The organism is Peribacillus deserti (assembly GCF_002863585.1).
Classification (GTDB): Bacteria; Bacillota; Bacilli; order Bacillales; family DSM-1321; genus Paraperibacillus; species Paraperibacillus deserti_A.
Map to the genome: position 1 here is coordinate 1 of NZ_PGUY01000033.1, position 57671 is coordinate 57671.

At 37.7% G+C, this 57671-nt stretch carries 56 protein-coding genes and 1 pseudogene (1 of these 57 running past the window's edge); 45 read left to right on the top strand and 12 right to left on the bottom strand.

Annotation, left to right across the window (positions count from 1 at the left end):
- Positions 1–326: 326 nt before the first annotated feature.
- On the top strand, positions 327–590 hold the full coding sequence (locus CUU66_RS10795; protein WP_101641981.1) for a hypothetical protein: 264 nt from the start codon (positions 327–329) through the stop codon (positions 588–590).
- A 343-nt stretch (positions 591–933) separates the two neighbouring features.
- Here the strand turns inward: CUU66_RS10795 and CUU66_RS10800 are convergent, their stop codons facing one another.
- On the bottom strand, positions 934–1350 hold the full coding sequence (locus tag CUU66_RS10800; protein WP_101641983.1) for a DUF1284 domain-containing protein: 417 nt from the start codon (positions 1348–1350) through the stop codon (positions 934–936).
- Positions 1351–1490: 140 nt separating this feature from the next.
- Positions 1491–1694 (bottom strand): zinc ribbon domain-containing protein, encoded by a 204-nt coding sequence (locus CUU66_RS10805; protein ID WP_101641985.1) that lies wholly within the window; start codon positions 1692–1694, stop codon positions 1491–1493.
- 609 nt (positions 1695–2303) lie between these two features.
- Here CUU66_RS10805 and CUU66_RS10810 point away from each other — a divergent pair.
- The 3 genes from CUU66_RS10810 (at position 2304) to CUU66_RS10820 (ending at position 4028) form a co-directional block, all read left to right on the top strand.
- Positions 2304–2792 (top strand): hypothetical protein, encoded by a 489-nt coding sequence (locus CUU66_RS10810; RefSeq protein ID WP_101641988.1) that lies wholly within the window; start codon positions 2304–2306, stop codon positions 2790–2792.
- A 166-nt stretch (positions 2793–2958) separates the two neighbouring features.
- Positions 2959–3237, top strand: coding sequence for a YciI family protein (locus CUU66_RS10815; RefSeq protein ID WP_101641990.1), 279 nt, complete (start codon positions 2959–2961; stop codon positions 3235–3237).
- 575 nt (positions 3238–3812) lie between these two features.
- On the top strand, positions 3813–4028 hold the full coding sequence (locus tag CUU66_RS10820) for an SE1832 family protein (RefSeq protein WP_101641991.1): 216 nt from the start codon (positions 3813–3815) through the stop codon (positions 4026–4028).
- A 126-nt stretch (positions 4029–4154) separates the two neighbouring features.
- On the opposite strand, the gene CUU66_RS10825 is transcribed toward CUU66_RS10820, so the two are convergent.
- On the bottom strand, positions 4155–5615 hold the full coding sequence (locus tag CUU66_RS10825; protein WP_101641992.1) for an aldehyde dehydrogenase family protein: 1461 nt from the start codon (positions 5613–5615) through the stop codon (positions 4155–4157).
- 374 nt (positions 5616–5989) lie between these two features.
- Here CUU66_RS10825 and CUU66_RS10830 point away from each other — a divergent pair, with 374 nt between their 5' ends.
- Entirely contained in the window at positions 5990–6403 is a 414-nt protein-coding gene (locus tag CUU66_RS10830; RefSeq protein WP_101641993.1) for a RidA family protein, read from the top strand.
- Positions 6404–6591: 188 nt separating this feature from the next.
- Complete coding sequence (locus CUU66_RS10835; RefSeq protein WP_180955253.1) at positions 6592–6861, top strand: excalibur calcium-binding domain-containing protein; 270 nt, start codon at positions 6592–6594, stop codon at positions 6859–6861.
- A gap of 249 nt (positions 6862–7110) precedes the next feature.
- Here CUU66_RS10835 and CUU66_RS24150 read toward each other — a convergent pair whose 3' ends face one another.
- Positions 7111–7254 carry a hypothetical protein gene (locus CUU66_RS24150; RefSeq protein ID WP_180955254.1) on the bottom strand — a complete coding sequence of 48 codons (144 nt, stop codon included), beginning with the start codon at positions 7252–7254 and terminating at the stop codon, positions 7111–7113.
- Positions 7255–7468: 214 nt separating this feature from the next.
- Positions 7469–8023 carry a competence protein ComK gene (locus CUU66_RS10840; protein ID WP_101641994.1) on the bottom strand — a complete coding sequence of 185 codons (555 nt, stop codon included), beginning with the start codon at positions 8021–8023 and terminating at the stop codon, positions 7469–7471.
- A 592-nt stretch (positions 8024–8615) separates the two neighbouring features.
- On the opposite strand from CUU66_RS10840, the gene CUU66_RS10845 reads away from it, so the two are divergent.
- From CUU66_RS10845 to CUU66_RS10885, 10 genes are all read left to right on the top strand, one after another.
- Entirely contained in the window at positions 8616–8999 is a 384-nt protein-coding gene (locus CUU66_RS10845; RefSeq protein ID WP_101641995.1) for a YwqH-like family protein, read from the top strand.
- Positions 9000–9012: 13 nt separating this feature from the next.
- Positions 9013–9294, top strand: coding sequence for a DUF5344 family protein (locus tag CUU66_RS10850; protein WP_101641996.1), 282 nt, complete (start codon positions 9013–9015; stop codon positions 9292–9294).
- Positions 9291–10895, top strand: coding sequence for a T7SS effector LXG polymorphic toxin (locus CUU66_RS10855; protein WP_101641998.1), 1605 nt, complete (start codon positions 9291–9293; stop codon positions 10893–10895). Before CUU66_RS10850 ends, CUU66_RS10855 begins: the two co-directional genes overlap by 4 nt.
- A 15-nt stretch (positions 10896–10910) precedes the next feature.
- Positions 10911–11699, top strand: a complete 789-nt coding sequence (locus CUU66_RS10860; protein ID WP_101642000.1) for a hypothetical protein — start codon at positions 10911–10913, stop codon at positions 11697–11699.
- Positions 11700–11719: 20 nt separating this feature from the next.
- Positions 11720–12088: a hypothetical protein gene (locus CUU66_RS10865; RefSeq protein ID WP_101642003.1), complete on the top strand. Its 369-nt coding sequence runs from the start codon at positions 11720–11722 to the stop codon at positions 12086–12088.
- A 92-nt stretch (positions 12089–12180) separates the two neighbouring features.
- Positions 12181–12501, top strand: a complete 321-nt coding sequence (locus CUU66_RS23765; protein ID WP_142383719.1) for a hypothetical protein — start codon at positions 12181–12183, stop codon at positions 12499–12501.
- The gene (locus CUU66_RS10870; protein WP_101642005.1) at positions 12429–12857 is read left to right on the top strand and encodes a hypothetical protein; all 429 of its coding nucleotides are present in this window, start codon (positions 12429–12431) and stop codon (positions 12855–12857) included. Before CUU66_RS23765 ends, CUU66_RS10870 begins: the two co-directional genes overlap by 73 nt.
- A 34-nt stretch (positions 12858–12891) precedes the next feature.
- A complete protein-coding gene (locus CUU66_RS10875) occupies positions 12892–13320 on the top strand; it encodes a hypothetical protein (RefSeq protein WP_101642007.1) in 429 nt (142 codons plus the stop codon).
- Positions 13321–13507: 187 nt separating this feature from the next.
- The gene (locus CUU66_RS10880) at positions 13508–13936 is read left to right on the top strand and encodes a hypothetical protein (protein ID WP_101642009.1); all 429 of its coding nucleotides are present in this window, start codon (positions 13508–13510) and stop codon (positions 13934–13936) included.
- An 80-nt stretch (positions 13937–14016) separates the two neighbouring features.
- Positions 14017–14445 carry a hypothetical protein gene (locus CUU66_RS10885; protein WP_101642011.1) on the top strand — a complete coding sequence of 143 codons (429 nt, stop codon included), beginning with the start codon at positions 14017–14019 and terminating at the stop codon, positions 14443–14445.
- Between the two features lie 883 nt (positions 14446–15328).
- On the opposite strand, the gene CUU66_RS10890 is transcribed toward CUU66_RS10885, so the two are convergent.
- The gene (locus CUU66_RS10890) at positions 15329–15751 is read right to left on the bottom strand and encodes a hypothetical protein (protein WP_101642013.1); all 423 of its coding nucleotides are present in this window, start codon (positions 15749–15751) and stop codon (positions 15329–15331) included.
- A gap of 1010 nt (positions 15752–16761) precedes the next feature.
- On the opposite strand from CUU66_RS10890, the gene CUU66_RS10895 reads away from it, so the two are divergent.
- Both CUU66_RS10895 and CUU66_RS24570 read left to right on the top strand, forming a co-directional pair.
- The gene (locus tag CUU66_RS10895) at positions 16762–17259 is read left to right on the top strand and encodes a hypothetical protein (protein ID WP_101642015.1); all 498 of its coding nucleotides are present in this window, start codon (positions 16762–16764) and stop codon (positions 17257–17259) included.
- Positions 17260–17323: 64 nt separating this feature from the next.
- Positions 17324–17452 (top strand): annotated as a pseudogene (locus CUU66_RS24570) (sigma factor); the annotation flags it as partial.
- Positions 17453–17502: 50 nt separating this feature from the next.
- On the opposite strand, the gene CUU66_RS10900 reads toward CUU66_RS24570, so the two are convergent.
- A complete protein-coding gene (locus tag CUU66_RS10900; RefSeq protein ID WP_101642017.1) occupies positions 17503–17877 on the bottom strand; it encodes a hypothetical protein in 375 nt (124 codons plus the stop codon).
- A gap of 366 nt (positions 17878–18243) precedes the next feature.
- Between CUU66_RS10900 and CUU66_RS10905 the strand changes: the two genes are divergently transcribed.
- From CUU66_RS10905 to CUU66_RS24805, 5 genes are all read left to right on the top strand, one after another.
- Complete coding sequence (locus CUU66_RS10905; RefSeq protein ID WP_180955255.1) at positions 18244–18564, top strand: glycosyl hydrolase-related protein; 321 nt, start codon at positions 18244–18246, stop codon at positions 18562–18564.
- Between the two features lie 860 nt (positions 18565–19424).
- The gene (locus CUU66_RS10910) at positions 19425–20090 is read left to right on the top strand and encodes a Type 1 glutamine amidotransferase-like domain-containing protein (protein ID WP_101642021.1); all 666 of its coding nucleotides are present in this window, start codon (positions 19425–19427) and stop codon (positions 20088–20090) included.
- A 658-nt stretch (positions 20091–20748) separates the two neighbouring features.
- Positions 20749–21627: an aldo/keto reductase gene (locus tag CUU66_RS10915; protein WP_101642024.1), complete on the top strand. Its 879-nt coding sequence runs from the start codon at positions 20749–20751 to the stop codon at positions 21625–21627.
- Positions 21628–21638: 11 nt separating this feature from the next.
- Positions 21639–21851 (top strand): glycoside hydrolase family 76 protein, encoded by a 213-nt coding sequence (locus tag CUU66_RS10920; RefSeq protein WP_257967960.1) that lies wholly within the window; start codon positions 21639–21641, stop codon positions 21849–21851.
- Positions 21852–21983: 132 nt separating this feature from the next.
- Positions 21984–22106 carry a hypothetical protein gene (locus CUU66_RS24805; protein ID WP_257967956.1) on the top strand — a complete coding sequence of 41 codons (123 nt, stop codon included), beginning with the start codon at positions 21984–21986 and terminating at the stop codon, positions 22104–22106.
- A gap of 369 nt (positions 22107–22475) precedes the next feature.
- Here CUU66_RS24805 and CUU66_RS10930 read toward each other — a convergent pair whose 3' ends face one another.
- Complete coding sequence (locus tag CUU66_RS10930) at positions 22476–22670, bottom strand: hypothetical protein (RefSeq protein ID WP_101642030.1); 195 nt, start codon at positions 22668–22670, stop codon at positions 22476–22478.
- 317 nt (positions 22671–22987) lie between these two features.
- Here CUU66_RS10930 and CUU66_RS10935 point away from each other — a divergent pair, with 317 nt between their 5' ends.
- Positions 22988–24490 carry an amidase gene (locus tag CUU66_RS10935; protein WP_101642032.1) on the top strand — a complete coding sequence of 501 codons (1503 nt, stop codon included), beginning with the start codon at positions 22988–22990 and terminating at the stop codon, positions 24488–24490.
- A gap of 120 nt (positions 24491–24610) precedes the next feature.
- On the opposite strand, the gene CUU66_RS10940 is transcribed toward CUU66_RS10935, so the two are convergent.
- On the bottom strand, positions 24611–25978 hold the full coding sequence (locus CUU66_RS10940) for a dipeptidase (protein WP_101642034.1): 1368 nt from the start codon (positions 25976–25978) through the stop codon (positions 24611–24613).
- A gap of 297 nt (positions 25979–26275) precedes the next feature.
- Here CUU66_RS10940 and CUU66_RS10945 point away from each other — a divergent pair, with 297 nt between their 5' ends.
- Positions 26276–26605, top strand: coding sequence for a nucleoside triphosphate pyrophosphohydrolase (locus CUU66_RS10945; protein ID WP_101642035.1), 330 nt, complete (start codon positions 26276–26278; stop codon positions 26603–26605).
- Between the two features lie 1057 nt (positions 26606–27662).
- Here CUU66_RS10945 and CUU66_RS24810 read toward each other — a convergent pair.
- On the bottom strand, positions 27663–28022 hold the full coding sequence (locus CUU66_RS24810; RefSeq protein ID WP_257967957.1) for a tyrosine-type recombinase/integrase: 360 nt from the start codon (positions 28020–28022) through the stop codon (positions 27663–27665).
- Positions 28023–28407: 385 nt separating this feature from the next.
- On the opposite strand from CUU66_RS24810, the gene CUU66_RS10955 reads away from it, so the two are divergent.
- The 5 genes from CUU66_RS10955 to CUU66_RS10985 all read left to right on the top strand — a co-directional run bounded on the left by CUU66_RS10955 (position 28408) and on the right by CUU66_RS10985 (position 36524).
- Entirely contained in the window at positions 28408–28599 is a 192-nt protein-coding gene (locus tag CUU66_RS10955) for a hypothetical protein (RefSeq protein ID WP_101642037.1), read from the top strand.
- Between the two features lie 655 nt (positions 28600–29254).
- On the top strand, positions 29255–30436 hold the full coding sequence (locus CUU66_RS10960) for a hypothetical protein (protein WP_101642039.1): 1182 nt from the start codon (positions 29255–29257) through the stop codon (positions 30434–30436).
- 338 nt (positions 30437–30774) lie between these two features.
- Entirely contained in the window at positions 30775–31098 is a 324-nt protein-coding gene (locus tag CUU66_RS10965) for a hypothetical protein (protein ID WP_101642041.1), read from the top strand.
- Between the two features lie 1570 nt (positions 31099–32668).
- Positions 32669–34399 (top strand): DUF262 domain-containing protein, encoded by a 1731-nt coding sequence (locus tag CUU66_RS10980; RefSeq protein WP_101642046.1) that lies wholly within the window; start codon positions 32669–32671, stop codon positions 34397–34399.
- A 1-nt stretch (position 34400) separates the two neighbouring features.
- Positions 34401–36524: a DUF262 domain-containing protein gene (locus CUU66_RS10985; protein ID WP_101642048.1), complete on the top strand. Its 2124-nt coding sequence runs from the start codon at positions 34401–34403 to the stop codon at positions 36522–36524.
- Between the two features lie 646 nt (positions 36525–37170).
- Here CUU66_RS10985 and CUU66_RS10990 read toward each other — a convergent pair.
- A complete protein-coding gene (locus CUU66_RS10990) occupies positions 37171–38790 on the bottom strand; it encodes a MutH/Sau3AI family endonuclease (protein ID WP_101642050.1) in 1620 nt (539 codons plus the stop codon).
- A gap of 130 nt (positions 38791–38920) precedes the next feature.
- On the opposite strand from CUU66_RS10990, the gene CUU66_RS10995 reads away from it, so the two are divergent.
- Positions 38921–39139, top strand: a complete 219-nt coding sequence (locus tag CUU66_RS10995) for a helix-turn-helix domain-containing protein (RefSeq protein ID WP_101642052.1) — start codon at positions 38921–38923, stop codon at positions 39137–39139.
- Positions 39132–40541, top strand: coding sequence for a DNA (cytosine-5-)-methyltransferase (gene dcm, locus CUU66_RS11000; RefSeq protein ID WP_101642054.1), 1410 nt, complete (start codon positions 39132–39134; stop codon positions 40539–40541). Before CUU66_RS10995 ends, dcm begins: the two co-directional genes overlap by 8 nt.
- A gap of 461 nt (positions 40542–41002) precedes the next feature.
- Here dcm and CUU66_RS11005 read toward each other — a convergent pair whose 3' ends face one another.
- On the bottom strand, positions 41003–41434 hold the full coding sequence (locus CUU66_RS11005) for a very short patch repair endonuclease (protein ID WP_101642056.1): 432 nt from the start codon (positions 41432–41434) through the stop codon (positions 41003–41005).
- Positions 41435–41712: 278 nt separating this feature from the next.
- On the opposite strand from CUU66_RS11005, the gene CUU66_RS11010 reads away from it, so the two are divergent.
- From CUU66_RS11010 to CUU66_RS11070, 13 genes are all read left to right on the top strand, one after another.
- Entirely contained in the window at positions 41713–42006 is a 294-nt protein-coding gene (locus CUU66_RS11010) for a YjcQ family protein (protein ID WP_101642058.1), read from the top strand.
- Between the two features lie 146 nt (positions 42007–42152).
- Positions 42153–42449, top strand: coding sequence for a hypothetical protein (locus tag CUU66_RS11015; RefSeq protein ID WP_101642060.1), 297 nt, complete (start codon positions 42153–42155; stop codon positions 42447–42449).
- Positions 42421–42873 carry an abortive infection family protein gene (locus CUU66_RS11020; protein WP_101642062.1) on the top strand — a complete coding sequence of 151 codons (453 nt, stop codon included), beginning with the start codon at positions 42421–42423 and terminating at the stop codon, positions 42871–42873. Before CUU66_RS11015 ends, CUU66_RS11020 begins: the two co-directional genes overlap by 29 nt.
- Before the next feature lie 139 nt (positions 42874–43012).
- Complete coding sequence (locus CUU66_RS11025; RefSeq protein ID WP_101642064.1) at positions 43013–44098, top strand: hypothetical protein; 1086 nt, start codon at positions 43013–43015, stop codon at positions 44096–44098.
- A gap of 273 nt (positions 44099–44371) precedes the next feature.
- Complete coding sequence (locus tag CUU66_RS11030) at positions 44372–44575, top strand: hypothetical protein (protein ID WP_101642066.1); 204 nt, start codon at positions 44372–44374, stop codon at positions 44573–44575.
- 911 nt (positions 44576–45486) lie between these two features.
- A complete protein-coding gene (locus tag CUU66_RS11035; RefSeq protein WP_101642067.1) occupies positions 45487–46350 on the top strand; it encodes a hypothetical protein in 864 nt (287 codons plus the stop codon).
- Between the two features lie 190 nt (positions 46351–46540).
- Positions 46541–46864, top strand: a complete 324-nt coding sequence (locus CUU66_RS11040; RefSeq protein ID WP_257967958.1) for an HNH endonuclease — start codon at positions 46541–46543, stop codon at positions 46862–46864.
- A gap of 446 nt (positions 46865–47310) precedes the next feature.
- Positions 47311–49389 (top strand): DUF4179 domain-containing protein, encoded by a 2079-nt coding sequence (locus tag CUU66_RS11045; RefSeq protein WP_101642072.1) that lies wholly within the window; start codon positions 47311–47313, stop codon positions 49387–49389.
- Between the two features lie 761 nt (positions 49390–50150).
- Positions 50151–51209, top strand: coding sequence for a PrsW family intramembrane metalloprotease (locus tag CUU66_RS11050; RefSeq protein ID WP_101642074.1), 1059 nt, complete (start codon positions 50151–50153; stop codon positions 51207–51209).
- A 373-nt stretch (positions 51210–51582) separates the two neighbouring features.
- The gene (cysC, locus tag CUU66_RS11055) at positions 51583–52152 is read left to right on the top strand and encodes an adenylyl-sulfate kinase (protein ID WP_101642077.1); all 570 of its coding nucleotides are present in this window, start codon (positions 51583–51585) and stop codon (positions 52150–52152) included.
- Positions 52153–52678: 526 nt separating this feature from the next.
- On the top strand, positions 52679–53404 hold the full coding sequence (locus tag CUU66_RS11060; protein ID WP_180955256.1) for a Crp/Fnr family transcriptional regulator: 726 nt from the start codon (positions 52679–52681) through the stop codon (positions 53402–53404).
- A 245-nt stretch (positions 53405–53649) separates the two neighbouring features.
- Positions 53650–55728, top strand: a complete 2079-nt coding sequence (locus CUU66_RS11065; protein ID WP_101642082.1) for a hydantoinase/oxoprolinase family protein — start codon at positions 53650–53652, stop codon at positions 55726–55728.
- Positions 55725–57671 carry the 5' portion of a hydantoinase B/oxoprolinase family protein gene (locus CUU66_RS11070; RefSeq protein ID WP_101642084.1) on the top strand. The gene runs 51 nt beyond the window's last position, so only the first 1947 of its 1998 coding nucleotides appear in the window; its start codon is at positions 55725–55727; its stop codon lies off the right edge, out of view. Before CUU66_RS11065 ends, CUU66_RS11070 begins: the two co-directional genes overlap by 4 nt.

A 57671-nucleotide genomic window follows, 5' to 3' on the forward strand; every position in this document is an offset into this window, starting at 1 on the left:
AACAGTGTAGCCAAGAGTGAATAAAATGACTCTTTCTTTTTACACAATTATACGGACTTAATCCCAAAAGCTTATGAGTTTCAGGAGCAATGAGCAATCGAGTATTGTTAGCTTCATGAATGCAATTCCGCATGTATTCAGTATAAATTTCGAATTTTGAACAAACCGGTACAAAAAAGGAATATCCTCACAAGCAAAGCGCCTGATGCTGTCAGGCGCTTTGCTCTGATATAATAAGTTAACAGAAATATCTGACGAAGGAAAAGTTATACTTTTGAAATGCCTACATATCTTGAAATAAACTAAACAATGTAAGGGGAGAGGCTATGCAGCGGATATTAATTATGATCAAACTATTCCAGCGAGAGCCATTGTGGTTTAAATCGCTGATCCTTTTTACTTTGCTGATCTCCATCATATTAAGCAGTTCTATTTTTTCGGGTAATTACTATCAAGGCGGCTCTAAAGCAGCGGCTGCTATATTCTTTTTTGCATATGGTGTTAAAATGCGAAGGAATGTAAAGATTTCTATCCTCATGTTTGCTTTAGCTGTGGTATGTTTGGTTCTTGCTGTTCTAGCCATTTGGTAGAGTTTCAGATTTTATGATTTCAAACTATTGTATATAGCTTTTATTCTCGTCATGCTTTTTTAAAAAGTAGTCCCCAATATAGGATTAATTACACTCCTCAAAAAAGCACGTACTCTAATAGTTTGTACACAATTTGAGTAATTTCCGACTTTAAATTAAGTAGTGGATGCCATGTTTTCCAATTTCTTAAAAAGCAAATGACTCAACATTTCTTTAGATAATGCTGTATACAGCAGGGTTTGTTCTGACTCTTCTTGAACTTTTGTGTCACATTCAAAGTAAACTGCCTAATGTATGTATTTTTCCCAGACTTGCATGCAATCAAATTTTCGAGAGGGAGGGTTCACTGCACTTCCCTTAAGCCTTTCCCCTCATGAATTTCGCGAATACCTTCCTCACATACTCCATATGAACGCCATGAACAGGATTCACATATTACCTGAATGTCGGAAGGGACGATATACGTTCGGATTAACGACTCGATTTTCTCCCAGCTTAGAATTTGTCCGATTTTAAGACCCAATTTCTCCAGGATCACAGCATCTCTGCCATAAATATGAGCGTTTTGACAGTGGTATTCACCTGAGTTTGGGTACTTTTCACATAACTGATCGGGCCCCAGTACCAGTTCAATCATGATTTTAGGGTTTTCTCTCAGTGTTTGGTGCATACGTGTCATATTTTCCACGTATTCTTGGGAATAGCCCATACCCCGATAACCCAAAAGGCAGAATAGATGATGGCCCCGCAGCTTATACATAACTTTCCTCCAATCTGGACATTTTTAAAATATGTTAACTGATATTCTGTGAGGTTAACTATTGGTAATTATAATAACAGATTAAGGAATACTGTGTTAGTAAAAAATAGTAAACCGGCCAAAAATGACCGGATTATGGTTCATCCTAAGAATAAATCCAGCAGATTTGAAGCTGTACTTGATTGTTTATTATAGAGTTCTGAATAACCGCATTTCTTGCAATAGACTACGGTGAACTGGTTATGCTGAACATCAAACAGCTTCGACAAGCCCGTTCCGGTCATGGCTACATCTTTTGTTCCTGCCTCCTGGCTTCCGCATTTAACGCATCCTTTTTGACTCATATCGCAACCCTCCTCCTTCACTTTATTGAAGGATTTAATCATTTATTCTTTTATGGAATGAAAGTTTGTTATTGATCTAATATGGGGTTTTTGGACAATTGGTAAGTACTAAGAATTATTTTTTTGTTAATCTGTATAAGTTTTTAGGAGAGTTACATTTTGCATGGATTATAAACGTTCTAATGAATAAGTTCATGGAAGAGCCTATAAATAAAACCCTATGGATACAGTTGTAAAACAAAAAAACGCAACACGGATTTCGAGCAGGTTACTTTTTGTAGATATAGAGCCTTATTTTAGCCTTACTAAAATTTCAGGAGAAATAAAATTTTGCTTTCTTTTCTGTTACCATTTATTTCATTTTTCAAAAAATAACTTTATACTTAATTGATTACTTCTCACTCCAAATCATGCACTGGATATGGATTAAAGGGGGAGTTTACCTGAAAAGAATTTTTATGCTACTAGGTTTTATACTAGTTCTTACACTTTTGGGGGCGTGTACATCTAAACCAGAAATAGAACTTATTCATGCAAAAGGTTGGTATGATTTAAAAAAGAAATAGTATCTACTAGAATAAAGTAATAATTAAATGGGGAGGTGGTCAGTTGATTCAAAGGAAAATGATCGCGGCTTCCATCTCAAGTTCGTTACTCGCCCTTTTATTGGGTGTTATTATACCAAATCCATATAGAGAAGGATTTGTCGTTGGACAAAACTATTTCATTTCAACAACTGCGATTGTAAATCTATTTTTGATGTACTTTTTCCCAGCGGTCCTTTTATACGGCATAGCCACATCGATCTTTAGTGATCTGGCAGGACAGTTTTTATCAAGGGTAAGTGAAAACAGGCTGAGAGCGGTACTTGTTTCTCTGATATTGCACGTTTTATTCGGACTTGTACTTCTACCGTACAGCTTAGCGGCTTCCATCTTATTTTTCACTATAGATAAACTGCTGCGAAAGAAAAATACCATCTACCCATGGAGACAAGCAGTTGTGAGCTTATTCATCCCGATAGCATTGTGGGTTATTTCTTGGGTGATTGTTGGCATAAAGGATTATATGGACATGATTTACATAATAAGGCTGTAACCTTAATCATTTCAACTTAAGCATGTTAAAATCGAGGAAGAACAGCTCTACAGAAATGCTTTTAGCCATTGATAAAGGGCTGCAGCATTTTGCCGATATTGTTCTTGATCAGTGAAGACCTCTTGATCAGGTAACCTGCTAGAATCATAGAGAGGATGAACATTCAATGAGATATTATGCTGTTTTTTTACCAACGTTAAATCAGGAAAAGAGTCAAGAATACCGTGCGGAGCATCTTACCTTTCTGGATGAGAAACGAAGGGAAGGAAAAATATTTGCCAATGGACGCTTTCCTGACGGGGCAGGAGGGCTGGTCATTTATCGGGCCGGCACACTGGAGGAAGTGGAACAATGGGTCAAAGAGGATCCATATATTATTCAGGGAGCGAGAGGTTTCGACATCCACGAATGGGAAATGGTGACCGAAGCCATTTTGCCGCTCTGACATGAAAAGTCTGTAATAGATGCTTTGCTTATAGAGTAACCCCCATTTACTAGTTGCAAAGATATCCAGTTAAAATAAAGAATAAAAAAGCCTATTTTCGAATGGGCTCTGTTTTAAAGGCCCGCCTTAATTTTTGTAATATCTGCCATTAAAATGAACATTGCTCTTTTTAAATTCCGCTTCCATTTCACTCTTTAGTGGAACAAGAGCGATTATTTCAAGTATGAAGGCTATAGATAGCCATGCAGCCAATGTGTTTATGCAGTCACACCGAAATCGAGCACGTAACGAAATCCTTACAGCCGTTGGGAACATAACCAAGGAAGAGTAGAAATGCAGATTGTATAATGTTCGTTCTGCTTGTTTCACCCGGAATTTCTGGTTTAGCGCAATTAAATTTTTATCCGATGCAATTATTTTCCTATACATAGCAATAATTTTTTCATACGCGGCAATTATTTCGTTATATGATGCAATTAATTTTTATTACGCTTATTATCCCAAATATCCTGCAACAGATCTTAATATTAACTTAAGGCAGGTTAATAGATGAACAAGGAGTAGTGAATCAGTACATGAATAGGAATGAGATTCAAAATAAAATTCTAGAGTTAAAGGACGAGTACTTACAGCTGCAGCATAATCTGGAAAAACTGGAGTTCGTGAACGGGAATCTGTCCCCGCTGGAAAAACGGCTGTCCGCAATTGAAGAGGAATTGAGTTCCCTTAATGACAACATACGAAAATTGGATCAAGTGGAATCAGCAGAGGAGAACCATAAAAATAAATAATTTAATATATACAGCACGTTATTGGCTACCATAAACGTTGAAAAAAGTGGATGGACCGTTTTCAAGGGGTCGCAACTTAGGGTAAAAAAAAGGAGGTGAAAAGCACCTCCTTTTATAAAATATTTATTAATAAGGGAATTGACGGTATTTAGTTTGAAGAGACACCCATTTTACAACAGTAAACTCGTCAACTACATATGGAGTACCAAATCGTCCTAAGCCGCTGCCTTTGGTTCCACCGAATGGCAGGTCAGGGTTAGCGTTTACGTTTTGGTCATTAACATGCGTCATACCAGCATCAATTTCAACAGCAAGTTCTGCTCCTTTTGCTAAGTCAGCAGTGAAGATAGCAGAGCTTAGTCCGTATTCTGTGTCATTCGCAAGTTCAATTGCTTGTTCATCTGTTTCTGCTTTAATCATAGTTGCAATTGGAGCAAACAATTCAGTTTGGGCTAGATTACTAGCGTTGTCTACGTCAACGAAGACATAAGGTGTGATGATATTTCCTGCACGTCTTCCTTCCAAAGCAAGTTTTACTCCATCTTTTTTAGCCTGTTCAACAACAGCTTCTGCTTTTTGAAGTTGGCGCTCATTGATTAGAGGACCAATTACAGTTGATGGGTCTCGTGGGTCTCCATAAGGTAATTTGCTAGCTCTCTCTACAAATTTGTGAACAAATTCATCATATTTATCTTTATGGATTATAAAGCGGTTAACAATCATACAAATTTGTCCCTGATGCAGGAATTTACCGAATAGAGCAGCATCAACTGCTGGGTCTACATCAGCATCAGAGAGAACTACGAATGGTCCATTTCCACCTAATTCGAGTGCTACACGTTTTAAATGTTTACCGGCAATAGCGGCAATATGTCTACCAACTGGAGTAGAACCTGTGAAGCTGATTAGTTGTGGAATTGGATTTTCTAACATTCCATCTCCAATCTCTGTCAAATCAGTCATGATGTTATTGAATACACCAGCAGGTAATCCAGCTTCTTCAAACGCCTTTGCAATAATTGCTCCACCTGATAAGCCAACTTGAATATCTGGCTTATGTACAACTGTATTTCCTAATGCAATTGCTGGTGCAATAGTTCTCATGGACAAGTTCATAGGGAAGTTAAAAGGCGATATTGAAGATATAACTCCTAATGGCAAGCGGTGAACTTGATTGATTTTATCCGGAACATGAGAAGGTAATTCTTTTATTTTATATATTTCATCGGCTATACGAATAGCTTCTTCGATTTCGTCGATAGAAACTTGCACTTCATGGTTCGACTTTATAACGGTTCCACCTGTTTCACGGATAACAACGTCAACAATTTCGTCGCGGTTAGCATGCAGGTAATCAGCAGCTTTACGAAGGATAGCTCTTCTTTCTTCAGCAGAGGATTTAGCCCATTCCTTTTGCGCTTTTTTAGCAATTTCAAATGCTTCTTCTAACTGTTGTGCAGTTGCTAGTTTAACAGTAGTGATTTTTTCATGATCATATGGGTTTGTGATGTCATATGTACGCGAACTTGCGCCTTCCACCCATTTACCGTTAATAAAACTTTTGTTTAAATGATCGAATTTATTCATAATGAACACACTCCTATTCAATTTAGAAAGACAATTTAGAACACATACGGTTTGCTTCTAAAAGACTCCTATTTATATGTAATAAATTGTGATTAGTATAAACTTTACTTTATTTTTGTCAATCCCTTTTTCAGAATATTATTTCGATATTTACTAAATCATAAAAATGGATGATGAAAATTACCACATACGGGACATACGAATTTACTAAATTAACCAGAAGGACGCCTTTTACAATGCTCGGGATATATATGAATATACTTGAACGTCTATCTATCTCACAGACGGGCAGCCTGTAGTCAATGAATAAGTATATTAGGGTATTTTTGTAAGAGATATTTAGTAATGGAAATTACGGCAAAGGATGTGATCTAATGGACAATAAAATTTCATTGATTCGCTCTGCAGCTTTAGCTCCTGTAGATTATGCATACGCCAGCCGGGTGCCTGCAGGGAAGGAACTATTCTTTTTAGCGGGTGCTTGTCCTCTTAATAAAGAAGGTATCGTATCCCATGCAGGGGATTATCGGCTTCAGGCAAAGCTTTGTGTGGAGAATTTGAAAGAAGCATTGAAAGAGTGCGGAGCCACATTAGAAAACGTTATATATACCAGGGTTCTGGTAGCATCCCAGAACCGGTCTGATCTAGTCACCGCGTGGGAAACAATAAGGAAAGAATTTGGTGAGTGGGATGTTCCAAGCACCTTATCAGGGGTTACAGTATTAGGATATAGAGATCAATTGGTGGAACTCGAAGCAGTAGCAGCAGTAGACAATCAGACAACTTGACCATAAAAAAGGACATTCCTGCTTATATAGGGATGTCCTTTTTCCTTAATAATGGGATAGTGGTTTTTAATAAATTAAAATTCTTTAAAATCACTAGAAAGAAATGGATGAAATTGGATGTTGCGGGTTCATTTGTAAACCCTTAAACTATAGTTTGGAATAGTAATATACTGGAAGGAATGGTAATTATGAAAAAAGCAGCATCCATTTTATTGTCTGCCGGTTTGATTCTGTCATTCTCACCCGTTCAAAATACTGAAGCCGCAGCTAAAGTAAAAGTTGTCACATACAAGAACTGCACAGAGCTGAACAAAGTGTATAAGGGCGGCGTAGCTAAGTCGTCGACAACCAAGAACAAGGGTGGCAAGACAAAGTATAAGCCTTTTGCTCACAAAGCTCTATACGATAAGAACACAAAAAGCGATAGAGACAAAGACGGAATTGCATGTGAAAGATAAGAGGGGCCGACTTGGCTTCTTTTTTTGTATTGGACGCCATCCAGTAATGATTGTTCACCGTTAATAAAGAGATGATGATGTATTTTAAGAAGCACTAAAATAATGTATATAAGATTTAATTGAACTGAAATTCATAGAATTAGTACAAATGAAAGAAGGGAGTTCCAGGTAAGAGATCCCTTCTTTAACATGGCATGTTTATTTTAGGTCCGGTTCAAATATGGTACAAAACCAGCATGGAAATGTTTGTTACTCACCATCTTCTGTAACCTGGTGGCCGAAGCTATGGGCTTCTGGCGCCTGATCTAAATGAACGGTTTCTTCGATTTTCTTACTGGTTTCATACGAATTTCTCTTCATTTCCTTATTGTCTGTATGTTCCTGATTAGCCAAATATGTCACCTTCTTCGATTAAATAATTACTTTGTCGTACTAATATGTCTTTTATATAAGTTCCCAGAATAAGGCTGATTTATTCGGAAAGGTAATGAGCACGGATGACGTGATAACTGAGACCTGCCTAAATAAGTGGATCATTCTTATAAGAAAGTAAAGCATCGTGTGGAGTCTATCCATACAGGTTCCTTGATATATGTAAAAGCGCTGATTAAATTTTCGGACTGTTATATGTAAACGAAGATTCGCTCACCATGTGCAGCCCCTTGTGTGGGTCATAATAAAAGGTCATCGCTTTTTTTGTCCGTTCCTGGATGGTGTATTTAAGGTCGGTAGCCCGGCTGTATTTTTCCTTGAATCGACTGATCTTCATATCAAGCTCGAAGGAATGGCCAAATCTTAAGTTTACTCTTGTGGTTGAAGGAGAGAGTTTATCAGGTTTAAGGACATGGGAGTGGGAAAGCCAGATGCATTTTTCGTTCTTTGGCGAGAAAAGCGGGAACCAGTAGAGATCAAGCTGAGAGCAGACAGAGACAGGACACATGCTGATATTACCAAGGGAGTACCTGGCAGCACGGATACCTCCCTGGAGATCAGATGCTCCGTAATACAACATGCTATCATCAATGATGTCTAAAGGCTTTTGTCTGACAAGGAACGTATCTGTACCCTGAATAACCCTTGAGCAGTGATATCCATTCGAATCAAATTCTGACTTAATTAGTACCGTGTCTTGATTAATAATAAAGCTTCTTCTCATTTCCATGATAAATCCCCCTAAATCCTTTTTTTATTTATTGCTGCAAATGAATTCTCTTTAATACAGATTGATTGGAACGTAAAGTGCGAGACTCCTGCGGGAGCAGCGACCCCACAGGGGAGCCGAGGATGCTCACCGCCCGCCCCGCGGAAAGTGAGCATCCTCACGTTCCAATCAACTCCCTTGTTCAATAACAACAAAGTTTGCGAAAAAAGTCTTATAATTTCACCCCCCCTTTAGGTCTATTATCCTAATTGCTAGAAATGGTGTAAATGAGTATTTCTCTTGCCTTTCTATTTTTCAAGCAGGGCTCTTCAATATGAAGTTATTGTCATTTTTTTACGAATTTTACGGAAATTTATATTGATTTTACCTATAGAGGGTCAATAAAAACTTGCTGGGATTTGGAAATTGTTGAAAAAATATTAAATTCAGGGTTTTAGATTTATAAATTCTGGAAAAAGAAAAGGGATAAATCTAATTCCATTTGCTCATATGTCCACTGATATGTGGCTGAATCGAACTATTTTTATGTTGAGGCTGGTTTGGTAAAATTTATATATCTTTGTTTTTGCTTAACTGTACAGGAGGTTGACCCATGGAGCATAATGAGGCAAAGATTCATAGCCTGAACAGCGGAATCAGCCAGCTGGGTTCATTGGTTCGTGATTATGAAGATAAAGTAAGGCGCCTAAAGAATGCTTATGCGCAGATTTCCAGCGAACAGGAAGAATTTCACACAAACAGGCAGCTGGTGAAGGAGCCAGCTCTGTCAGCCCATACCTGGGCAGGCAGACATGCTCGGGACTTTGAAGAAATCCGGAGTGAGATGGAGAGCGAGTATAATCTGCTCTCAGGTGAGGATACAGAAGCCATTCTTCAGGATCTCGAGGATAAGATCACGTACTATGAGGATCTTATTTCGTCAGCACGCTCACGGATAGGGTCCATGAATTCTGAACTAAATCTGTTAATGAATTAAGGAGAAAACAGATATGGAAATTAAAATTAAAGAACAGGAAGTTACCTCTGCATTTAACGAGCTGAACACCAAACTTCAGGCACTTGAAGTGGTAAAACATGACGCCGGATTCTCCAATACGTCCATGGAATTCGCTTCCGCCATGGAGGAAATCGAGAATTCCTACTATCAGGTCATGACGAATTACAAGCGGCTGCTTACCGAATTTCAGCAGGATGCATTAAAGAAGATCCAGGAATTCATCCAGGTTGAAGAGGAGCTTGGACAAGAAATCAGCAGCGGGGGGCCAAGATGAAAGCGATAGATGTGTCAGAAGTATTTGCCAGCATTGACAAGTCACTTCAGCAAAAAAAGAAAGAAAAAGAATCTATATTAGATGTCCGTGACGCCGTCAATAAGATCATAGATCTCGGGGATGCCCTTGAAGGAAGCGGCGGAAACGCCATCAAAGACCACTTCACAACCATACATATACCCGCCATCCTTCTATTGAACCAGTTCCAGCAGACTTATATGGATGAACTGAAGAAAGTGAAAGAGCTGATCTCGGATTACGAAACCCCAAACGGTGTGGTCCGCCAAGACTTCATCGAGCATGACATCAAGCAGGCTCTCCAAAAATTTGAGAATATCGCCCGTACCATCATTGATTCCATTAACGAAGAGCTCTCCAAAGTAAGCGACCTTGTGAGCTCTGCTCCCTTAAGCTTCAGCCGAATGGATTCCCTGCTAAACCGCGCAAACTTACATAATCAGAAAACAGTGGAGGATCTCCATAAGCTGGACAGCGATGCAGGAAAGTCCTTAAAAGAAGTGCAAAAGAACCTGGATGAAGTCGGACAGTTCATTTCCAAGGTCGAGGGCTGGAGCAAAGGCGGTGTCTACCTAAGCAAGGAGACTATGAATGAAATCAACACGTACCTTGAGAAAAATGATTCCCTTTCAAAGCTGATTGAGTCCGCATTGGAACTATCCATTGAACAGGGGGATTCTACGTTTCTTGGAATGGTTACAGACTGGCTGGATAAGTTTGGGAAGACAACCGGTGTTAAGGATGCGCTAAAGGGTAGTGCTACATTTTTAATTTTAGCGTCTAAAAGGCTTGAATTCGTAAAGGACGGAGAAGGTAATTATACTATAAAAGCCGCAAAGGGCTGGATAAAGAATAAAGGCAAATATGAAAGCCCCCTTGCAGCCGCTTTGTATAAAGTAATAAAGAAAGGCAGTTCTAGCCCGATTTCCTTTATCAAGGAATATTTTAATAAATATCAAAATGCACCAAGCCGGCTGCTTAGGGAATTAGTAGGTTATAGTCCAAACACTAATGAGAGGAGCTTAAGAAGGATTTTAAATGAACATTTTCCTAATTTGAAATTTATTGAAGAAGGCGTTGAAAATTACAGACGTTTCCCCCTTGATGTTTCGGCAACACTAAAGCAGTTTGTCACTGTAAAGGGTGTAACGGGCCTAGTAAAAAGGATTCCTTATGTGGGATTAGGTATTTCTGTTGTCACTAACGGGTCTGAATTCTTTAATGACGGAAATAAATACAAATCAACCTCTGAGAAGGCGGGGCGGGCTGCTGCTGGATTAGGAATGGATGCAGGGATAGCTGCATTGACTACTGGGGGCGCTGCTATAGGAACCATGTTCTGTCCTGGGCCGGGTACTCTTATTGGCGGGGCTGTGGGAGCTACTATAGGTATTGTTTCGTCTTTTGCTTTTGAAGATGAAATTAAAAATCTTGGAGAAAAAGCTGGAAAAGAAATAGGGGAAAAATCGAAAGAAGTTAAGAAGCACTTGCTAAATTTTACAGACCAAGTAAAAGACTTTACGAGCGATACGGCAGATTCTTTATCCAATGCGGGTAAGTTTGTCACTGGTTTATTTAGATAGTAAAGGAGCTCGAGGATGAACACAGTTAAAGGAAGAGGAATATCATTAACAACGAATGAGCTAGCTTCAGTTTTAGCTCTTTGCGGCTATGAATCTATGGCAACCGATGTGATTAATGGCCAAAATGAATTAAATAGCGAAGAAGACTTTGACAAATTCCTCAAAGAAACTGAAGCTTCTTTAAAGATAAAAGGGTTTTGGAATGAACAGCGGGAAAGTTATATCGAGGAAGGGCTGGAGAGCCTGATAACGCTTCTCGTACACTCGAAAAAAAAAGTCAGGATCATTAGAGGACAAAAAGTGACGTTTATTCATTCACTTAACCGAAATAACCTGCTGTTGCAAAGGATTTCAGATGGAATCCATAGCCTAGAAATCATAAATAGCCAGGAATTGAAGAAAGTCCTTCAAAACTCATGTCAAGGAGGTCTTGTATCCTCCCATGAAATCGATAAATTGGAAACACTAAAGCTGAATGAGGATATCTTTAATCAATTACACCACTTGACTAACGAATCCGTCAGTAATCTACTAGCTAGAAATCTCCCTTTTTCATTAAGTAGATTCTTAGAAGATTTTGAAGCAAATGCTTTTGAATTTGACAATGCCTCATTAATGGAGATAAATTTTGAGCAGGATGTCTTATCTATTAGCCAAATATTCTTCTTTTTAAATATGGGAAACTACTTATGGATTATGGATTATGATAATGTAAAAGAAAATGAAATCTTTGTTATTCCAATGAGGGTTGAGGACTTTAATAACCTAATTTTTTCGGTTATTTCGGATTATTTTAGAAACTAGTAAGGATGATGATTAGTTTTATGAAAAAAGTTATTGGCTACGGCATGGCCTTTATCGTATTAACTTTGATGGCGGCCATGCTATATGGTGCAGACATTCCATTGCCAAGCGGGTATGTTTGGCTGATCTTAATTTTAAATACAATTTTTGCGTTTTTCTCCATTTTTGCTCCCCGGCCAGTACTATATTTATATGAAATGAATGCATTCGAAGAAAAGGATTCAATTAGAACATATTTTTTTAAGTTGATAGCTCTAACTTTTTCAGGTTTAAATTATTATGCGCAAGATATCATTTATAGAGTTCCTTTTGTGGTAAGCAGGCTTATTAGCATAGTATTCTTTCTATTTTTATTATGGCAGATGTTCTTGTTAACAATGATTTTTTAAACATACATATTTGGCAGCACCTTCGTCTAATTTCAAGATGATACATAGCAGCACCTACCTTAAATACATTGCACCAAAAAGGAGAACGGGACTTGGAAGCACAGCTAATTCCGAAAACAACTCAAAAAAACAAAGGCAAATCTATTTCTATATTTGTAAAGAGTAATATAGCCATATTTTTTCTAATTGGCTCGCTAGTTATCAATTTTCCCAGTTGGGATGGTGAAGTCTGGTTAATTGTAGTTATGATTGCACTTGGTTTTGAGATTTTTGCATTATTGCTAATGGTTATAGAAAAAATGAAACCGAAAAAAAACACTAATAGAAAAGGAGGCCCACAATGTCTTTTTTTCAGAAACTGTTCAGCAAAAAGAAAATGGAAAATGAGGAGCTCCTCAAAGAGATCATTTTAATAGGCAAAGAGCTGCGGGTAAATAAACTAATCTTAGAGAAGGTCATCCCTTTTCTTGAAGAAAAAGCGGAAAAACTTGGTCCCCGGGAATTTCACCCGTGGATAGAAAAGTGGTACCTATCCCCCGAATTCCTTGAATTTGTTTACTCCCGTTTTACTCTGGAAGACCTATCTCAATTACTGAAGGAACGCAATAAAAAATATGACTATTACGCTAATGATGTAATGCGAGAAACGCCGATAGATGAAGAGAAATATCCAATAGAAGTCGACAAATATGATCAAGAGCATAAGACCGCTTACTTTGTGACTGCATTGATCATAAGAAATATGGTGGGTAGTGCACTTCCTTACTAGATAGAAAAATTACTTAACAGCGGGGGAAGAGTTAATGTCCTTTTTTCAAAAGTTATTTAATAAGAAGAAGATGGATAATCAGGAACTCCTCGAAAAGATGAAGCTTGTGTGTAAGGATTATCATATCCATCCCATTATTCTAAGAGAGGTCATTCCTTTTTTTGAGGAAAAATCTGCAAAGCTGGGTCAGCGCGAATTTCATCCTTGGATTGAGGACTGGAGTTATTCACCTGACTTTCTTGTTTGGGTTCATACTCATTTCACCAAAGATGACCTATTTGAACTGTCAAAACAAGGTGATGTAGCTTACGATTTTTATGTGAATGAAATAATAGATGAATCACAGATTCACGAAGAAAAATATCCAATAGAAGTAGATCAATATGAACCTGACATTAAAACTGCTTTTTTTGTTACTGCTCTTAGGATTCGAGATATTATTGGAAGTGCGCTTCCTTATTAAAACAGAAATTAGCACTCACAATCTGTTGAGTGCTTGTTAGTGTTTGTTGATTTTTCGGCTTCTTAGTTTAATAGGTTGGTTAATCTAAACCGAGCTGCCTAGTATGATCCACTGAATTAGTTACTTTACTGTTCGTATTATTTTTTTAAGGAAAATTTGCAAACATTAACAGGCAAGGAGAAGGGGCATGTCCTTATTTCAAAAATTGTTCGGGAAACGTAAGTTAGAAAATGATGAGTTATTAGAAAAACTCCTGAGCAGAGGAAGGGAACTGGGGATCCCTGAAAGAATCCTAAGAAAAACAAATCCTTATTTCAAAGAGAAAGCAGGGGAGCTTGGGCCGAGGGAATTTCACCCTTGGATTGATGAGTGGTATTACTCACCGCAGCTGCTTGAATTTGTGTATAGTCACTTCTCCCTCGAGGACCTCTCTCAACTGGCTGAGCAGCGTGATGATAAGTACGATTATTACGCAAATGATGCCATAAGCGAAACGCTTATCGATGAAGAGAAGTACCCTATCCCAGTGGACCAATTCGAGGACGAGTACCGAACTGCTTACTTTGTCACAGCACTTATGATCAGGGATATTGTGGCGAATTCTCTTCCATATTGATTGTTGAGATAAGCACTCAGGCTCTTGCTGGGTGCTTATTATTGCAAGAAAAAATTTTAAAAAGATCTAGGGGGCGGCATATGTCTTTATTCCTCAGATTATTCAGCAGAAAGAAGATGGCGAATGAGGATCTCCTCAAAGAGATCATTTTGATAGGCAAAGAGCTGCGTGTGAATAAACTAATCTTAGAGAAGGTCATCCCTTTTCTTGAAGAAAAAGCGGGAAAACTTTGCCCCCGGGAATTTCACCCGTGGATAGAAAATTGGTATCTTTCACCCGAACACCTTGACTTTGTTTACTCCCGATTTACTCTAGAAGACCTATCTCAATTACTGAAGGAACGCAATAAAAAATTCGATTATTACGCCACCGAAGTCATGAGTGAAACGCCGATCGATGAAGAGAAATATCCAATAGAAGTGGACCTATATGATCAAGAACATAAGACCGCTTACTTTGTGACGGCATTGATCATAAGAAATTTGGTGGGCAGTGCACTTCCTTACTAAATAGAAAAATTACTACCTGTACACCAGGGTAGTTATTTAGTAAAAAGAAGGTAAATTTATAAGATGGAACATTTCAGAGAGCACAAAGCTTGAGGATATATTAATCGCCTCAAGCTTTTTTGTATGCTGATTAAAGTTTCTAAGACTTACTTAGTCTCTCCACTCATTACTTTGGCGAAAGGAAAAAGAAGAGAGATGGTTTATGAAAATTTAGATGTGTCGACATTTTTCTAGCCGGATAAAATGGATCAACATTTAAAATATATAATTAAGGAGTGGTTAAACCACTCCTTAATGTAAGTAGAATATAATCGCAATACTGTGAAAAGCACACAACATATGTTGAGTGTGGAACCGAAGGCGAGAATTTAGTGGCCCTTCCTTTTTATACTTCATGGTCAACTGAGTTCCTTCTATTATATATAGCAAAGTTCATCGAAGATTTTAAGAACGCTACTTGCACTGTTTTTTACCCAAGCCCAGCTTGAATATACCAATCAAACATTTTGTAACTCGTCTGTTTCATAATATATATATACGTCATACCTATTGCGCTGTACTAGTAAACATGCTCGGTGGAGAGGTGAGAATTTTTTAGTACTCAAGGCCGATTGTATAGATCATACGGGGCTTAACGAAGAGGTGAACGAGAACACGCTTAGTTTTAAGATTACTTTTTTCGTAATTTTTATGTAATAGTTTGATTTTTATTGTGAAGATTTACTTTTACGTTTACGTTTTCTTTAATAGTTTTATTGCTTTTTGATTTTATCATTTTTTTAATTTTGACGGGAAAACTAGTAGGACTAATTCTACGGTTATAATTTGATATACCTAATATATAGAAAACTTATTAAGCTTGGTTTTAGGGCAAATATTTTCTTTATAACCTTTTTAGTAGCAATTTATCTAATTCACGTACTTTATCATATGACTTTACTAGTTCTTCAGGAACCAATGTTCTTCCATAATCCCAGGCATTCTTATCGATTTCTGAATGAAGATTTTCTTTTTCTTCTTCGCCTCCATACATTAAAATTCTTAAATCAGGTTTGTTTTTCTTAAAATATAAATAATAACCTAGCTCATGATAAAGAATAATTTTAACAAAGTTTTCTTCTGTTTCTTTAATTCTAATTTTTCCTTTATAACCGTTTACTTCAAGATAATTAAATTTTATAGTATTGGTCGATACATTATAACTCATAGGGGAGGTTAGGCTATTGTTAAATTCATAATTAATATCTAAATTGTGTTCAAGTAATGTATTTCTAATAATCTCCTCGACGTTCCATATATATATCATTTATTTTTCACTACCCTTCAACTATTTGAAACCTGTAATTTTACTTTTATGTCAATCAAACTCCCTCCACTACGATTATCCCCCCTACTGAACCCCGCTTTGAAATGGGGGAACGTTTACCTAAAGGTGAAGGAATATTGTCCTGGTCGCTAACTGAAGAAATCACGATACTAATTTAGGGAGATTCCCTTCAATGGATCCTTCCGAAGATTTGAAGAAGATCCAGCTTCAGATACATACACTGACCTATGATTGTGATAATGCATTATGATCTGAAAGGAAATAACGTAAGCAAGGCGACCAGGATTGCGAGAATGGAAAGAATTTCAGTAAAAAATATATGCCGTGCTTGCTGATAATCCCCTGTTTGATGAATTTCTTGAAAATTTTTTTAACAAGAGAACCTGGTTATATAAGATAGTTTAATAGACGTTTTAATCTTCTGTATACACTAAAGGGCATTCTTGAGCTTAAAGGCCTACTGTTTCGAATATATATGGGTGGCACAATTGTACGTTATACCCTTCTTTTATGTTACGTTAACGTACAAACATGAAATGGAAGAGAAAGTTAATACTGAGAGTTTAATTTGTTTATTGGATACGATATTTTTGTAAAGTGGCAACGATATATAGTGCAGCTTCAAACAATGGGTAATTATAAACAACTTTAAGTGCTAAATTAATGTCAGTCACATAATAACTCAAAGGGCTTTAAGTATTTTTTTTGTTTCAGCAGATAAGTGGGAGCGAAGAAGCTTTTATAGAAAACTGCTCTGTTTAGACAGCCTATATATTACGTTTAAAGCCCAAGCTTTTGCAGATCTGTTTCAAATTCCACTATTTTATGGTTGATAGCATTTTTTGGGAGGGAAGCAATTTTATTTAAAACAGCAGGGAAGACAATATGCTTTATTTATTAGAACATATGTTCTACAATAATCACATATAACTTTATAATAGTAGGGCGTTCTACGGGAAGGAAATTGATATAAGAAAGGGTGAAGGAATATGAAAACATGTCCGTATTGCGGAAGCGAGATAAACCAACCGCTCGCCCCTTATTATTGTAGTTTCTGTGAGATGGGAATAACTGAAGAGGACATTCAGGAAAAGGGGAAACGTAAGGATTTTCTTCCTGAAGTACAGCCCACCCTTCAAGATTTATCAAAAAATACCCAGGAATTGATTCGCCTTTCTCTTATCGAACTTGTTTTACTTTTAAAATTAGCAAGAAAAGAACGGGCTAATCTCTATAAGCAGCGGTACATTTTTATTCAGGCTATAAAACAAGGAGCCGAAGAATATAGGGAAGGGGAACAATATACGTTTATAGAATATGAAAAAATGACCAGGAAATGCTTTGTTTTAGAGAACCTCATACGTGAAAGAATGGGGTATTATCCTACTTTTATCACCAATACTTTTATTCGCAAATTGGCTGACAGAATGATCGCAAGCCTTCAAAAAGAAATGGTTATACGTCCCCCAAAGCACTCTAAAATATAGATCGGTTTTTTGATGAATAAGAGATATTAACGGTGGGATAATGCATCGAAATGAAAATTAATAACAAGAGGGGGTGATTGGGCTTTTTCATGCGGTCCCTATCTACAATGGAAAAAGCTCGTTCCGAGCCTTTGCGGAACTATGTATAACTCGTCAAATATTTACAGCTTTAAGGAAGGCAGATACAAAAAAAGCTTGTAGACAGCTCTAGAATAAATAGACTTTGTTTACAAGCTGAGCGACCTATTTAGGTCGCCCATACGGTGAGAAAAAGACGGACCAGCTGTCCGCTAGTGCTTCTTCTTGATCAAAGCCATATACTTGAATTATTTTGGTGCATAGCATCTTTGCAATAGAATCATTATCTTTGTCTTCTTCATTATCTTTTCCTTCAAGTTTTTCAGCCTCTGCTCTAATCTTTACTAATAAATCGTAATCTGATAAAGCTGAGAGTTTTGTACCATTATGCTCTTCCTCAACCTGAATACCTGTCTCGTTAGCTACGGATTTAACAAAGTCTTTCAAATTTGTAATTGTTTCGATTGCTTTTTCATTGGTTGTTCTTGCTTGTAACTCATTTGACAACAATAAAATTTTAGAGATAGCTTCATAAGACAAGATGTACACCCCTTTGAATTTATTTCCTACTTGGTAATTCACCTTTTATATGGATGGCAAACGCATACTTTTCGACAGCATACTACAGAAATGGCAACCTGGTAACCTTCCTACGTTCTTTCTATTGTATTCGTTACCTTAAGGAGGCCCGACACAATAATTTGTATGCATCTATAAATCGTTGGGATAAAGTCAAAAAAAATGAGCAAAAACGAGGGCAAAAGAATAGTGGCCCACTACTTTTAACTCCAACTTTGTCAAACTTAAAATTACACATACACTGACAGAGTTACAATCCAGACATTTTGACCCGCATAATAAATATCCCTGCTTCCTCCTGAGGGTAGCTGGTATGAAGGAAATAACGTGCGCAATTTGTGGGATCCTAACAATCCGCTGACTTATGCAGAAGGCCAGACGGAAAGTGTTTCCCTGTTCAGAGTCTCAGCTCCAAATGTGATGGTGGATGCAGTGAAAAAGTCAGAAAGTGATGATGCAATGATAATCCTTCTGCACGAGTTTGCCAGTGCAAGAGGAAAAGTGGAGCTCGAGAGTGATATGAACATCGAATGCTGGCAGGAATGCGATCTGATGGAAAGAAGCATCACTGATGTTCAGGAAAACAAAGGGTTTGCGTTTGATATCAAGCCTTATGAGATTAAGACTTTTGTAGTTAAATTGAAATAAGGGATGGATTCAGTCAAACAAAATAATAAATATAGAAAATATATTTAGGCCTATGGGACGAGATGTGGGATACCGTTAGAAACCCGGAAACTGGTCTTTTCAAGCGTGATCCTCAAAAGTCTGTACCGCTAATTGAGCGGGCTGCGATGGATGAGACTTATGCGAATCTAGCATATAAAAAACAATAAGAAAATATTCTGCTTCAAAATGTAAAATGGGATTAATAGAAACGGATAAGCAGTCCTGTTTTCTAGGAGAAATAAAGGTCCCGATTTGTACGCGAAATTTGAACTATCTCCGTGTTTTGGAGGTAGTTTTTTTGTCAATTTGGGAAAGGCACTTCCTTACGTATCAAACGCTTAATAGGGCTACTATACATGTATTTTTAATTGCCGCTGCCTTCTCAGCTTGTAATATCGTTAAAACCAAGGAAAGCGTATATGGACGGTTCAGATATAATACATATTTTCATGCTAGTAAAAATAGTTGAATGTTTATAGTATAAATCCTGCATGAGTTCATCATTTGTTTCAGCTCAACGATTGAGCCATTTTTGTCCTTACATAGATAATCATATCGAAAATTACTATAAGAAAAATGGCTTTGGTTTAAGGCCTAATTAGCCCGAAATAATTGTGGATTCGGTCCTACAACAGAAACTGCATCTGCAAATATCACAATTTTGGATACAATTCGACAAATTTCAACAGAGGACTTTTAACTATTATTAGCGAAAATATACCTGAAACGGGAAGGTCCTTGATGGGACACAATTCAGGTTAATTTGGGTCTGATATCAGCTTAATCTGTACAAACGACGTCCGCACCACTTTTGAAAATAAAAGACAAGGAGAAAAGTTATGAAATTTCTGCTCACATCTGCAGGCATAAATAACAAAAGCATACAAAACGCACTGGTTGACATGCTGGGCAAGCCGATCGCCGACTCCAACGCCTTGTGCATCCCCACTGCGTTGTACGGACACCCCTGGGTCGGTCCTGGCGTCAATGCCTGGCAGTTCATCAGCGGGAATTCTGATAACATGGTCGGACTGGGCTGGAAGTCCGTCGGCGTGCTAGAGCTCACCGCGCTGCCAAGCATCGACGAAGAGCGCTGGGTGCCGCTTGTCCGGGAGACGGACGTCCTGCTGGTGTCAGGCGGAGATGCCCTCTACCTGTGCCACTGGATGCGGCAGTCCGGGTTGGCAGACCTCTTGCCGTCACTACAGGCAGTCTATGTGGGAATGAGTGCTGGGAGCATGGTGATGGCACCTACTATCGGGGAATTTTTCGTTGGCTGGACCCCGCCTAACGGTGGTGATGAAACGCTGGGTCTAGTCGATTTTGCCATGTTTCCGCACCTGGATCATGAGATGCTGCCGGGAAACACCATGGCTGCTGCAGAGAAATGGGCCGCCGGGATGGAGGGGCCGGCGTATGCGATTGATGATCAAACCGCCATCAAAGTGATTGACGGGGCGGTCGAAGTGGTCTCCGAAGGGAATTGGAAACTGTTTTCGCCCTGAAATTACTCTGCCCCTAAACATGGAAATTGCAAAGCATTTAAAATTTATCCCTACAATCTACTGATGAGACTGAGGCAGATGTTATTTCTGTAAAAGAAATTAAGAGATATTTAAAGGAATGCCCGAGATGGCATTTTCAGTCTGTTATGAAGAACCGGAGATAAACAAAATGTGAAGAAAGGTACTTAAACAAACAAGTGCTTTAACACAACAGGGATACAATTAAAGAGCCTAAATATGCAAGGTTTTATGCATTCCTTGTATTTTTAGGCTCTATTTTCATTCATAAAACATACTGCCGTAAACACAATATTTAAATTTTCTAGATAGGTTAATAGAGGTTGAGGTTGAACAAACATTTGACCTTATCATTTGGACAAATCTCCCTGCATTCATAATGTGCTATTTCCCGTTACCTAATCTCTTGTTATAGAATTTTGGACAAGTTTGACGAGCAGGACATCCGATTGCTTTCATAGAATTAGTTATGAGTAAACGGTTTATGGGTAGGAGGAAGACATACAAATATAACCTTTTATCATAAAAAATTGATTCTCTGAAAATTTGATCTCTCGTTTGAATGTAGGGATGGCGCATTAGAAATTACCAGGTTTTTAGTTACTCCTCTTACGAAACTGATAAATAAAGGAGTGTTACCATGTTAAAGAGAAAAATTGGGCGTATAGATTATGAAGGGTCTGCCGTTATGTTTGGAGCAGCAAGTTTAGGTAATGTTACACAAGAAGAAGCCGATAAGTCGATAACCTTCGCTTTAGAACATGGAGTGAACCATTTTGATACAGCTGCTGACTATGGCGATGCAGAAATTCGATTAGGGCCTATTATAAGCAAAGTTCGCAGCGACATTTTTCTGGCTACTAAAACGGGAGAACGGACGAAAGAAAAAGCGAAAGTAGAAATTTATCGTTCTTTAGAACGGATGCAGGTTGATTCCGTTGATTTACTTCAATTACATGCTGTCGGTACTATTGAGGAGCTCAATAAATGTACTTCCAAGGGCGGTGCGTTGGAAGCTGCCTTAGAAGCAAAAGAAGAAGGTATAGTAAAAGCAATCGGTATAACAGGTCACGGACATCAGGCTGCCGTTACCCATTTAGAGGCATTGAAGAGATTCCCATTTGAAACGGTGTTGCTACCCCTGAATTATTATATGTATTCTTTGCCTGAATATCGAGAATCGTTCGATGCTTTAATGAATGAGGCAAACAACCAAAACACGGCAGTGAGGGTCATTAAAGCAATTGCAAAGGCTCCATGGGGAGAGGGACAAGAGCGCCGCTATGCAACATGGTACGAGCCGTTTGATCAGCAGGAAATTATAGATGCTTGTGTACACTTTGTTCTATCCTTTCCTGGAGTAGCTGGTTTTGCGAGTGCCGGGGATGTCCACTTATTCCCAAAAATCGTTGATGCAGTTGAAAGATATGGTTCAATGAACAATGAACAGGCAGAACGCCTCTTAAAATCGATAAGCGGATATACGACTATATTTGGTTCGCCCACGTCAATCGCATAATGTAGACTTTCATATCAAAGAAAGCCTATGACTGCGTAAACAATTCCATGCTTGCACCAAACGGCTTGTATTGGGATCATGTCGACCTAAATGGCAATACCGAGAAAACTCAGTGGACCTACAACCAGAGCATGATGATCGGGGCAAACGTTCTTTTCTATCAAACAACAGGTGATAAGAAGTATCTGGATCGTGCAGAAACCCTGGCAGAGAAGTCCATTTAATATTACCGCGACACCCAACTTTACAGGAATCCTCCAGAATTCAACGCCATCTTCTTTGAAAACCTGCAGCTATTGGATTCAGCCAAACCTAATAATGAATATAGAAAATATACCCAAGCCTATGCGGATAAGATGGGGGATACTTTAAGGACGGAAACCAGTCTATTCCAGCGTGATCCTCAAAAGCCTGTGCCGCTTATTGAGCAGTCTGCAATGGTTGAGATTTATGCGAATCTGGCATATAAGAAACAATAAGAACATACTTAGCTTCAAAATCAATTCATAGGCAGCGGAGCATGCTGTTCTGGTTAACGGGAGAAATGATATTCTCGAAGATTGTCCTCATTGCAGCTTTGCGATGAAGGCAATCTTTTTTCTGGATATATGAAGCTCTGAACAGTTCGGAATACAGTTCGAAACCCTTAGCGAATAGACTCTGAACAGTTCGGAATACAGTTCGAAACCCTTAGCGAATAGACTCTGAACAGTTCGGAATACAGTTCGAAACCCTTAGTGAATAAACTCTGAGCAGTTCGAAATTCAGTTCGAAACCCTTAGTGGATAGACTCTGAGCATTTCGGAATACAGTTGTAGTAGTAGGCTTTTCTATGAAAGTATTAGACTTTATCTATTTGAATGATAATGTGGGTTAGATTGTGTCCAACCGCCACCTTGTTCGTGACTTCGATCCACATTTGTATCTCCATCTATCCATATTTCCCGACCATCAGGTAAAGTTCTCCAATGAGGTGTAACATCGTGCTGGTTGGGCTTGTCGAGTTGAATATGGTCAACCGCCTGGTGTTCGTTATCTGCCATCGCTATTTCACCAGTGCTACTGCTCCACCATCAAATTCACTTTCGTTACCATCTATATCCACAATATCTGCCATGTCTAAAACTGATATACTAAGAGTAGCAATCAGTGCAGTCTTTCCTAGGTTCTTATCACCTTCTAAAACACGATCAAATTGCCATCAATAAGTCACCCAGCTACATCCCCAATATACATTGGTATTTCGAAGAGGGGCCATCGGTGGCTTTAAATAAAAATCTTACTATTATTTGACAACTAGTGGAAATAACAGTGTATAATTTAGTGGAAGCGCTTTCAATAATTTGAGGGAGGAACGAAAATGTCACTTTCAAATGATTTATCCTATATGTCCGTTGCCGAACTATCATCTAAGATATTACGTAAACAATTATCGCCGGTAGATGTAATAGAAGCCGTTATTACTAGAATTAAAGAAAGAAATGAAAGTTTAAATGCTTTTGTACATGTAGACTTTGAAGGCGCAAAAGAGATGGCAAAGAAAGCGGAAGCGGAAATTATGTCAGGAGCGGAAGTTGGAATCATGCATGGAATTCCTTCAGCGATCAAAGATCTGTTCGATTTTAAACCAGGCTGGCCATCGACTTTTGGCGGGATTCGGGCATTAAAACATAATATTACTGATTTCTATTGTCCATATGCAGAACGTATGGAAAAGAGCGGAGCCATCCTGGTAGGAAAGACAAATAGTCCAGTCATGGGGTTCCGGGGAACATGTGACAACTACTTATTTGGTCCATCCCGCAATCCTTTTAATCTAAGAAAAAATACCGGCGGCTCATCTGGTGGAAGTGCTGCAGCGGTAGCTGATGGATTGCTCCCAATTGCAGAAGGTACTGATGGCGGAGGTTCAATCCGAATACCTGCGGCATGGTGTGGATTGTATGGATACAAGGCTTCCTTCGGGCGTGTTCCATCAGTTGCGAGACCGAACGCTTTTGGTGGCATAAATCCATTCCTATTTGAAGGAACCTTAACAAGGAATGTAGAAGATGCAGCGATTGGACTAACGGCACTTGCCGGGTATGACCCAAGAGATCCTTTTAGTCTGGATGAAAATGTGAACTATTTATCCGCATTGAGAAAGTCTGTTAAGGGCATGAGAATTGCCTTTAGCCCTGACTTTGATGTATTCCCTGTAGATAATCAGATTGCAGAAACAGTGAGAAATGCGGTAAAGGTGTTTGAACAAGCTGGTGCCCATGTAGAGGAAGTGAAGTTCGGTATTAATCGGGATCAACGGGAATTAAGTGATTTATGGTGCAGATTAATTACACCCATCAATATCGATTCCTTGGAAGGACTTAAGGCCCAGGGTATTGATATCTTGAAAGATCATAGCGAAGATTTACCTCCGGAATACAGGGATTGGATAGAAAAAGGCTATAAGATGAATGTCCTCGATCTGAACCGGGATCAGCATCTGCGTACAGAAATATACGATGCTATTCAAAACATCCTAAATAAATATGATTTAATTATCACTCCGACAGTAGCGTCACTTCCTGTTGATAACACAAATGACGGAAATACGAAGGGTCCGACTCAAATTAATGGAGTGGAAGTAGATCCATTGATTGGCTGGTGTCTAACTTACTTCACGAACTTCACTGGTCACCCATCTGCATCCATTCCGGCAGGATTATCAAAAGAAAATCTTCCAATCGGGATGCAAATCATTGGCCGCAGATATGCTGATACAGATGTATTGGCAGCCAGCAGCGTTTTTGAAAGAATGAAACCATGGAACCATATCTATGATATCTGTAAAAATAGAGACTTTGCTAAAGTGCTTTCTAATTAATCTTCTCCTAAAAAAGGATGATCCCCTTAGGGTTCATCCTTTTACGTTTGACAGTAAATAATCGAGACAATAATCTCAGGTGATATTCTTGCAAGTTTTTACGGCAACAGGAAGTATACTTTACTTATTAAGAAGTTCTAAAAAGGAACAAATCGTCAATATTCCTTTGTCAAAGTTCTCCAAGTTAAAATGTTCATTGGGAGCATGAAGATTCTCGTCTGGCAATCCGAATCCCATTAAGACGACAGGTGCATTCAGGGATTGGCTGAAGTCCGACACAATAGGAATTGAACCGCCTTCTCTTTTATATACAGGTGCTTTCCCATAAACGTTTTGATAAGCTTCTGCTGCTTTTTGGATCATTGGACTGTCAATAGGTGTTAGGAAAGGATTACCTGTATCCTGCAGCGACACTTTCACCGTACATCCTTTTGGAGCATGTTCTTCCAAATGCTTCTTGATCAATCCTTGAATCTTTTCAGGGTTTTGGTTGTGGACCAAACGGCAGGTTATTTTGGCATGAGCCTCATTCGGGATAACCGTTTTTGTTCCTTCTCCCTGGAAACCGCCCCATAAACCGTTAATTTCTAATGTTGGGCGGGAACTGATTCTCTCAGGGTAAGGAAAATTGTCTTCCCCTCCTGTTAAATCTGTGAGCCCCAACGATTTTTTTAACTTTTCCTCATTGAAACCCAATGCTTTAATTTGTTCCTTTTCAAAGTCTGTCAGTTCCACGACATCATCATAAAAATGGTCAACATGTACTTTACCATTTAAATCATGAAGAGTGGAAAGGAGCTGAATCAATAGATGGTTGGCGTTTTGTACACCCCCGCCGAACATACCCGAATGCAAATCAGAGTTTGCCGTTTTTAGGGAAATTTCGAGTGCACAAAGACCTCTTAAGGAATAGGTTATGGCAGGAACTCCTCGATCCCACATATCTGAATCAGAAATCACAGCCACATCACAGGCTAGTTTTTCTTTATTTTCGGAAAGAAACTGCGGAAGGTTAGGGCTTCCAATTTCTTCTTCCCCTTCAATACAGAATTTAATGTTTACCGGCAGTCTGCCTTCCAATTTTAAAAGTGTTTCCACTGCTTTGATATGTAAAAATGTCTGCCCTTTGTCATCGGTTGCCCCTCTGGCAAAAATCTTTTCGTCACGGATCGTTGGTTCAAAAGGAGGTGTTTCCCACAAATGAACAGGGTCAACAGGCTGAACGTCATAATGACCGTATACTAATACCGTCGGGGCGTTTTCCTGATGAAGCCAGTCCGCATAGATAATTGGATGTCCTTTTGTCTGAACGATTTCAACATGTTCCAATCCAATGCTTTCTAATTTATTGGCAATCCAAGAAGCTGCTTTCTGAATATCCTCTTTATGCTCGGATAGGGAACTAATACTTGGAATTCGAAGCAATTCTTTTAATTCCTCAATATTCTGATCATGATTTTTTGATAAGATCTCGGATAATTGACTCACTTTATCACCTTTTCAAGTTTATTTTCATTTCTATTTTATACTAATTGACTAACTCGTTAAACTTATTATGTTGAGGTTTTCTTAATGGATCACTAACTTGGTTGTTTACAACCTCTTTATAACGTTCAAAGCAAAATAGGAAAGAGTGTACATAGCTCTTTCCTTATTGTGTTACATGGTCATCAATTACTATGCTTATTTAATCAGGCCTTACATAAATCTAAGAAATGTCGAAACCATGTTGTATAATAAAGAAATACAAGAAAATTGGAAAATTTACATCTAAGGAGGAGGAACATGCCTATATACAACAAATTAGTCCGTGATCTTATTCCAAATATTATAGAAGAGAGTGGAAAGAAACCTAACACTAGGATCCTTTCAGATGAAGAATACATAAAAGAGCTTAAGAAAAAGAGCTATGAAGAGTTAGAGGAATATATGGATGCTGCAAATAGTGAAGAGGCAGTCGAGGAGTTGGCTGATGTATTAGAGCTGATTCATGCGCTGGCAGAGGTACATGGTTCTTCCTTTGAGAAGGTAGAGGAAGTACGAAAGCAGAAGGCAGGCAAGCGGGGTGGCTTCAAAGAGAAGATTTTCCTGATTGAGGTTGAAGGAATTTCTTGAATATTATCGTGAGAAGGCAATTTTTCATTAATTAGCTGTTCAAATCTACGGGAGTCATTTTAAGGAGCTTAGATTTTTCTTTATTGATCCAAGTCAGTTTTGAATGATCACTGGGTTGAGGTTCTCCGATAGTAACTTTACATTTAATTAAGACTATTTTAATGATAAAGGTTTCATAATCGTCTGTAGTAATATTGATCTATTAATTGACAAATAGCTCTTCATGATTTTCTCTTTAAAGAGCTGGTAGATATATTCGTTTGGTCGAGCTTCGCCCCTTGGAACTCCCACATATTTGGAAACGATATTCTTTGGTATACTTAGTGCTTATAGGAATCTTCATTAAGGTTTTGTTTTATTTCTGTTCTTACTTTAACTCATTACATTAAGATTCCCCACTCATTATTTATTTCCTAAAATTATATGGGAATTTGTTAATTCCTGTCGAATATATTTTTACATACTTGAATTATAAAGAAACCATTATTCATCTTCAAGTTTATCCTGTATTATCATAGAAAGGATTCTGTTAAGCAGTATAGAGAAAAATAAAAAGCGTTTTAAAAAATGTGAAAAGGGAGGGATAATTATCCGATATTTTATAGTTTATGTTACTTACAAAAATGGGAGTACAATTGAAACTTTATTCAAAAGTCGTTCCGGTAGTCTGCTCGAATCTCAATTGAAAAGATATCCTAATGGCAGCATAAAAACAGATAAGTTTACTATATTAACATTCCAAGCGATTTCTATCTTTTTTAGGGAGATTGATTTAAAACACTTTAAAAGTTTATCGAAAAGGGACTTTGGAAAGATAAACGAGAATGCTTGCTACGATTTATCTGATATGAATTAAATTTTCTTTAAATGGCATATGATTCATTTAGATTTGTCGGTTCTCAAAAAGAACTTATTGCTAGAGGGAATGGGCGGCATGATGTAATACACATCATAAAGCCTTGATATATAGGGGTATTTTAGTGGATAAAAGTTAAATGCTCATATTTTTGCTCATAGAAGCAAAAATTGGTCACTTTTTTTCATAAAAACCCTTGAATTAGAGAAAGTCTTTCATCAGTTTACTTAACTGGTGGGAGGCCTTTTCTTCCATATTTGTCGTCATATGAGCGTAAATATTCATTGTAGTGTTGATGTCTGTATGTCCTAGACGCTGCTGAATTTCCTTTACCCCTACACCCGCTTCAATTAAAAGAGATGTGTGAGTATGTCTGAATGAATGAGGAGTTATATTTTTTTCTATCCCTGCTTTTTTCAGCAAACGCTTTAATCTGGTTTCTACCACTTTCCTTAATTGTGGATGCCCATCATTTTTTGCAAAGATAAATTGATTATCTACATATCGAGGTCCGTTTTGTAATTTTATTTCTTTCTGTTTGACCTCATGACGTTTTAGCATTCTAGCCAGTTTCTCAGCTATCCGAATTGTGAGGATCGAGCCAAATGTTTTTGGAGTAAGTAGTTCATATTCTCTTATATTGTTACTCGGGTTGTATAAAGTCTTAGTGACACGTAACGTGTGTTTTTTTCATCAAAGTCTGTCTATTTTAGCGCGAGTAATTCGCCAATACGATGGCCAGTATAGGAAAGAGCAGTAAATATTAAAGAGTCCATTTCTAAACCATCAGAAGATATGTGTTCTGAGTTCCTTCAGAACCTAGAAAGTAAGTTATAAGCAATGAGCTTCATGACATAATTTTTTCAGCCCGGCCTAGCTCCTGGGAGACAGTATATTTAAAGTTTTCAAGCGCGACTATATCAAATTACTGAAAGGATATGTCTCTATGAAAGAAATTATATCTATTCCAGCAAGTCAAACGCAAGAAATTATAAAAAAATATTTAGTTCATGCTCATCCACATCCGAGAAATTATAGGGATGCCCAGTATATAACCTTTAGACGGGTCGGAGGAATAATGGATATCCTATATAGGGTTGAGCATGACTTAGTTTTAGAGCCTGAATTAACAATTTAGAAGAGATAGTCAAATATTTGAGTGTTGATATTAGACAACGTTTATTAGGATACATTCATTATAGGAAACTAACTTTTGGTTTTGGTGAAAAGGAACAATACAAATTTTATATTTTAACAGTAGAACAGTATTTGAATCATTTACCAAACCACGAGAAGGTAACCTCCAATCACATATTTATTATTCATATAAAGAACTAACGAGCGGTGAAAGAGAGATTACTAGAGAGTCTGATAAAAAAACTATAAAAACAAAAAAAATTAAAATAACAACACTTCTCTAGAACCGGAGAGGTGGTTTTTTTTTTGGGATAAAAAAAGGTCAAATTACTGAACACCTTAAAGGGTAAGCCATTTTGATTTGAGGAAGAAGTCCTGTTTTACTTTAGGGAAGCCTATTTGAAATTTTTAAGGGTCAAAGAAATTAGCGGTATAATTTTACCGCTAAATTAATTAAAATTTAAAAATGTATAATTTATTTAGCTTTGTAATTTAGCAGCAAAAAATATTTTATGTTAAAAATGTTGATATAAAAGGATTTTTGTTATTTCTGATAATTTTTTTAGTTTAGCTGCTAAGATTATAAAAATATTTCGTTGACTATAATTCTAGCTTGTGGTAAATTAAGCTTAACAAATAGGTGAGGAGAATGTAAATTGGCAATCAGAATAAATAAGAAGCTTGATTATTTTTCTAGTTTTGACCCTACTAAAGAGTCAAAACCAATTTCTTTGGGGAATTTATGTAAGGATATTGAAGACGGGCGATTAACCTTGCCAATCTTTCAAACTGGCATCCGGTGGAAAGTGGAAAAGTCTATTGAGTTACTTAATTTCCAATTGACTGGAAAGGCAGCTGTTGCTCCCATATCCATCAATGTTATTGAGAATAAAGATATGGCTGTACCGCAAGTTAAGTTCATTACAAGAAATTTAGTTCCAGAAGATGAGTTGGCAGGTAAGCACTCAGTGAACGATGGACAACAACGGTTAAGTTGTAATTACAAGGCTTATACCGATGATGATGAATTTCGTAATGTCGTCTTAGACATCACTACTGGCAAATTTACACTGATTACCGGTACTATGCGTAAGTCTCAAATTCCTGTTGGAAAGCTATATAATAAAGATCCTAAGGAATTTGAAAGGTTTGTTCGGGATAATCCAGACATGCAAACATTTGAGGTACAAAGCTTACTCACAAGAATCCGCAATAAGTTTTTAGCCTACTACTATACAGTTAACTATGCTAAGGATTTGTCTGAAGATGAGCAGCGAGTGTGGTTCGAGGTTCTAAATTTAGCTGGAAGTAAGGTTACAGAGACAGAAGTTCATTTAACTGAAATGTTAGTTAAAGGTGTGGACTATTATAAAGAATATGCTGAGAAGTTTGGTGAGAAATTAAAAGAATCCGGGTTAGACGGCTTATTTGTTCAAAAGGCTACAGAAATTTCTGTACCTTTGGCAGCATTAAATCCAGCGTATGAATTAATCAAGAAAAAACCTCATACAGCAAACTTCAGTCCGATGCCTTCAGATGTAAAAGCATCTTTAATTAGTAAATTATCAGCGGAAGAGTTACGTACTATATTTGCTTGGACATTAGAAGCTCTCGATAAAGCTTTAGAATTTATTGAATCTAAGCAATTAGCTGAACCGAAGCGGATTGATTACTTAACATACTTATTAGGGGCATTCGTAGTTTTACCCAATGGTGAACTAAATGAAGCCCAGGAGAATTTCTTAGTGGAATGGTACGAAGATGTAGAATTTGCTAAGAAAGACAATGGTGTACGACGAAAGATATTTGACGATTTAATTGAAGTAGCAAAGCTCTAATATTTCAACATAAAAGGCCTTTCAATAGTTTACTGAACTATTGAAAGGCCTTTTTTTGTTATGTTAAACTTACTTTCCGCCTTACATATAAGGGTGCACAAATTATTTCTACACACGCCTCAATTATAAGAAAGAAAGAGAAGAAGCAAGTGGGTCTAGAAGAATATGTTATCATAATGACTCTAATATGCTTTTTATTTTAAAATTATCCATCAAATATTTTAGGGCAATTGCGAAGAATAGATTTAGAGATTATGTTCAATGGACATTTTAAGTTCAATTAAAAAATAGAATAGATAGGATATTTAAACCTTCAAATGGGATGAGGTAGAATCAATATGGATATTAAAAATTCCCTGCTGAATGCTGGAATTAGCGAAGAGCATTTATATAAATTAAATCAAGATAAATTGAAAAGTGATAATTCTTTTCATTGTTTTTTTGATGGTATAGATCAGAGGCAATATAAATTAGTCCCTGTTAAGAAAATCAAAGGATTATCGAGGGGGGAAGCTGGTTCTTCGTGGTGGGAACATGCATTAGGAAAAGCTGGAAATATTGATTATAACCGTTTGGAGAATAATCAAAAAAGGTTAGAAGCCACGACATTGAATGAGTTCAGAAAAGGCTTCATAAGTAATTCCTTTCCCTCAGTAGACTAAAATTATTATGATGAGTTTGATGAATATCACGTTTCTAACGATGGGAATCATCGGACATTATGGGCTAAATTAGTGGGCGCAGACTTTATTAGAGCTAGAGTATATTACTATAAGTACAATGCTATCAAGCATGACAATTATAACAGGGTTCAATGTATGTTAAGTGAATATACGAAATTTATGCGTCTATGTAACTTTCAGCAAGAAAGGAGAAGTTTAGAGTATGAAGGCTGGCCAGTATGTACGTATGAAATTCCGGAGATATACAATTACTTAGATGAACGAGAGATATCGAATCTTAAAAGCTGCCTAGATAAGAACATAATAATCCTAGAGAATATACTGAATAGCTACTTTGCATTGGTTAAGATACCAGATAAATGGCGGATTAGACTAATTAGGTTATTCATCTATTTTTCTAAGGGTAATAAATACACATATGAGACTCTGGCCATGCTTCGAGAACAAGGATGGACTCCTCACATTTCTGTTGGGGAATGGAAGCAGTTTAAAAACAAGAGAAGATTACTGTAAAGTTCACATAAATGGCCCTTCACAAGTCATAAAAAATTGATGCCTTTAAAGACGATTATAAAAATGATTCTTGCATGTGACTGAACTCATAATCTTATACATCAAGAAAAGGGTAAGGAAAGCTGCCCTACCCACAATCACAAATAATGCTCATAATTTTACTCATAGCATTTTTTTCTTATGTTTTGAAATATTTTTTAATCAGGAATGAAAACCTTAATATACCAATGATTCTGCAAGTCTATTTTCTATTAATGTTTGTGTTGATGAATGGGCGGCATGATGTAATCATGCTACCATAAACCCCAGAAATACAAGGTTTTTAGACTCTTATGTGGTCTTGAAATACCCAAAGGGTTACGAATGGGTAACATTTTCTTGAATAAGGTGTAAATTAGAGGTTTTCCATGAGTTCTTTGAACTTTTGGGAAGCCTCTTTTTTCATCTCTTTTGTTACATGTAAATAAACATTTTTAGTCGTGTCCTCATCCTTGTGCCCAGTCTCTCAATAAATTGTGGAAGACTTACTCCTGCCTCAGCTAAAAGAGAGGTATGAGTATGGCGTAAGTTCAGCATTTAATCCCGCAATTCTTAACAAGCGTCTCATACGATTTTCTATTTTTTTAATGTAAAGTGGGTAGCCAGGTAGGTTCTCATCACTGCTTGTAAAAACAAAATCTTCATTAAGATATATATCCCGATGTTTCATTATTATTTGTTTTTGCTTTCCCTTGTGTTTAATTAACTCAATTATGACAGTTTCATCAATCTCAATTAAACGTACTAGTAAGGACATTTAGATCGAAGTGTAACTTAGTTTGCTTCGGTCTTTTTAGTGGACAAAAATTGTAACAAAGGCTAGGAGAACAAAGATTTCTTAGTTTTTATCCTGTTTTAATTCTGAAGCTTCTACCAAATAGAAAAAGGTAGTTTTTGCGATGGTATTTATAATATGTCTTTAAAATAAGACAATATACAAATATTTCTATTTACTTTAAAATAACAGTAATATTGACTGTTGAGAGGGGATTGTTTTTTGACTAATTTAGTTCCGAAGAGTATCGGTGAGATAATGGAGGCAAGTGTTCATTTTTGGATTCCTGCTTATCAAAGGGGGTATCGTTGGACATCATTACAAGTTACAGAGCTGTTAGATGATATTTGGGAGTTCCATCAGATGGATCCGAAGAAAGATGATTTTTACTGGTTGCAACCGATTGTCATAAAGCAACACGAGAACGGAATAGAAGTCATTGATGGGCAACAGCGTCTAACTACAGTTCTTCTAATTGCGAAATATATTCAGTCCATTATTCCTTTCTATCAAGGAACAGGGTATACGATGTTATATGAAACACGGGCTGGTAGTGAGACATATATTACAAATATAATCCATGGGGAATTAAAGCGAAACGAAAATATTGATTTCTACCACATGTATAACGCATATGAAATTATTGTAAATTGGTTTAAGCAACATCCCGAAAAGAATGCGCCGCTTTACATTTGGCAACGCTTAACAGACCAATTAAAGGTGCTTTGGTATGAGCTTGACACGGAATATAATGCAATTGATTTATTTACACGTATCAACATCGGGAAGATTCCCTTAACGAATGCAGAACTAATCAAAGCTTTATTTTTAAGTAAGAACAATCTAGGTGAAAATACAACACAGCACGAGTATTTAAAAATGAAGCAAATAGAAATAGCGACTCAGTGGGATGCGATGGAAACTCGCTTGCAACATCCTGATTTTTGGTATTTCTTACAATCCACACAAGCGAAATACGAAAATCATATTGAATGGTTATTTGAACTCGTTACTGCAAACTTTCCCCAAACCATTGATTTTCGTGCTTCTTATAGCACTTTCCATGCATTTCATGATGAGATAGAGCGTCGCTCAGAGCAAGGTGAGTCTCGACATGATGTAGTGGATGCTCTTTGGGCTGAGATTCAGACTCTATATTACCAGTTTAACGAGTGGTTTGATAATCGTCAGCTGTATCATCTGATTGGATATTTACTCGCTACATCTCATCCAATTCAAGCCATTATAAAAAATGCAAAATCGATGAAAAAAGATAAATTTGTGAAGTCGTTATACGACATAATCAGGAATCGTTTGCGAAATTGGGACATTCATGAACTTAGCTATGATAGACAACAAGGTAAGGTTAAGGACGTTCTATTATTGTATAATATTTTGACTTTACAGCAAGATCAGTATGCGAAGCAACGATTTGATTTTGACCGTTTTAAAAATGAACAGTGGGATATCGAACATATTCACGCTCTTCAGAGTCAGGTACTTATTAAACAGGATCAGCAGCTGTCCTTTATTCGAGATGCTTTAACTTACGTAGAAGATGCGTCCCTTCAAGTACGGCTTAAGCGATATGAACGAGAAGTTTTACAAGAAGCTATGGATGTGGAAGCATTTGAAAAAATTCAGCAACAAATAGTAGATTACTTTGGCGAAGGTTATTCCAACCATATTTCAAACTGTACATTACTAGATTCAAAGACTAATCGCGCATACAAAAATGCGATTTTTCCAAAAAAACGTGAGGAAATCATTTCACGGGATCAAAACGGGGTCTATATTCCAATTTGTACGAAAAATGTGTTTTTAAAATATTACAGTAAACAGACTAAACAGATTCATCACTGGAACCAGGAAGACCGCGAGGCGTATATGCGAAATATGCTTGAAGTATTAGCACCTGTTTTATTAAAGCAAAAAGAAAGTCAGGTGAGTTAAGATGCAACCATCGAATGTATTTTCCTTTTGGAAGCTAATCGAACAGTACCATATTAAAATTCCAATAATTCAGCGTGATTATGCACAAGGGAGAAAAGGCAAAGAAGTACAACATGTGCGAAATGAGTTTTTACGCGTGCTTTTTAATGCCCTTGAAACAAATAATCCGATTGAATTAGATTTTATTTATGGGACGGTGAATGAAACAAATCAATTTGCACCACTAGATGGGCAACAGCGCTTAACGACGCTATATTTACTTCACTGGTACATTGCCTTAAAAGAAGGTAAGTTAGATGCAAATCAAGCTATTTTTCAAAGGTTTTCATACGAAACACGCCTAAGTAGTAAACTGTTTTGCAAATTACTTGTTTCACTAACAGACATTGATTTAACAGAAACATCCTTATCAAACCAAATTTATAACGAAGCTAACTTCTATTACGGTTGGGCGCATGACCCAACAGTTTCGTCGATGTTGACCATGCTTGATATGATCCATTCATTTGCAAAAGAATATAATCTGCCTGAGGATTTATTTGAAATCTTAACAACCAACGCACCGATAACATTCCAGTTTATTGATTTAGATACATTCCAATTGGAAGATACACTGTATATTAAAATGAATGCGCGTGGGAAACCACTGACACCATTTGAAAATTTCAAAGCTCGCTTCCAACAATACTTAGAAAATGTCCAAAATGTAGATGATAAGCAAATTTTGTACAAAACTGATACGGTTTGGTCGGACTTCTTTTGGAAGCATCAGAAGACAAGTTATGATGAATCATTTTTGCACTTTTTCTACGCGCTTCTTTACAACCAGTTAGCGCGTAGTAACCAAAATCGCGATTGTCTATTTTCAGCTATAAATGGTGGTGAAATAATTCGATTTGATGATTTAGTATACATAGACATAGATAGTGGGTCATGGGTCAAGGATATTGAATTAACACTGGATGGGCTATGTAGTGGAACGCTATTTAACCAAGAGACAGTAATCGATATAAAAAAAGTGATTAAACAAGCTATGATGGATGAATTATACTATACCGAACGTGTACAACTCTATGCAGTTGTATCTTATATTCGATTATATGCTGACAACTTTGCGGCGTTTAGTCGATGGATGCGCTTTGTTCGCAATGTTACTGTAAATACGATTTATAATCGTGTCGAGGATTTTATGCAGTCAATCCAAGCAATTGATGTACTCATAACACATGCACAGAACTTGGATGCATATCTAGCTGATTCTACATCAAAGTTAACTGGTTTTTTCGGACCGCAACTTACCCAAGAACAATTAAAAGCACGATTAACACTCTATGATGGAACCTGGAAAGAACCGCTGTACAATGCGGAAGACTATGGATATTTTGAAGGGGACATTGGATTCTTGCTTCTGTTTATTGATATAAATGAGTTACCAAATTGTTCTAATCACGAACGCATAGAAAAACAGGCATCATTCATATCATACTATGAAAAGGCTATTGCTATTTTCGGTCCGACAAAGTTGAATGTACCAATAAATTTACTAAGCAGAGCTCTTCTCAAGTTTGGTGATTACTTAATTCAGGCTGGGCAAAACCGTAGTTTCTTAATTGAAGGATTTGACCGCGATATCAGCTGGAAACGATTTTTACGTCATGAAAAAGTAAGTTTCTTGAAAGAACTTCTAGATGAGGTAAAACCACAAACAATTACAACAGATCTACAGCATATTATTGATGAAAGTGATGTAACCGACTGGAGGCAATACATTATCCAGTATCCACTGATTTTAGATAAGCGGTGTGGAAACCGACGTCTTATTCGTTTCTATGATGAACAGGATATTTTACTACTTGATACAACAATGACGAGCGGATATTGTCAGGAATATTACAGTTACGCAATTTACGCTGCATTACAACAAAATGGCATTAACTGCAGCTATATAGATTCGGTAGGGGCATTTAATGAGAAATACGTACGAATTAATGATATGAGTTACAGCTTGAACTTTGTCGACAAACAGTTCGTTATATACGACCGGAATGATGATGTCATTGCTAAACCGCAGGGATTTGACGAAGCCCTTGAAAAAATGAGTGAGTTAGCAGGTGTAAGTGTATAGAATTTTATAAAGGAACCTAACAGTCAGCTCATGAATTAAATAAGTTTATCCATCCTTCCTCAAATTTAATTGTTGAAGGATATTTTTTATTAAAAGACTAATAATCAATGAAATCAGCTTTCACCATTTAGCATCCCTGCTATTGGGTGCTGTTTTAACAAGTAGGTGTTATGTAATAAGGATAAAAAAGCGCATATTGAGAGTTCTAGGCAACTGATTCCCAATCTTCTTGTTGAACTAAGGGGTGCTAATCTTCCACAAAGTAATACGATAAAAAAGGCTCGAAGCATAATGGCTCCGAGCTTATTTGCGTGCTAAGTTAACTGCAAAAGTGTCTGCTAATTCTACTGCAAATTACACTAAGAAAAGCATTATAAATTTGAATTTTGTACTTCAAAACCGAACCCGTTAGGTTACTATTCATGGCTTTATTTTTTCTGGATGCTGTCATGTACGGCAATTAGAATTTTGACGGTCTTTATCAGACCATGGCACCTGTATTTAAATTTCATTTTAAAAACTTCTTAATTAGCCAATGGGTGAGAATACCGGAAATGATAACAATAGCAATTTTAATGAATAAGTCAAAGCTTTTGGACTCTTAATTGGTTTCTGAAATCAGTGTTCTAGTACAAGCCATGTAATCTCATTCGAAAAATTCTTTTACTTGTTGGTACATATAATTTTTATTTAACCAGAGGGCTTGCTTAACCATATAATTATCTGTCAAAATATCCTTCATATCCTCAGGTCTATAATTCCAATTTGCAGGAGAGGGTAGCCGGTCTGAATTTTTACTTTCAAAATAATCCGACTCTTTAGCTGAAGGTCGAATGTGTAGAATTTGAGGACCACTCACTTGGCTCGGCAGATTGTTCTCTATTATGTAACCTTTCTTATTGGAGGCAAGTTTAAACGTTAACTCGACACCATTAATGAGAGTTTGTTTAATTATTTCCCATGTTTCTTTGACAGTTCCCATGAGTTCGTTTTCTGGCATATACCAAAATTTTGCACCCCTAAATATCTCTCCTTCTGGTGTTTCCTCGTAAACAACTAATAGGAATTTTGTTGTGGAAAGATAGTCATACACTCTAGTATCTTCCCAATCAAGTTTACTAATATCATTAATGAAGCTAACATCCGATTCAAGTTTAAATCCTTCTGTTGTGAGTCTGTTTTCGGATGCTTTATTTCTCTGATTAGAATTTACAGTAATTGTTTTTACAGCAATTCCAGCCTTCTTAAACTCATCTGTTTCTTCTAAATCACCTTTTAAATTAAACATCTTCTGCGCAATTAGCCGTGAACTTGCTTTGTCATTCTTTTTTTTGATTCTAACACCAAACTTTTCTGCTAAGACTTCTTTATTCATATTGTAGAACGGTTTAAACTGATTGAGAATGATTTGTTCAAACGGTTTGTGTTTTAACTCGGATAAATCTTTTATAATATGCTCTTGAGTACCAATTTGCTTAGCGTCGATTTTTTTATGTAATTCAGGATAGTCATTTCGATAAGAAACATAAGTAAGTGAACTTTTTAATTCGCCCTTTACAATTCGCTTAGTAATTTCCTTCATGTACGTCGGTCTTAAAGAAAAAGCTCGTCTATGTGCTTTCTTATCACTAAACGGTTGGGTTGTTTGATTCTCTGCAGTTTTACTTCCTTTTGTCACTGCTCCAAGGTATTGTGTCATACCTTCGGAAATGTCCTCAGCCCTCCCTTGACGAATCATATCCATTATAATGTTCCAATCATTTTCAATGATTGCCCAATCATCGTCAGGTAAATCCTTCAAATTAAAAAGAATAGAGTGGGTCATTAAGAAATCTGGATAGATTGGGTATTCCTTTCCATCGAATTGATAATAAATAACTGGATTATATTTATATAACATGAGTTCTACAAGAACTGACTTTTTTAAAAAGGAGGAATTCTGAAAATCCCTCTTATATTCTTCATTAAAATCAAAAATGTTAAGAACTAGTCTTTCTTTGGCACCCCAAGAATTTTCTTTTTTGAAAAATTTAAGCCCAGCACATTTGAGTTCTACACCTAGCTTATTGAAATCTGCCTCAGGTCGACTGTTATTCGCTAGTCCGAACCAATCTTTTTCAACTGCATTCCCAAGCCAACCTTTATTTCTTGGGTTAGCAAACCACTTATCGACATTCTCCTGTGTGACAAGCTCCTTTATCATTTTACCAACAGCAGCTTCACCACGTTCTTTTATTTCTCGAATTGTTTTATATTCTCTAACCATCACAATCTCCCTAATCGATAATATTAATCTTCTATTCAACGTTATTATAAATTACCTTCAAATTTTTGTCTGTATAGGTTATAATAATCCATCGATACAATATCCCGTATTATCGAAGGGAGTAAAATGTATGATTAAACTACGCTTGAATGAAATTCTCAAGGAAAGAGAAATGCGTCAAAAGGACTTAGCAAAAGCTAGTGGGCTCCGTGAAAGTTCTATTAGTGATATGGTTCGAGGCATCCGTTCTACAGTGAACTTAGAACAACTTGAGAAGGTAATGGACTGTTTGGAAATTACCGATTACAACGAAATCTTTGAGAAAGTTGAGGAAAAAGTGAATGTCTAAGTATAAAGTATTTTCAATGTTTGACGGGGTTGGAGGCTTCGTAGTGGGTCTTGATAACGCCAACTTAACACTCCAAGAACCGTTCTTTGAAACAATATACACTAATCAATTTGAACCATCTCGTAAATCACAAGATGCCTTTGAAGTAGGTGTCTATAATTATCCGCATGTTCAACACAGCAATGATGATATCATGCAGGTCTCAAATAAATATTTTGAGGAAATGAAAGCTCAAGGTGTAAACATGATAGTTGGAGGGTTCCCTTGTCAAGACTATTCTGTTGCTCGTTCTAAAAAACATGAAATGGGTATCGAAGGAAAGAAAGGTGTTCTCTTTTGGGAAATCATTCGTGCGGTTAATCATATCAAACCTGAATATTTGATTTTAGAGAACGTTGACCGTTTATTAAAATCACCATCTTCACAACGGGGACGAGACTTTGCAATTATGCTTGGTGCATTTGCTCAACTTGGTTACTCTGTTGAATGGCGTGTGATTAACGCTGCAGATTATGGGCGTGCTCAACGTCGCCGCCGTGTGTTCTTTTTTGTGTATCGAAATGACACACCATTTGCCATGGCGATGGATGAGAAGTTTGGAAAGCCTGAGAATGAGAAAAATATCATGACATCTGATGAAGCAACTTTCGATAACTATATCTTTCAAGATGGATTGTTCGCTCGTCAATTTCCAATTGAACAAGAGGCATATAAGAAACGTCACTACTCAGATACATTGTCTGATAAAGGCATCCTCAATGAAGAGTATATCGTAGACATTTCTGACAATTTTACAGGTACTATTTGGAATACTGGTATTATGCGTTACGGTCAATACTTCACGATTGATACGAAACCAGTTATGGAAGCACCAAAGACCTTGGGTGAAATTGTTCAGGAAGCGAAAGAATATTATCTACGTGAACATGGTGAAGAAGAGTACAACCAATATATCGCAAATTACCAGTTTGACGCTGACAATCCTAAGCTAAAAAAGTTTGAATACTTACGTGGTCCTAAAAAAATTGAGCGAGTAGCTGATAACGGTCATAAATACATCTTTAGTGAAGGTGGGATGAGTCCGTATGATTCTCTCGACTTGCCGGGACGCACAATGCTTACAAGTGAAGGTTCTGTAAACCGTTCAACACATTTGCTTAAAGTCGATGGAAAATACCGACTGCTTACACCGATTGAAGCTGAATTATTGCAAGATTTCCCACCAGACTGGACAAAATTCAAAAAGGATAGTCTCGGAAATGTCCATGAAGTTTCAGACCGTATGCGTTTGTTCTTTATGGGGAATGCCTTAGTTACCGGAATCGTTGAACGTATAGGAATTGAGTTAGGAGAAATTGTACGCGAGTACAATGCAGTAGAAGTTCAAGTTAATAATGTTTGATTTTAAAATAATTCATACACAAGTATACCTAGCAAAAGGACTCATAGTTGAGTCCTTTTTGTAATCAAACAGATTAATTTCAGAGATTAATATATGCTATCCCGTACCATAGCTTGGGTTTTTGAGTATAAACGTAATCTAAATGAGTGATTTGCGTTGGAAGAGTTGCCCCTTAGGAGAAATATCTATCCAAGTGTTGTTCCAAAGCGTCACAATGTAGTTTACGAACAATCCAGAATACAAATAATGAGTCAGTAAAAGAGTTCTGTTTTTTAGTTTCCCGCTATAAATGTCCATAAAAGTGAGTTTATATTTTTGACCGAAAAAGAAGAGGAGCAAGGATAGAACAAACCATACATTGCGGCTAAATCTTATCCTTTGACATAAAGCATCTCATTCTTGTCAAAGATTCACCAACGAAGATATGAGTAGTTAAATTTCCCCAAATGTTCATTCAGGATTCACAAATTTTGACGGGTACGTTTAGCCTCTTGGATGAAACCTGCCAACATGTCGATGGTGCCGTCAAAATTACCCCTCTGCAAATCATGTTCCCATATCCGGATGATGTTCCAGCCCTTCTCCTCGTAATGCCTTGTCACACGGCTGTCCCTCGCTCTGTTCCGTTCAATCTTGTTCTCCCAAAATTCTGTGTTGCTCTTTGGCATCTTGAAATGTTCGAGACATGCGTGCCAATAACAGGAGTCGATGAAAATCACGATCCTGTACTTTTTTATGCTGATATCAGGCGTGCCGTAAAGGGTCCTGTCATTCTTCCTGAAACGGAACCCCTTCTTCCATAACGCCCTACTCACCCTGTCCTCCAATTTTGAACGAGCCCTTATTGAGCCCATGATTCTGCTCCGTGTCTCCTTAGAGAATTTATCAGGCATCGAACCATCTCCTTATAAGAAGATGTTTCCCGTATTTTTCTAAGGAGAAACAATGCTGCAATTGACGAGCTTGGCATTTAAAGAAAAAGAATGAATTTGAAAGTATTTTTAAAATTATATATCTTTACTTCTTCATCAGTTAAACCATTTCCATCTATAAATTGCCAATTACTATATAAGATTTGCCACTGTAATTATTTTGCAGTGGATTTCTTTTATTGAAGGTGTATTATCCCTTTTTGTCGAAATCCTTATATAAAGAAAGGGGAATTAATGATATGAATCGAAAAAAGTTAATTTATAGCATCCTTAAAGAGATAGATCAGGGTAATGAACCAAAACAATCTGATTACGAAATAAATTTCGAACAATGGGTTGAAATAATATTGTTAATTAGAGATGAAGGATATGCAAAAAATATATCAGTGCTATTTGCAGATAATGAAGTCTATTTTATATCTATATCTTCAGCAAAAGTAACTATGAAAGGAATTGACTATTTAGAACAAAACAATACGTTTGCTAGAACATATAAAGGTCTTAAAGAAATTCGGCAATGGATAAAACTGTAGAAACGGAATACCCCCTATTTCAAAACACCATAAAGGTATAGTCTTTAAGGTTATATTTTTTTTTGATGTTTTCATATATTAAACTTAATTATTAAAAGGAATTTATTGCTATAATTGTATTATTCATGATTTGGTGGTGGTTATAGATGAATAATGCTGTTGAGTTTCTTGATACAGTTAAGTCTAATTTAAGAAATACTTTTGAAAGTTATTACAACCAAAGGAAAAAGGTTGGTTCATTTGATTTTAATAAGTTTGTTTCTGATGATGAATTTAGGCAATCTATATTTATATTGAGAAACTTGGCAAAACAAAAAGGATTAGACCTTCGAGATACATACAAAAGAAATAGAACTGTCGAAGAGTTTATTATGGATATATATTTTGAGAATGAAGAAGGCTATATAAAGTTGTTTGCAAGATATTTCTTCAGTCTTCAATGAGTTTAGCAATTATTTAAAAGATAATCTTTATGAAATTGAAATTGTACAAATTCAAAGCAATGTACCGCCTGATTTAACGTATCGAAATATAGTCAGGGATTTAAGTAACTGTGATAAGAGAATAGGTGATAAGGATTATGCTGGTGCTATAACATCGGCCAGGACTGTTGTTGAAGGGGTCTGTAAAGAAAATTTAACTATCTTAGGGGAAAAGGTGACTGACGAGAATCTTTCCTTACCTAAACTGTTTAACTTACTATCGAAACATTTGAATTTAGATTCCAGTAATACCAAGTTTGAAAAATCATTAAAAGAGATAACTTCAGGTCTTAGTAAGGTTATTCAAGGCCTATCTGAAGTTAGAAACCAAAGTAGCGATAGTCATTCTAAAACAGTAAACCCACAATTCCATCATGCGGTCTAGCCGTTAATGCTGCTAAATGTGTTGCTAGTTTTTTATTCCACACATATGAATTTCAAAAAGAAAAAGGTAAACTAGGGTTAAGTAGTAAATAATTCTTTGAAAAAAGATGATTTTATAACTGAAGGGGAAAAGAAACAAATTGGAATCAAGATATTCAAGTGTTCTTCGAAAATATGCGAGAAACCTTAAAAGAAAATTAAAGCTGAGTTTATCTTTTTTTTCAGACAATATTGTAAATATAATAGTTCTAATAATAGTAATTGGAATTTTTGTAGCAGCCTTTGAAATTCAAATAGCTAGTAAGAATGCTAGTAGTATTGTTGATAGTGAGTTTTGGATTAATACCATGTTGCCTAATATAATGGCTGATATGATTGGTATTGTATTTACTTCTTTCTTTATTGCTGGTTTGTTCACACGCAACAATAAAAGAAGTCAATTAAAGATTATGCATTCAGTATTTGGACAACAGTATAATAAGTTAATTAGCATGCTTTGCAGAAACATTCTTGTAATAGTAAAAAGAGATGATATCTATTTATCATTCCAGAAGGATGACAGAACAGTTTATCAAGATCTTAGTTTAGTAGTGAAAGATATTGAAGGGTTTATAGACTACTCTAGTTTTAATAGAAGCTTTAGGATATGGGATGTAACTTCTGGAAGTAGCTTATGGGATACTTACATTGATATGATTCCAAAAATAGAGAAATATAACAATGATATTTGGGTTGTATTAGGGGAAATCGATTTATTAGCAAAGGAAGAAGCGAAATATGCTATATTTTTATCTCTCATGGATCAAGGGTCAACTGAGTATCAATCGACGTTAGAAACGCATAATAAATATAAGAATGAATTAAAGAGTAAAAGCAGATTACTATTAAAGTTCCCGAAAAATAATGAATTATCTCAAGTGGAACTTAAGGAAAGCCTAGATGCTTTAAGAAAATTTTTTAATAGTTCAATTCAAGAATTCATTAAAATGAATGGTTTGGTATTACCCATGGAAATACGATATTCTTTTGCACAAGTTCAAAAGGCTTTAAATCGTTTTATTTATAGTATGAAAGTCTATTATTTTCCAAATGAATATAATCATTTAAGTGAAGGTAATATAGAATCATTAAGAATAAAGAAGAAGAAGGAATCTTTAACTGCTATTATAGATTTATCTGAAGAGTTATTGAATTTATCGAAGTATTTTAATACCGTTGATGATTAAACATTCTTTTAGTGCAATCTGTATCTATGCTGAAATTTGGAAGAGTTCAAGGTATAAATGGGCTTACAGTAAATCAGGTTTACAGTTGGATTGGTGAAGATCTTTGGATGATTGACCAATACAAAGAATTAAAAGTAAGTAAGAATAATAAGACCTAAATTTTAATTTTCAATGTTTTCCATTTTGCGAGCGATTGCAGAATAGTGTGAGGAAAACTAGTTTCGTAGACAACTACGAAGGTTAAAGAATGTTATTCTTAAGAGATTAAGCAGTTTGACTACCGATGAAAAGAAAGAAAATGCCCAGCATTTATTTAATAAAAATGCTGAAGCAAGTTCATTCCAAGCACAATTAACACGAGTGAACTGTGCGATTAGTATATTCAAAAATGGATTGGAACAAGAAGTATTAAACGATATTGCAGCATCTGCTTCAAAAAGGTTTCAAATGAAGGAATTGAAAAGGCAAAACAACTGATAACCCACTAAGGCTGATACATGGGTATCAGTTATTTTATTTGCTAAAAAATAGTTGCAGGTAAAGTATGTTAAATAGAAATTTGAATAACATAACCTTCAGCTGCTATTCAAATAAATGAACATTATGGGATTAGGCGTTATAACCATTTTCAATAGCTAAACATTAACAGTTTATCGAACATATAATCCTTTAATTTGATCCTGATACTATCTAGTAATCTTTTGGCTTGTTGTCGGTGCTTAAGATTCAATTCTGAACAAATTATATCCAGTGTAATTTTCTCAATATTATCAGCATGTAAAAATAAATTGTTATATTGATAATATCCGGTGTGCCTTAATCAATACCACTTGGTTTGAATAAGTCATCCAGTGAAAACTTCTTGTTGAAGTAGTAATCAATATACTGGTATTCAAGTTGAATAATTTTATTTTGATTTTGGCATATCTGATAGTTTCAAGTTTCTGATTGTATATTTGTTGCACAATTTTTTCACGTGAGAGTCCTTTTACTAATGTTGTTTTGCAATGAAACAACCGCCTTTCAAAAATTTTTTATGTTTTAACCTTTTTTGTTACAAATGAAGATTCTTGTCGTTTATATAAGTAACTAACAATTTAACGGGATAAATATACATACACACCTATAACAGCAGTCACTGTATAAGCAGACATAGTAATATATACGGTCATAAGTGAAAGAAAAAGATTTGGAATGAGAAGGTTGTTAAAAACTTTTAAGCTGGGGGTTGAAATGTCAAGGGGAATTCAGGCGATTAAAGGTCTCTTATTCTTTAGTACCTAGTACTGTTTCTACTCATGGGATATGTTAATCTTGCTTCTATTTTTCTGAAAAATAGTGAAAAATGGTGGTATTATATTTATATCAAAAACAAAGGGGGAACTATTGTGAGAGAAAGTATAGTTTATGATCTTACGTCTGTTTCAGGTATACTAGATTCATTGAGTAAGCATTTGGAACTAAGCAAAACAGACATTTTAAATTATCTTGAGAGAGTAAGAAACAACTTTGATTTAACTCAATTTCTTGAAGACTTTCGAATTGAAGATGAACGGCTGCTTGATTGTGATATTTCTTTGATATCACTTCATGTTACAACTAACGATGATGAGTGTGCTGATATCAGGACCAATGGTATTGTCAATTTGCAAAAAGTATTAACATCTGAAACAACCCTTGGAAAATATCTAAGAAGCCAAGGGATTACAGTAAACGTTAATAATAAAGAAATTCAATTTAATGGTCATTCTTACTCACTTTCTGAAAATGATAATTGTGACGCTATTAAAAGAATTTATTATAAACTTTATAAGGATTACCAAGTTAATTCTTTCTTGTCTTGCAATAATGCACTAGAATATGGTGTTGATATGATGCCTGAATTCTTAGAAAACATTGCAGAATTATTAGATTCAGAAGAAATTCTGGATAACTGGGGGGAAATGAACATTAAGTGCAGTGTTGTTAAGTTTAGGGTACCCCTGGCTAACTTTGCTGACGATACCTTTTCTCAAGGGAGGTATAAAATAAGTGAACAAGAATTTCAATACTCGGGTTCGGATAAATTGAATATGTTAAAAAGGTATTGGATACTTAATCAATCTTTTGATTTATTAAGATTTTATCTATCCTATCAGCAGATGAAACAAATTTTTGGTTACTTACGTTTTGATGAGGTAGTTCCATCTTCATCTATTTTAAAAATTTACACCCCTGAAGAATATCTTGAAGAATATAGAATTGACGATTAACAATACTGGTGCCAGCGATGTACCAGCTTTTTTATTTACAAAAACAAATGTGTCTAAAAAGTGAAATGGATAGGTTCCGAATGATTTGCGACCAGGGCGGAAAGTTTCATATAACTATCCGTGAATGTGTAAAAGAAAACGTACATCAGGATATTATCCTGAAGAAGTTCCTAAAATTTTAGAAGAAGGTATGCGGAAAACCGTAATGGTCAATATCTATGAACGAAATCCTCTTGCACGCAAGCAATGTATGGAGCACTTTGGGGCTGAATGCCAAATTTGTAATTTAAATTTTGAGAATACATACGGAGCAGTAGGGAAAGATTTTATCCATGTCCATCACATTATACCACTGCATGAAATCCAACAGGGATATGCTGTAGATCCAATAAACGATTTAATCCCGGTTTGTCCAAATTGTCACGCCATGCTGCAACGTAAAGAAAATGGCAAGTATTTAACGATAGGACAATTAAAAGAGCGGTTGAACAATAAGAAATTGAAATTAGTATAGACTGAGAGTTTTAGGGAAATTCTCTTTCTCTCAATTTAGTTTTCTAGTTATAACTAGATTCACATCGAAAGGATGCTCATTTCATAAAGAAGGCCTCGGTAATTAACCGTGGCTTTTTCGTGTTTGTATCAATAATCATTAAGTGCTGCTAAGGCCTGCTAAAGTCTGAAGTCAAACAATCCCAGTTTTCAACTTAGTGAAAGTTATTTTCATAAATTAGTGTTAGTGAAGCTGCCACGAAGTAGATTGATCACTGAGATATAAGGCAATTCATATTATGGGATTTTTATTTGGATAAAAATGTTATAATTGTATGATTCTCTATGTTTGTTAACATAATCAATACGGTTTAATAATAGCCAGTGGAATTAAATAAAAGATTTAATGTGAGCAATATAACATCTTATACAAAAGATAAAAAGAGAATAAAGGGGGAAACACATCTTATGATTCCGGCAAAAATAGATTCCATTTTCGTTTCTGCCATAAGACAAAAAGGCTTGGATTCTATTGTAGATTGGTTTGATCTGCATAAACAGCCGTTTTATGTACTAGGCTGGTGCTATCTTGGGAATACTCTGCAATTGGAAGAGCTTTTTTACCAGACTATATTAAATGTTCAAAAGGAGCTGCCTCGGTTCAAAAATGATGGATCATTCGAAACATGGGTAACCTCCATTCTCATACATACCTGCCGTAAACTTTCTAAGATTAAAAGTCCTCAAGATTCAGAGGAAAGTGAACTTGATGTTTTCTTTAAGGCTCTAAATCGGTTGGAAGAGTCCGAGATGGAAGCGCTGGTCCTAATAGGAATTCCCAGAGAGAAAGCGGCTCAGATTCTTCAGGTGTCAGCGGAACAAATGAAAGGACTTACGTTTTCCGGCATACGGTCGCTTAGAAAAGAAATGGGGTACGGTCCGGGCTTTAATGGCTGCAAGGAGTATCAAAAGGATTACATGGATTATCTTGAACGGACCATGGACCGGCCGCAAAAGATTGAATTCGAAAGGCATATATATCATTGTCCCAGCTGCCAGGAGGATTTGGGAACCTTCCAAGAAGTCATGTTAGATCTTTTGGAGCGGATGGAATCTATACATGTGCCTGCTGGGCTCATGGAGAAGATTAGGAAAAAGCTTGCTGAAAAGGAAACGCGGAAGCAGCAGAAAAATGAGCAGCGTACAAAAGTGGGGCTGATTATCGCAAGTGTATTCGCCTTATTAATAGGAACTGGTTATTTTACAGGGGGGTTTACCTACCTATACTATCGATGGACAGAAGAAAACCCACAATTACGTGCCTCTCTTCAACATGGCATCGGTGAAAGCCTGGATCTGGAAACACAAAGCAATGGGGTAAGAATAAAGATCAAGGGTGCCATTGCAGATAATGTGCAGACGCTTGTTTATTATGAAATTGAAGATATGAAAGAAGACAACCAATATGCGCTAACCTATGATGATGGAGTTTTGGTGGAGAACGGTTATAAAATCATGAAGAATGAAGACAATCCTAGATATTATCCTCCTGACCTTGAATCGGACCTTAATAATCAAGAAAAGAACGTGTATGAAGGAAAGCTTAGTCTGCCGCCGCTTTCTAAGGATCATGGTACCATCAACCTGAAGATCACAAAACTTATGAAATTATATCGTGATCCCTCTAGTCAGATAAATAATAGTGTTGATGAGGAAATGAATGAAAAGACAGGGAAGTGGAACCTTGCTATTCCTGTAACCAAACAGCCTTCGACGGAATATGCACTGAATGAAAAAACAAAACTCGAAGGAATCACGCTTCAAATGGATAAATTGATACTTTCACCAACAACCACTATTCTGCAATATCACATTGTCAATAACCAAGCCAGGCAGATACATCGAGTTACCTTCGACTCTCTGGAAGTGAATAATAAGAAAGCAAAACCTGATATATATGGGAGTTCCTTTATGGATTCATCTCCATTTGACTATACTTTTCAAGCTCATTTCGACCCTCTTCCAGGAGAAAAGCCCAAAGAGGCTAATGTTCGATTCGGATCTGTTACTTTAGGTGTGAATGACCAAAAAACCATCCAGCTGAGTGGTGCTGAAGAATATCCTCAAACCTTTGAATATGCAGGCAGTACCATCTCTATCGACAAGCTGGAAGCTGGAAATCCTGCCAATATGGTCATCAGCGATCATGAAATTAAGCATCGAGAGTATGATTCGCTTGATTTCCATGTTGTGGGTGAAGATAAAAATGCCATGCTTTCACTGGAGCTGGATGATATGCAAGGAGTTGCCCTGAACAAGAACGGGAAAGAATATGATCCTGCCAAAACTCCTTTTTTCTCTTATTCAACTGAGGACATGCGTTATTTGGTTACCGTTCAAAGCTTAAAGGTAGTAAATGAAGACTCTAGTCAAAAAGTGATTCCAAAACAGCTGCAGATTATGGGATATACGACAACCAAATTTTTGGATGATGTAGTGAAGGTTTCATTGAAAAAAGGAGTCCAAAGAGAAGGGGATAAAGAGTAAATAGGGTTATTAGCACATAGAGCTCAAACGGTTGACCTTGAAGTGTTCCGTTATGCTGGGTTATCTATGCTTAATGAAGGATAACTATTATAGGTATGTAGAGAAGTGTGAGGGTAAACCGTAATTCGTATGGATGAACTAGACTGCATGCTGGTTCAATATCCAACTTGTTTTTTTCAGTACAGGGGTAATGATCGTTTAAATTATCATTTAGTACACAGCTGCCTTTAATAGGTAGCTTTTTTGATTTTACAAAGACTTCAGGGAGATTATCCGTTTATTAGTGGTTGGCTCATTTCTTTCTATATAGAAGAAAATCAGCCGACCGTTTTTAAATCCACACAAATAAATAAGGTCACACCGAAAGGGAAATACACATAATTTTACTTTTTTAGGTCAAATTAGGAAGGAAATTCAATGAAAAATGAGAAGCAAGAGTACATACATGAAAACCACTTGATCAACTGTTTATGCATGCACGGGAGATAGAAGACAGCAAATCTGGTTTTGCCACTATATATTACGCGGTTTTTATTGTATTACTTACGATATTCGATACCTTGATGTGCATGGTTTGGGGAATGGCCTAAGAGAAGCCTTCCGGCTGGGATACCCCTTAGTATAGATGCCTTACATACCTTCCTTTTTTATGGGCAAGCCATTTGAGATCCAACTATTTTTTGTGTTGGACGAGTTACTTTGCTTAGTATCTACTTGCAATAAACTAGCAGCATTTAAAAATCAAGGGGGAGGGCGGCGTTTTGAAATGCTCGCAATGTGATTATTCCAATCCTGAAGCAGTGAAGTTCTGCTTAAAATGCGGTGAAAAGTTCTTCAAAACGGGAAAGCAGGAGGATGACAACAGCTATTTTTATGAATTTGCCCATTATGTGGATATGGTCCCAAGATTCGAGAGATCGGTTGAGCCGAAATTTCAAAATGTTTTTTCCCGGGTTTTCCGTAAGCATAGTGAACTGGAAGCGGAACGCTTATTTATCGTAGGAACTGCGCTTACGACACCCCAGCTTTCGGAGGTAAAAGACACCTGGCCAAAACCCTGGCTTTTTGCAAGAGTGTTTGTCATTGCGCTTATTGCTTTCGCAGGTTTTTACATAGGCGTAAGTATTTTTAATAACGCAAACTTTATACCCGGCCTTATTATTGTGGGTGCGTTTGCTGTTCCGATTGCAACGCTGATCTTTTTTTGGGAGATGAATGCACCTCAAAACATTGCCATTTACCGGGTTATGTACATTGTATTAATCGGCGGGATTCTTTCGATGATCGCCTCACTGGTGTTCTACGATATACTAAGAAACCATATCAATCCGTTTACCATTGGAATTGCGGAGGAGCTTGCCAAAGCTATAATCGTCATGATCTTTGTGACGGACAAAAAATACAAATACATCCTAAATGGCCTTCTTGTTGGTGCTGCAGTCGGAGCGGGTTTTGCCGCTTTTGAAACAGCAGGGTATGCTCTCAGGGCATTGTTAACCGAGCATGGAGCAGCTTTCTACATCACAATCCTCTGGCGCGGACTATTTTCTCCGGGCGGCCATATTGCCTGGGCGGCGCTAACTGGCGCAGCAATCTGCAAGGTAAAAGGAGACCAGCCGTTTACCTATAACATGCTGTTTAAATTTAAATTTTTACGGATCTTTATATTAGTGGTTATCATGCACGCTTTATGGGACACGCCCATACCAGGGATGTTCCCTTTTGGACATGTATTTTTGATGGCCGCTTCATGGATCGTTGTTTTCTTGATGATCAGGGCTGGACTTAAACAGGTTGGGGAAAGAAAATTAAGGATATAAACTATGGGTGGGAGCCCTTATAAAAAAAGTAATAAATAAGATATAAAAACGGTGGACCTGGAAGTAACGGGTTCGGTTTTCGAGTACAAAAACCTAATTATCATGCAAATCAGCAGTCCAATCCGCAACTGAATTGGACTGCATCTTTTTGTTGATATAGTATGGTTTTAATCTTTTTTTAAGTATGAATTACCATCCTAATTCAGACCTCTTTTGACAGGTTAACAGAAGTCAATTCTTACTACAGTAGACATTCTTAATATCCCTACTGTACTATCTAATCAATCATTGGATACCTCAGGCTTACCTGAGGTATTAGTTGTTCTTTTAGAAGCGATGAAGCAAACAATAAATCTTAGGGGTGCAGGCTATCATGGATAATCACATTGTATGGCATCGATCTGCGATAACCAGAGAAGAAAGGAACCAATTAAATAGACATAAAAGTGGAGTACTCTGGTTTACAGGCCTGTCCGGCTCTGGAAAATCAACTCTCGCGAATGCAATGGATGCCAGATTGTATGAATTAGGAGTAAGAAGCTATGTGCTGGACGGTGACAATATCCGTCACGGGCTAAATAAGGGTCTGGGCTTTGGAATCGAGGATCGAATTGAAAAAATAAGGCGGATTGGTGAAGTGGCCAAACTATTTGCGGATAGCGGTCAAATAGTCAGTACCGCGTTTATCTCACCGTTTCGTGATGACCGGGAACAGGCAAGAAATTTATTCAGAGAGGGTGAGTTTATCAAAATTTTTGTAGACTGTCCGATCACCATTTGTGAAAAAAAAGATCCGAAAGGATTGTACCGGAAAGCGCGGAGGGGAGAAATCCGCGACTTTACTGGAATTGATTCACCCTATAAAGGACCCAGTAATCCTGAATTAACTATTGAGACGTATCGGTATTCCATTCATAAAGCAGTAGAGCTTGTGCTGGCTTAGTTAAGAGAAACAAATTTTATCCCTTCAGAACGTTAATTTTTCAACGTTCTTTTATAATGGAGAAAGTGTTACCAGGGCATAAACGTGCTCTGGATATGTTTCCGCGAAAGGCGTCTATTTATGAATAGAAAACTCAAGGCGATGAAACTATTTTCACCGTCGTGTTTTTTGTTCAAAACTGTTCCACCAGTGTCTACTACCAGTGAAAAAACGGCTAAATGAAGGAGATATTCAAAAAAATATGAATTATAGTACATAAGTTGCAGGTAAACGGAGGTGTTAGGTGGAAGATTTAATGATTAATAGCTACTCCAACTCCCTGAATCGATGGTAAATGTAACACTGCTTATTGGTTGCTGGCAGGTACGACTCCAAATTCATTCCGGCATCTTATGAGCAAAACCCTCTCTGTTTCCATTTCAGAGCTTGTCAATCGACATTGTTCAAGATGTCAAAGGACCCTGCAGGATTATTTCCGATACTAAAGATTTGCCTGATAAAAAAATGTTATTTGTGGAGGTTCAAAATGACAGGGAATCTAAACGAGTTAGCATACGGGACTAAAAGGAGCGGAGTTATGGACATCCAGCATGTTATTGATGTAGCATTTCATCCACGGCAATTCGGTCCGCTGTCCGCAGAGATCATGGAACTGGCGGTACCCATGTTTTTCCCGCGGGGAACCATTATCAATCGGCAGGGTGACCAAGCACAGCAGTTCTTTTTTGTTCACAACGGCCATGTAAGAGGAACTATTGTTCGATCGGATGGCACCGAAAAAGTAATTGCCTTCGCAGACACCGGCCAGTTTTTTGCGGAAGTACCTTTTTTCCAGCAATGTAATCATTGGTACACAGGTGAAGCGGTGGAACCAACACATGTAAGTGCTTTTACATGGGCAACTATTGATAAAATCAACCATACCCATCCTGATTTCGTATTGAAGTTGATGCAATCTCTTGCTCATAAAGTCTGGATGTTGAGTAACCAGATGATGAGTGTAACGTTTGACCACTCGGAAGTCCGCCTTGCCCGTATCCTGATTGAAATCCTTAATCGGAAACCTATAGGTACACGTTCGTTATCTATTACTCACCAGGAGCTTTCAGCTTTAATGGGCACTTCAAGAGTCATGGTAACAAGGCTGTTAAACGTATGGCGTAATAGTGGGATTGTTGATCTTCGAAAAGGGTCCATTCGAATAATAAATAACCAGGAGCTTGAAAGGATAGCAGCTTTCGGCTTCGAATAAAATTTTCCCTTCCATTGACTTGATCTTAGATACTCTCACCGCAGGTTAACTTAAATAATCCCGGTAGAATTTGCATTAAATCCTAGACGTTTAATCTTTTTCAGAATTTTTTGTCTTTATGTAACTAATGAACAGATACGATGCGATGCAGGTGCTACACTTAAAAGCAAGCGAGCTAAAGCAATTCCTGTAAAAACTGCTTTCGGCTTAAGTGTGAAATAACGATTCGGAAAGGGGAGAATAAAATGAGTTGGCGTATTGGAATTGACACAGGGGGTACATTTACTGACCTGGTAGCACTCAATGATATTACTGGCGAGGAGAAGGTATTTAAAACGTCAAGTACACCCGATGATCCTTCCCGGGCTTTCCTTGATGCAATACAGGGAGTGCTGGGTGAGATCGGAGCAACAGCTGAAGAAGTGACCATGCTTCTCCACGGGACCACAGTTGCAACAAATGCTGTATTAGAAGGAAAGTACTCGCAGCTTGGCCTCATTGTTACAAAGGGATACAGGGATATGCTAGAGGTTGCCCGCCAGAATGTTCCCGGCGAGTTTGGGGCTATCAGCTACTGGATCAAACCGCCTCGGATCGTGCCTCTGGAATTAGTTCGAGAAGCGGACGGGCGCCTTGATTACAAAGGAGAGGTTTTACGCCCGCTTGATGAGCAGCAGATCCGGCTTGCAGCCAGGGAATACCGTGAGATGGGAGTAAAGGCAATCGCAGTGTCCTTTATTCACTCCTATCAGAATCCGGCTCAGGAAGAAAGGGCTCGCGAAATTATTCAGGAAGAATATCCAGATTGCTTTGTGTCAATATCCTCAGATGTAATCCGTGAATACCGCGAATATGAAAGGACGCTTACTACCTGTTTAAATACAGGGCTCATGCCTCTCCTTTCGACGTATCTCGACCGCCTTAGTGACCGCGCACAGGAAGCAGGAACAGAGGCCCCGCTTTATGTAATGAAATCGAGCGGCGGCGTTTCCACAGCGAGCGAGCTCATTAAAAGACCAATAGCAGCTTCACTTTCTGGACCAGCCGCTGGTGTCATTGCAGCTGCTGCTATTTCGAATGCAGCTGGAATTACGGACGTGCTTACTCTTGATATGGGCGGAACGAGCACTGACATGGCTTTGATTGAAGGCGGTATCCCGCGTCTTCTGACAGAAGGCAAAATAGATATATATGATATAAAGTCACCGATGATCGACATGACTACAGTCGGAGCGGGCGGCGGCTCCATTGCCTGGCTTGCTGGCAGCAAGGCTCTTAGGGTTGGTCCACAAAGCGCCGGATCCGCTCCTGGCCCTGTCTGTTATGGCCGTGGAGGAACAGAGCCGACTATAACTGATGCCAATCTAGTATTGGGAAGAATACCGCCTTATCTGCTTGGAGGGGCAATTCCGCTGGACAGGCAGGCTGCATATGACGCAATTAAGACTAAAATCGCGGATCCGCTGGGACTTTCAGTTGAAAAAGCAGCTGCAGGGATTTTAGAAATTGCTACTCAAAACATAGCAGCCGGAATTAGAGTTGTATCAGTCAGACGCGGACGGGATCCGCGAGATTATACATTGTTCCCATTTGGCGGTGCTGGCGGACTCTTAGTTTCACCAGTTGCCAATGCGCTGGACATGAAAAGCATTCTGGTTCCAATGGCACCAGGGGCTACTGCTGCTGCAGGCCTTCTCTATTCCGATGTACGTGTTGACCATGTTATTACGGATGTACAGCGGGAAGATTTACTTAATGAAGAACAGCTGCAAGAAGAGTTTTTACAAGTTCGGGAACGTGTTATCGAGGATTTAGCGAACCAGGGCTTTAAAAGCTCAGGAATTCGCCTGCAGGCGTTCGTCGATATGCGTTATGTAGGACAGGCGTTTGAAATTCGAGTTCCGCTTCCAATTTCTGATGATTCTATATCACTTGCTGATAGCTTTAAAAACTTCCACACCGCGCATGAGAGTCAGTACGGCTATTCTTACGAAAACAAATCACTGGTTGAAATCGTGAATATAGGGGTAACTGGATTTGGACAGCTTGCACCGCCTCGACATCGTCCGAAACCATACTCCAAGGGTGGATGGAGTGACTTGCTGAAGTTCACGCGTCCGTTATATGTAAATGCTGTATCAGATTATGTTCATTGCCCAGTGTATGAACGTCCGACCGAACCAATCTCTGAACCTCTTGAAGGACCGGCAGTAATAGAACAGTACGATACGACTACGGTGGTGGAACCAGGATGGGAAGTATCCGTAAATGAATTCGGACATCTGCTCATAACCAGAAAATCAGTAGGAGGAGTACAAGGATGACAAATGATCAGCAAACTCATATTTTTGATACATCCATTTATAAGACCCCTGAATACAAACCATTCAGACAGCAAGAATGGCCCCGCTCCGATGAAGAATGGGCCCGTATTGAAGAGTATAAGCAGAAAGTGGATCCTATTACTCTGGATGTCGTCGAAGGAGGTCTCGAGGCAGCGGTGGAAGAGGGTGAGGCTGCTGTTGAGCTGGCTGGGCGATCCACCATTATTCGTGAGCAGCATGATTATCGCGCATCCATCTGTACGGTAGACTGCAATAATGTAACTTCTGTTTCCTGGGGTGCAAGTGCCGATGCAGTCCGTGCACATTTTCCTCTTGAAGATATTCACGAGGGAGACGTCTTTTTATACAATGACGCTTACGATTCACATGGTACCATTACCCATCTTCCGGACTATTGCATATGTATTCCGATTTTTCACAGCGGCCGCCTGATTGCCTTCAGCATGATTTTCGGCCACACCGAGGATGTAGGCGGCAGATCGGTTGGCAGCTGGCCGACTACTTCTACCAGTATTTTTGAAGAAGGAATCCAAATCCCGCCTGTCCGGCTTTACAGCAAAGGCAAAGTACAGCAGGATATTTATAAAATTGTCCTTCGGAACACCCGTTTTCCAGATACTATGCAGGGGGATCTGGATGCATTCATTGGTGCCTGCCGGCTGATTGAGCGCCAGGTGAAACAGCTTTGCGACCGGCTGGGTGCAGATATAGTAGAAGCCGCTATGTACAAGCTGATGGACCGCTGTGAAGAAGCGGTTAGAAATGTGATATTGCCTATGTTCCCTAATGGCGAATACACCGGAGAGGATTTCTTGGATAATGATGGAATTAACATGGAGGATCCCGTGAAGCTGATGGTTACCATCCGCAAGGATCCAACGAAAATCATTTTAGACTGGACGGGGACTAATCCACAGACGGAAGGTCCGCTGAACTCTCCGAATGATGGCAGATTTCTGTCCAAGTGGGTGGGTTCATTCTTATCCCAATTTGCACCTGGCACTGTCATTAATGAGGGTGTTACAAGGGTTTTCCGCTGTGAACTGCCGCCAGGCACTGTACTGACATCGGAGTATCCAGCTCCTGTCATTAACCGGATGCAGTGCTGGTTCCGCAGTTTCGGTGCCTATGGAGCTGCGTTGGCCCAGGCATTTGGCGGGAATGTGAATGCGGATAATAACTGTGTGCAGGTATATGGTGTATACGGATATGATAATGACGGAAAGCCATGGCTGTATCGTGAGGTATTCGGCGGCGGATCAGGAGCACGCCCTTACGCTGATGGAACGGATGCGGTGGACATGGTGAATGACGCGAAGAACCTGCCGACCGAGTTTATAGAACAGCGATATCCCGTAGTCATTGAAAGGGTTGCCCTTAATCCTGATTCCGGCGGATGCGGGAAGTATCGCGGCGGTATGGGCTATGTAAAAGACATTCATATATTAACGGACGGGTACTACGTAACATATGTGGACCGGACCGCTTTCAGTTGCTTTGGCGTAAACGGAGGAGGTCCAGGTCTGCCTGGCGGAACATGGATTAATCCTGGCACTCCAGATGAGAAGTTAGTCCAGTTCTGCCAGGAGGGAATCCCTGTAAAAGCAGGTGATGTGATCCGGGTTACGACTCCAGGCGGAGGCGGCTGGGGAGATCCATTGGAACGGGATGTTGAGGCTGTCCGTATGGATGTACTCCGCCAGTTGGTGTCAGTTGAAAGTGCGAAGGAAAATTATGGGGTTATCGTCCACAAGCGGACGAAGGGTCTATCCACCGAGTATGAAGTTGATTTAGAAGCTACCGATCTGATGAGGGAAAAAATTCGTCAGGCCCGGAATCCCCTGAAACTCATCAATCGCGGGGAGTATGCAGAAGAAAAACGTAAAGCCGGAAAAATCACCTATAATGACGTATTCCTGCCT

Coding starts and splice junctions, on each gene's coding strand:
- CUU66_RS10795 (WP_101641981.1), top strand. CDS start 327: ATGCAGCGGATATTAATTATGATCAAACTATTCCAGCGAGAGCCATTG.
- CUU66_RS10800 (WP_101641983.1), bottom strand. CDS start 1,350: ATGTATAAGCTGCGGGGCCATCATCTATTCTGCCTTTTGGGTTATCGG.
- CUU66_RS10805 (WP_101641985.1), bottom strand. CDS start 1,694: ATGAGTCAAAAAGGATGCGTTAAATGCGGAAGCCAGGAGGCAGGAACA.
- CUU66_RS10815 (WP_101641990.1), top strand. CDS start 2,959: ATGAGATATTATGCTGTTTTTTTACCAACGTTAAATCAGGAAAAGAGT.
- CUU66_RS10820 (WP_101641991.1), top strand. CDS start 3,813: ATGAATAGGAATGAGATTCAAAATAAAATTCTAGAGTTAAAGGACGAG.
- CUU66_RS10825 (WP_101641992.1), bottom strand. CDS start 5,615: ATGAATAAATTCGATCATTTAAACAAAAGTTTTATTAACGGTAAATGG.
- CUU66_RS10830 (WP_101641993.1), top strand. CDS start 5,990: ATGGACAATAAAATTTCATTGATTCGCTCTGCAGCTTTAGCTCCTGTA.
- CUU66_RS10835 (WP_180955253.1), top strand. CDS start 6,592: ATGAAAAAAGCAGCATCCATTTTATTGTCTGCCGGTTTGATTCTGTCA.
- CUU66_RS10840 (WP_101641994.1), bottom strand. CDS start 8,023: ATGGAAATGAGAAGAAGCTTTATTATTAATCAAGACACGGTACTAATT.
- CUU66_RS10845 (WP_101641995.1), top strand. CDS start 8,616: ATGGAGCATAATGAGGCAAAGATTCATAGCCTGAACAGCGGAATCAGC.
- CUU66_RS10850 (WP_101641996.1), top strand. CDS start 9,013: ATGGAAATTAAAATTAAAGAACAGGAAGTTACCTCTGCATTTAACGAG.
- CUU66_RS10855 (WP_101641998.1), top strand. CDS start 9,291: ATGAAAGCGATAGATGTGTCAGAAGTATTTGCCAGCATTGACAAGTCA.
- CUU66_RS10860 (WP_101642000.1), top strand. CDS start 10,911: ATGAACACAGTTAAAGGAAGAGGAATATCATTAACAACGAATGAGCTA.
- CUU66_RS10865 (WP_101642003.1), top strand. CDS start 11,720: ATGAAAAAAGTTATTGGCTACGGCATGGCCTTTATCGTATTAACTTTG.
- CUU66_RS10870 (WP_101642005.1), top strand. CDS start 12,429: ATGTCTTTTTTTCAGAAACTGTTCAGCAAAAAGAAAATGGAAAATGAG.
- CUU66_RS10875 (WP_101642007.1), top strand. CDS start 12,892: ATGTCCTTTTTTCAAAAGTTATTTAATAAGAAGAAGATGGATAATCAG.
- CUU66_RS10880 (WP_101642009.1), top strand. CDS start 13,508: ATGTCCTTATTTCAAAAATTGTTCGGGAAACGTAAGTTAGAAAATGAT.
- CUU66_RS10885 (WP_101642011.1), top strand. CDS start 14,017: ATGTCTTTATTCCTCAGATTATTCAGCAGAAAGAAGATGGCGAATGAG.
- CUU66_RS10890 (WP_101642013.1), bottom strand. CDS start 15,751: ATGATATATATATGGAACGTCGAGGAGATTATTAGAAATACATTACTT.
- CUU66_RS10895 (WP_101642015.1), top strand. CDS start 16,762: ATGAAAACATGTCCGTATTGCGGAAGCGAGATAAACCAACCGCTCGCC.
- CUU66_RS10910 (WP_101642021.1), top strand. CDS start 19,425: ATGAAATTTCTGCTCACATCTGCAGGCATAAATAACAAAAGCATACAA.
- CUU66_RS10915 (WP_101642024.1), top strand. CDS start 20,749: ATGTTAAAGAGAAAAATTGGGCGTATAGATTATGAAGGGTCTGCCGTT.
- CUU66_RS24805 (WP_257967956.1), top strand. CDS start 21,984: ATGGGGGATACTTTAAGGACGGAAACCAGTCTATTCCAGCGTGATCCT.
- CUU66_RS10930 (WP_101642030.1), bottom strand. CDS start 22,670: ATGGCAGATAACGAACACCAGGCGGTTGACCATATTCAACTCGACAAG.
- CUU66_RS10935 (WP_101642032.1), top strand. CDS start 22,988: ATGTCACTTTCAAATGATTTATCCTATATGTCCGTTGCCGAACTATCA.
- CUU66_RS10945 (WP_101642035.1), top strand. CDS start 26,276: ATGCCTATATACAACAAATTAGTCCGTGATCTTATTCCAAATATTATA.
- CUU66_RS24810 (WP_257967957.1), bottom strand. CDS start 28,022: ATGCTAAAACGTCATGAGGTCAAACAGAAAGAAATAAAATTACAAAAC.
- CUU66_RS10955 (WP_101642037.1), top strand. CDS start 28,408: ATGAAAGAAATTATATCTATTCCAGCAAGTCAAACGCAAGAAATTATA.
- CUU66_RS10965 (WP_101642041.1), top strand. CDS start 30,775: ATGGATATTAAAAATTCCCTGCTGAATGCTGGAATTAGCGAAGAGCAT.
- CUU66_RS10985 (WP_101642048.1), top strand. CDS start 34,401: ATGCAACCATCGAATGTATTTTCCTTTTGGAAGCTAATCGAACAGTAC.
- CUU66_RS10990 (WP_101642050.1), bottom strand. CDS start 38,790: ATGGTTAGAGAATATAAAACAATTCGAGAAATAAAAGAACGTGGTGAA.
- CUU66_RS10995 (WP_101642052.1), top strand. CDS start 38,921: ATGATTAAACTACGCTTGAATGAAATTCTCAAGGAAAGAGAAATGCGT.
- dcm (WP_101642054.1), top strand. CDS start 39,132: ATGTCTAAGTATAAAGTATTTTCAATGTTTGACGGGGTTGGAGGCTTC.
- CUU66_RS11005 (WP_101642056.1), bottom strand. CDS start 41,434: ATGCCTGATAAATTCTCTAAGGAGACACGGAGCAGAATCATGGGCTCA.
- CUU66_RS11010 (WP_101642058.1), top strand. CDS start 41,713: ATGAATCGAAAAAAGTTAATTTATAGCATCCTTAAAGAGATAGATCAG.
- CUU66_RS11015 (WP_101642060.1), top strand. CDS start 42,153: ATGAATAATGCTGTTGAGTTTCTTGATACAGTTAAGTCTAATTTAAGA.
- CUU66_RS11040 (WP_257967958.1), top strand. CDS start 46,541: ATGCGGAAAACCGTAATGGTCAATATCTATGAACGAAATCCTCTTGCA.
- CUU66_RS11045 (WP_101642072.1), top strand. CDS start 47,311: ATGATTCCGGCAAAAATAGATTCCATTTTCGTTTCTGCCATAAGACAA.
- cysC (WP_101642077.1), top strand. CDS start 51,583: ATGGATAATCACATTGTATGGCATCGATCTGCGATAACCAGAGAAGAA.
- CUU66_RS11060 (WP_180955256.1), top strand. CDS start 52,679: ATGACAGGGAATCTAAACGAGTTAGCATACGGGACTAAAAGGAGCGGA.
- CUU66_RS11065 (WP_101642082.1), top strand. CDS start 53,650: ATGAGTTGGCGTATTGGAATTGACACAGGGGGTACATTTACTGACCTG.